The sequence below is a fragment of the Chryseobacterium sp. RU37D genome (assembly GCF_900156075.1).
Taxonomy (GTDB): Bacteria; Bacteroidota; Bacteroidia; order Flavobacteriales; family Weeksellaceae; genus Chryseobacterium.
In genome coordinates, this window is the sequence record NZ_FTMM01000008.1 from 1 (window position 1) to 57671 (window position 57671).

The following is a 57671-nucleotide window of genomic DNA, read 5'->3' on the forward strand; positions in this document are numbered from 1 at the left end:
AGATTTGAAACGTTGGATATTACTTGGAAGAATCTGCATTTTTTAGCATTTTCTTTAAGATTAATCAAAAAATTAAAAGTTTAAACAACTTCTATGTATAAATAATGTGGTAGATTTCAATTTTAATGAATAATATTTTTATGAAATTATCCAAAAGCTCTTTTCAGCAGACTTTCTACTTTCGGCTCACTTCCTCTGAAGTTTTTGTAAAGTTCCATTGGGTCTTTTGTACCACCAGAAGAGAGAAGAGTTTTATACTTCGTCGCAATTTCAGGATTAAAAATCCCGTTTTCTTTAAAATATTGAAATGCATCAGCATCCAGAACTTCCGCCCATTTGTAAGAATAATACCCCGCAGAATACCCTCCCTGGAAGATGTGTGAAAAGCTCGGGCTCATCGCTGTTTCAGGATTTACAGGGTACAATTGTGTAGCTTTCGTGTACTCATCCTCAAACGCCTTCACGGTCTTATTCTCCAACTCTCTGACTTTTGTATGGTAATTCATGTCCAGCAATCCAAAACCAAGCTGTCTCAAGGTCTGATAACCTTCCATAAAGTTTTTCGACTTCTCGATTTTCTCGATTTTTTCGTCAGGAAGAATTTCATCAGTTTTATAATGTTTTGCGAAAGTTTTTAAGAATTCAGGTTCGTAGCAGAAGTTCTCAAGAAACTGGGACGGTAGTTCCACAAAGTCCCATTTCACAGAAGTTCCGGAAAGGGTAGGGTATTGCGTATTCGCAAGCATTCCGTGAAGGGCATGGCCGAACTCATGAAACAAAGTTGTTACCTCCTGGAATGTTAATAAGCTCGGTGTATCTTTTGTAGGCTTGCTGAAATTACAAACGATAGAAATATGCGGACGGGAATTTTCCCCATCTTTTTTATACTGATTTTTATAGCTTGTCATCCAAGCACCTGCTCTCTTTCCTTTTCTTGGAAAATAATCAACGTATAGTAAAGACTTGAAAGTTTTTTCAGCATTGTTGCTTCCATCTTCAAACTTTCTGCTTCCTGCCTCAAAAACTTCAAAAACTTTTACATCTTCGTGATATTTCGGAATGTCATTTCTTTCTTCAAAAGTCAGCCCGAAAAGTTGATTTGCCAGCCCAAAAACGGCATTCTGAACCTGATTCAAAGGGAAATAAGGTTTTAATTCTTCATCATTAAGATCAAATTTTGCTTTACGAAGCTTTTCTGCAAAGAAAGCATGGTCGTAAGCCTGCATTTGATCTATTCCATCGGTTTTTGCCAAAGATTTTAATTCTTCGATTTCTTTATTTGCATAAGGTTTTGCTTTTAACAGTAGCTCATTCAAAAATTCTAAAACTTTTGTTGGAGATTTTGCCATTCTTTCTTCCAATACATAGTCTGCATAGTCGTTATAGCCTAATAATTCTGCTTTTTGCTGTTTTAGTGTAAGCAATTCTTTAATTAATTTCTGATTATCAAATTCTCCACCGTCAAAAGATTTTTTACCATTGGCCAATGCCAGTTCTTTCCTTAACTCACGGTTTTCTGCATACGTCATGAACGGAATATAGCTTGGGTATTGCAGAGTGACAACCCAACCTTCCAGACTTCTTTCTTTTGCTTCTTCAGCGTATTGTTCTAAAATAGCATCAGAAATTCCTGCGAGATCTTCTTTATTGGTAATATGCTTAAAGTAATTATTGGTGGAGGCCAGGACGTTCTGCCCGAACTGAAGAGATTTTAAAGATAAATCCATATTGATTTTCTTTAATTTTTCCTTGTCTTCTTCATTTAATAAAGCACCGCTTCTCACAAAACCTTTGTAAGTTTCATTTAAAAGCATTTGCTGCTCTTCATTAAGGTTGTACTTCTCTTTTTCATCGAAGACTTTTTTTATTTTATTAAATAAAGCTTCATTTTGAGAGATTTTTGAAGAATATTCCGTTAAAATCGGTGAAACTTCCTGAGCGATCTGCTGCAATTCGTCATTGGTTTCTGCAGAATTTAAATTGAAAAAAATATTAGAAACCACATCCAGCTGCTCTCCCGAATAGGCCAGGGCTTCAATCACACTTGTAAAAGTAGGATCTTCAGGATTGTTGACAATGGCATCGATTTCTGCTTCAGATCGTTGAATTAATTCCTTGAAAGCCGGAAGAAAATCTTCATTTTTAATAAAAGTAAACGGTGCAGAATGATATGGTGTATTAAATTTTTCTGTTAAAATATTCATTTTAAAAATTTTAATTATTGTAAATGTAAGGAATCACAACGATTCTTGAACTGACTGGTCAAAAATAATGCCCGAATGAAAAGTTGTGACAAAATTGTTTATCTTTATTAATCTTGTCATATGCTAAGACGGAAGATTGGGGAAATGATTATTTTTGGCGGCAGATGAACGATAAAAACAGGCGATGTTAAAATTTTAAACCCAAATATATTTAACCTATGAAAACAATCTTAAAAATTATTGGTGTAATTATTCTTTTAATTATAGCTTATGCCATTATTGCAATGCTTGCCTTCAGTAAAGATTATCATTTTGAAAAATCTGTAGTAATTAATGCTCCGAAAGAAAAAGTCTGGCAACAAATAAGCTCAATGAAGGGGTTTAATAACTGGAATCCTTGGATGAAACTGGATCCTGCTATGAAAATTACCTACACCGGAGTTTCCGGACAAGTAGGTGATAAATATTGCTGGGATAGTAAAAATGATAATGCAGGAGCCGGCTGCCAGGAAATTAAAGAATTGATTTTAAATGAAAAGCAGAAAACCAAAATGACTTTTATTAAGCCATTTGAAGGGGAGGCGACTTCAGAAATTGTTTTGTTACCAGAAGGAAATGCTACAAAAGTTACATGGACGATGGATACTGAACAGAATTCAATGATGAAAATAATGAGACCAATGATGGATTACCAAATGGGAAAATCTTATGGTGAAGGTTTGGATAATCTGAAAAAACTTTCTGAAAACTAAATGAAGGCCTTGTAATTTTTTACAGGGCTTTTTTTATTTATATTGAAAAAATATTATCTTTATATAAAGATTCGATTTATGGAGAAGATAGTATTTGAGAAAAATAACATAAGAAATTATGTAAAAACAGCGATTGCCGAAAAGATCGAAAAGCTAAAAAACTTCATTGAATTTACTTTAGAGGCGAGCCGCGATATCAAAAAGACACCGAGATATGATAGCATAAGGGAAGAAATGCAGGAAGAAATTTACCAGATGCAAAGGCAGCTCGGTGCCCTGAATGATTTGAGGAGAAATATGGCAAAAGTCCTGAATAATACCACCGAAAAAGTTCAGTTGGGATCATTGGTGATTACTAATAAAGCACGTTTTTATATTTCCGTTTCTTTAGGAGAGTTCTTTTTTGAAGGTGACCGTTTTTATGCGATTTCACCGGAAAGCCCGATGGCAAAAAAAATGATGGGGATGAAATCAGGTGATGAGTTTACATTGAATGAAATTCATCAGAAGATTCTGGAGGTAATTTAGGAATAATAAATAAATGACTGGTCAGTTTAATAATAATAAGTTTTCAAAGATGGGGAAATCTATTGATGAAATGAAAAAAATTTATCATTATTAGCCATCCATCAAGTTTTTCGTAATTTTGATTTATGAATAACGCAAAAGTTTTAAAACAAATAATAGAGCAAAGAAGAAGCATTTTTCCAAAAGATTATTCTGCCACAGAAATTTCTCAGGAAATTCTGGATGAAATCTTACATTCAGTGACATTTGCTCCCAACCACAAGCGTACCAGGCCTTGGCGTTTCAAACTGTTCAGAGGGGAAGGAAAAACGAAATTAGCTTCAGAAATGCAGGCTATCTATAAAGCTACCCAGCCCGAACAACTTTTTTTGGAAAAAAAATACAATGATATTGGTTTTAAAATCAATAAAGCAGATGCTATAGTTTCTATTGTTGTCAATTTCAGCGGAATGGTTCCGGAATGGGAGGAAATCGCGGCAGTTTCTATGGCAGTTCAGAATATGTATCTTAGCTGTACTGCTAATAATATAGGCTGTTATTGGAGTTCCCCGAAAATTGTGGATCACTTAAAAGAATCACTTACCATTGAAGAAAATCAGAAATGCCTGGGGTTGTTCTATATGGGTAATCTGAAGTAAAATAGCCCTGATCGAGCGGCCTGTCTGAGCTCTTTTTCTTTGTAAAAGAAAAAAGCGAGTAGTGAGAGCGGGTTCCCGGCTCCTGAAAAAAATATCTGAATTTTTTACCCGGAGCTTTTTAATTTAAACTTTTTTATTATCTTTGCACTCTTAAATATTTAACTGGGACGAGTTCCCCTAAAATTCAAACATTATGTCAGTAAAAATCAGATTACAAAGACACGGTAAAAAAGGTAAACCTTTCTTCCACATCGTGGTTGCAGATTCCAGAGCAAGAAGAGATGGTAAATTCATCGAGAAGCTTGGAACTTATAACCCAATTACTAATCCTGCAACTATCGATTTAAACGTTGATTCAGCTGTACAGTGGTTAAACAACGGTGCTCAGCCTACTGATACTGCAAGAGCAATCCTTTCTTACAAAGGTGCACTTTACAAAAAACACTTACAAGGTGGTGTAGCTAAAGGTGCTTTTGATGAGGCGGAAGCTGAAAAAAGATTCAATGCATGGTTAGAAGCTAAAGAAGCAAAAGTACAAGGTAAAGTAGAAGGACTGGCAACTGCTAAGGCTGATGCCAAAAAAGCTGCTTTGGATGCTGAAGCAAAAGTAAACGAAGCTAGACTTGCTGCTGCTGCACAAGCTGAAGCTAAGGCTGCTGAAGAAGCGACTAATACACCTGCTGCTGAAGAGACTGCTGAGACTCCTGAAGGGGAAGCTGCTGCTGAATCTACAGAAGAAAACACTGAAGCTTAAGGAAGAACCCCCGGAATGCGTAAAGAAGATTGCTATTTACTAGGAAAAATCACGCGCAGACACGGACTTGCGGGAAATGTAATCCTTAAACTGGATACAGATCAACCCGAGCTTTACAATAAACTGGAATCAATATTCGTTGAAATCAACGGATTATTGGTTCCCTTTTTTATTGCAAAAACATCCTGGAGCAAATCTGATGCTCTGAATATTTCTTTTAAAAACTCTACAGAGGCTTTGGTAGATCAATCTTTAGGTAAAAATGTATATTTACCGCTTTCTACCCTGCCAAAACTTTCCGGGAAACAATTTTACTATCATGAGATTATCGGCTTTACGATTTTTGATGAAGAAAATAACAACTGCGGCGTCATCGAATCTGTAAATGATCAGACAGCACAGAATTATTTCGTTACGAATTTTGGCGGAAAAGAAATCGTAATTCCTATCATTAAAGACTGGATTCTTGAAGTAAACAGAGACGAAAAGTTTATCAAAATGCAATTGCCGGAAGGCCTTATTGATGTTTTCCTGATTCCGTTGAAGAAGGATGAATAACTTTTTTGGCAAAGAGGCAAAAAGTTGAGAAAGTAAACTCGCTTTTACGTTCTTACTTCTCACTTTGTTTTCAATACTTAATTACCAATTACTTATTTTCTGTAAAATATTGGTGTACATTTTTTGATCCAGTTTTTATCTAAAATTTGTTTGCCGTTCCATATACTGCCATTTTTATGAAACTGCCCGAATTTGCAAAATCTAATACTTCCGATTTTTGTGTCATAGGTAGGCTAATGTGAATTTTACCCAATTATCGATAGGATACAGATACATATTTTCTTCATTTCCAGGAGAGATTCGTAGAATCAAATTTAAAAACTCATAAATAAAAACAATTTCTTTAATTAATTCATGTTTGAAATTAGTATTTATTACATAATTGATAATTATTTTTTTTAATTAAAGCGGCATAAGATCAATTGCGCTGTTTTTTGTAACTTTGCACTCATTAATTTTTATACAAAAATTTATAATCAACAAATGAAAAAGCAGACAATTAAGGAAATCCTACAGGATTACAAGAAAGTACTACATCATGACATTACGGTTTACGGCTGGGTAAGAACGTTCCGTGCGAATCGCTTTATAGCACTTAATGATGGTTCTACGATTAATAATTTGCAGATCATTGTTGATTTCGAAAATTTCGATGAAGAGATTATTAGTAAAATCAGTACTGCAGCTTCACTGAAAGTTGTAGGAGAGGTTGTGGAAAGCCAGGGAGCGGGACAATCTGTAGAAATTATCGCTAAAAAATTGATCATTTTAGGAGACAACTTTACAGAGGAAAGAGACAAAACAATTCTTCAACCTAAAAAACATTCTTTAGAAGTTTTAAGAGAACAGGCTCATTTAAGATTCAGAACAAACTTATTCGGGGCAGTTTTCAGAGTACGTCATGCAGTGAGCTTTGCAATACATTCTTTCTTTAATCAAAACCAATTTTTCTATATCAATACGCCTGTTATCACAGGAGCTGATGCGGAAGGAGCAGGTGAAATGTTTGGCGTTACCAACTTTGATTTGAACAACATTCCAAGAGATGAGCAGGGGGATATTGATTTTGCTCAGGATTTCTTCGGTAAAAAAACAAACTTAACAGTTTCCGGACAGCTTGAAGGAGAAACTGCAGCAATGGGACTGGGAAGAATTTACACCTTCGGACCTACTTTTCGTGCAGAAAACTCAAACACAACACGTCACTTGGCAGAATTCTGGATGATCGAGCCGGAAGTGGCTTTCAACAACCTTGAAGATAACATCGATCTGGCAGAAGATTTCTTAAAATATGTGATTCGATATGTTTTAAATAACTGTAAGGATGATCTGGATTTCTTAGATAAACGTTTTGCAGAAGAGCAAAAAACTAAACCTGAAAAAGAAAGAGCAAAAGAAGGTCTTATAGAAAAGCTTGAAAATGTAATTGCTAAACGTTTCAAGAGAGTTTCTTACACGGAAGCCATTGAGATCTTAATGAATTCAAAAGAGAATAAGAAAGGAAAATTCCAATATCCGGTTGAGAATTGGGGAACTGACCTTCAGTCTGAGCACGAAAGATATCTAGTTGAAAAGCATTTTGAAAGCCCGGTAGTTTTATTCGACTATCCGAAAGAGATCAAAGCATTCTATATGAAGCTGAATGATGACAATAAAACGGTTGCGGCAATGGATGTTCTTTTTCCGGGAATCGGAGAGATTATCGGAGGGTCTGAAAGAGAAGCCAGATTGGATGTCTTAAAACAAAAAATGTTAGATATGCATGTAGATGAACATGAGCTCTGGTGGTATTTAGACACAAGAAAGTTCGGTTCTGTTCCGCATGCAGGATTTGGATTAGGACTGGAAAGGTTAATTCTTTTCGTAACAGGAATGACAAACATCAGAGACGTGATTCCTTTTCCAAGAACACCAAAAAATGCTGAGTTTTAAGAATATAACTTATTGTAATTAGATAATATCCTTCTCAGAAATGGGAGGGATTTTTTTATTAACTTTAAATCTGTATAAATTTTTAGAAGCTATTCCCCGTCTGGAATTTACACTGGCCTTGTGGAAGTGCTGTATCTTTCAGGTTACTTTACTCATGAACATAGGGCTAGGTAGTAGTCATTAATTTAAGCATTGGGAAATATTCACGAAGTTTTGTCATTCTGTAGGAATCCAGACCCAATATTAGAAAACTTGATGGAAAATGGTGTTTGGGTTTCTACGGAATGATGACAAATAGATGGAATAAAATCTGGAAGAAAAAAATTAAAATGGATTTATAAACAACAAAAGCCTTTAAAAATCATTTAAGGGCTTTTGTTGTTTATTTTAAATAGCTTATTGTACCACATGTACTACAAAAATCGTGCTAAAAACTATTTTTCTCGAAAAAAATTATTAAATTCGTAGAATATGTTATGTTAAAACACAAAGAGTAAATATGCTTAAACAACACTTACAACTCAAATTAGGTCAGAAGCTCGCACCTCAGCAGATCCAGTTGATGAAATTGATTCAGCTTCACACGTTGGAATTCGAAGAGGAGTTGGAAAGAGAGTTAGAAGAAAACCCTGCATTGGAAATTGTGAAGGAGGAAACCAAAGAAGAGGATTATTCTTCCCTTGAAGACGCTTACCAGGATGAGGGTACGGATAGCATTGAAACTGATTTTGATGTTGACCAATATCTTTACGATGACGAACCAAGTTATAAAACTGCATCCAGCAATTATTCTCCGGACGACGAAGAATTTGATAACGAAAGCCTGCTTACAGAAGGGCAATCTTTATATGATTATCTGCTGGAGCAGATCCACCTTGTAAACATCAGTGAAGAAGATGAAAAAATTGCAGAATACCTTATTGGTAACCTTGATACAGACGGATATTTGAGAAGAGAAATAAAATCCATTGTTGATGACCTGGCTTTTTCTCAAGGAATTTATACTACAAAAGAAAAAGTGGAGGACATTCTTGAAAATTATGTTCAGAAGCTTGATCCGCCGGGTGTGGGAGCGAGAGGTCTACAGGAATGCCTCCTTTTACAGATTGAAAAGAAAGTAAGCTCTGATAAAGCAGTTTCACTGGCCGCGAATATTTTAAGACATCAGTTTGATGCTCTTACCAATAAGCACTACAACAAGATTATCCAAAAATACGATATTGAAGAGGATGATTTGAAGGATGCTTTGGATGAAATCTCAAAGTTATCACCAAAAGTAGGTGGAAATTTTGATACTCAGACAATTACAATTAATCAGGAAATTATTCCGGATTTTGTGATTCAGGTAAAAGACGGACAGGTGATCCCAATGCTTAACAGCAAAAATGCGCCTACTCTAAGGGTTTCGGAAGAATATAAAGATATCTTAACAACCTATTCTCACGATAAAAATTCATCGGAACATAAGCAGGCTGCTCTGTTTATTAAGCAAAAATTGGATGCTGCAAAATGGTATATTGATGCAATCAATCAACGCCAGAATACTTTATTGCAGACTATTACCGCAATTGTAAAATTTCAGAAAGAATATTTCATTACCGGTGATGAGAAATCTTTAAAACCAATGATTTTAAAAGATATTGCAGATATTACAGGCTTTGATATTTCCACAATTTCAAGAGTGGTAAAAAGTAAATATGCAGATACACCCAACGGAATTATTTACCTGAAAGATTTATTCTCAGACAGCCTTACCAATGACGATGGGGAAGAGGTTTCTACCAAAGAAATAAAAACTCACCTTCAGGAGGTTATCAATAAAGAAAATAAAAGAAAGCCGCTTACCGACGATGCTTTGGTTGTTATTCTAAAAGAACAGGGTTACAATATTGCAAGACGGACAATCGCAAAATATCGTGAACAGCTGAATATTCCTGTTGCCAGATTAAGAAAAGAACTTTAGAATAAGAAAAAAGCATTTCTCACCCGAAATGCTTTTTATTTTTTTACTTTGTCAAAGTTAAAATCTTTGACAAAGTTTAAATTTATTTTCCAATATCAGCTATGAGAATCAATTTCTTTCAACTGTTTAAGATTGCGGTCTAACTTTTTGATAATAATGCCGTAAACCAGCTTGTAGTACAGCCATATCAATGAGACACTCAAAACAGTACTTACAATAATTCCTACAATAACGATGGTAAGATCGGCACTTTTAGGCTCAATATTCTGTGTATTTAAAGCATAAAATATAAATGCCGTGAAAACTGATGTAAAGGCAATCAGAAGGGCAATACTGATTAAGATAAAGGCATTGACGGTTTTCTTAAACTTAATGATTCGTGTAATTAAACCTTTTAAATTTTCTTCAATTTTGATCTTACGATAGTTCTGATAGAATTTATAAACGAAATAAGCTGTAATTAATAAACTGAGAATTTTTACAATTAAATAAGCATTGTCAAAATTACTTTCAACCTCAGGGGTTTTTTGAGCTCCCAGCCTTTCTAAAACTTTTATAAAGCTGGTAGATTCTTCACCCCGGAAAAAATAAAATAATCCCAAAGCAGAAAAAAACACAAATTCTGCAACACTGATCCAGAAAATATACTTCACGTAATTCCGCGATTTCCGGTTCAACATCTGAAGGATCTCAGTGTCGTCATATTTTTTCTGAACAGGCTGCTCCTGCCACATCTTCTTTAAGCTGTCTAAATCAAAATCAGGCATATTTTTCCATCTGCTCTTTAAGTGTTTTCTTTAATCTGTTCATTTTTACACGCGCATTTACTTCGGTAATCCCGAGGTTTTCTGCAATATCCTTGTAAGGCAAATCGTCAAGGTACATCATTACAATAGCTCGTTCCACATTGGGAAGTGTTTTTATTACAGTATACAAAAGTGATACCTGCTGCTGTTTTTCATCATCATCTTCGATAAAATCGGCGTGATTAATGTCTAGCTCGTTGGTAGGCAGGCTCTTGCTTTTTTTTCTGAAAAGAGTAATGGCTGTATTTAAAGCAACACGGTACATCCATGTAGAAATTTTGGAATTTCCTTTAAATGAATCATAGCTTCTCCACAACTGCAAGACAATTTCCTGGAAAAGATCTTCCTCATCCTCCAAAGAATTGGTATAAAGACGCGAAACCTTGATAATCAACCCCTGATTATCCTTAATAAGCTGCGCAAACTCTTTTTCCTTTGAAGCCAATATGTGTTTTGTTTAGTTTACGAAGATAAGATAAAATATCAATTTAACAATGTAATAGTGTAACAGTATAACAATCTATTACTGTGATAATTTAATTTTAAAAAAAGGTAATTAGGATTGTTATATTGCTAGATTTCTGAATTGTTACATTAAATTGTATCTTTGCACCCACGAGAAAGTCGGCTTGTTGATTCTTATTTCGGTAAGGGTAGGAAAGTCCGGACACCGTAGAGCAGCAAAGCGGATAACATCCGTCACCCGTGAGGGTAGGACCAGTGCAACAGAAAGGATGTACAGTTCGGCTGTAGTGAAATCAGGTAAACTCTTTGTGGTGCAATGATAAGTATATCGGTTCTTTTCAGCAATGAAAATAGGGGTTGCTCGCCCTGAAAGCCGAGGGGTAATCAGCTAAAGTCCTGCAGCAATGTATGACGCAGATAAATAACAGGCACTTCTTCGGAAGCACAAAATCCGGCTTATAGATTTTCTCGTGGTTTTTTTAAGCTGGAAGTTAGAAGCTGGAGGAGGGAAGTTTTTAATTTGAATATTTAAAATGAAAGATGCTTCGACAGGCCCAGCATGACACCTTACAAGGCAGTTCATAAACAGTTAGTATTAGAGATCTTATGCTGAGCTTGTCGAAGCATCTGTCATATTATTTTTCGTTTTCCAACTGTTTTTTCGCTTCCCCTAAGCTCAATTTGTCTTCATCAGAAAGGTGAGGAAGCCTCAAATCCATTTTTTCTAAAGTATCAATAATGATCTGAATGGCTGCCACTCTTGCAAACCATTTATTATCCGCAGGAAGAACATACCAAGGAGCATAGTCTTTCGAAGTTTCATTGATGGCTTCCTCATAGCATTCCATATACTTTTCAAATAATGCTCTTTCCGGAAGATCACCCATGGAAAATTTCCAATTTTTTTCTTGTTCATCGATACGGTCAAGAAGTCTTTTTTTTTGTTCTTCTTTAGAAACGTTCAGAAATATTTTTACAATGGTTGTCCCGTTTTGAGAAAGGTGTTTTTCAAAATTACGAATGCTTTCGTAGCGGTTTTCCCAGAATCTATTGTCAAAATCATTTACTGTTCTCCATGTTTTCTCACTTAAATTATATTCAGGATGCACTTTACAAACCAAAACATTTTCGTAGTGTGAGCGGTTAAAAATCCCAATCATTCCTTTCTGAGGTAATGCCAGATAATGACGCCATAAAAAATCGTGGGAATATTCTTTAGAGCTTGGTGTTTTAAAGCTTGTTACATTACATCCCTGTGGGTTTACACCTCCGAAAACATGCTCAATTAGGCTGTCTTTTCCTGCTGCATCCATCGCCTGAAGCACCACCAGAAGAGATTTGCTTCCATCGGCATATAATTTTTCCTGAAGCTCACGAAGTTTTTCCTTTTCATGGATTAATAATTCTGTCCCTTCTTCTTTGGTAAGTTTTCCTTCATATTTTGTAGAAGTCTTTTTTATTGAGAATTTTCCTTTGATCAAAAAATCATCTGAGAAATTGGTGTCCATATTTTTATTTTATTTAAAGATAACTTTGCTAAATTCTAAAACTACAATAAATATAATAAAAAACCGCCTCAACAGAGACGGTTTCTTTATTTTTTAGTAAAGATTACTTCACAACAGCAACTTTTTTAGCAGCTTTAGCGGCTTTTTTGTCAGCCTTTGCCTTAGCTTTTAGTTCCGCAGGTGTCAGTGGTTTTGGATCTGGAGCGTTTGGATCTACGTTTCCTTTAATGTAGATTACGCTTCTGCTGTTTGCAGGGTCGTTAGAAAATACTTCGATCATTTTGTTGAATCCTCCATTGATAGCAGTATTGTATCCAACTTTGATCTGAGCAGATTTTCCTGGCATAATAGGATCTGTCTTGAATTCAGGGGTTGTACATCCACAAGAGGCTTTTACATTGGAAAGAACAAGAGGCTTGTCACCCGTATTTGTTACTGTAAAAAATCTTGTACCGTCTGAACTAGGCTTTATTGTACCATAGTCAAAAGTCGTTTTGTCGAATGTAATAGTTTGTGCAGATGCAAAAGCGAATGTCCCGAATAATGCAATTCCTGCGATTAATTTTTTCATATTCTTGAATGTTAAATATATTGTTAGATAAATTTTGAGAAACAAAGTTAAAAATTATTTTAATTCATACTTAAAATTTTTTTTCTTTAGACTATTTTTGCAAATTGTAAATTAAAGTAAAAGAATTTATGCAGATTTCAGAAAAGTACAATCCACAGGAAACAGAACAAAAGTGGTACAATTACTGGTTGGAAAACAAATACTTCCATTCAGAGCCGAATGATAAGCCGCCTTATACTGTTGTAATTCCTCCGCCAAACGTTACGGGGATCTTACACATGGGGCATATGCTTAACAATACCATTCAGGATGTTTTGGTTCGCCGTGCAAGAATGCGGGGTTTCAATGCTTGTTGGATTTCGGGAACAGATCACGCTTCAATTGCTACTGAGGCTAAAGTTGTTGCTAAACTGAAATCTGAAGGGATCAGCAAGTCTGATATCACCCGCGAAGAATTTTTAAAACACGCCTGGGACTGGACCGATAAATATGGAGGAACAATTCTTGAGCAGTTGAAAAAATTAGGTTGTTCTTGCGATTGGGACAGAACGCGTTTCACAATGGAACCAAAACTTTCTCAGCAGGTTATCAAATCTTTTGTTGATTTATACAATAAAGGATTGATTTACCGTGGCTACAGAATGGTCAACTGGGATCCTGAAGCGAAAACCAATATTTCTGATGAAGAGGTAATCTTTAAAGAACAAAACGGAAAATTATATTTCCTGAAATATAAAATTGAAGGTTCTGAGGAATTTCTTTCGGTAGCTACAACGCGTCCTGAAACGATTTTCGGGGATACTGCGGTTTGTGTCAATCCTAATGATGAGCGATATGCTCATTTGAAAGGTAAAAAAGTAATTGTTCCTATTGTTGACAGAGTAATTCCGATCATCGAAGATGAATATGTTGATATTGAATTCGGAACGGGTGCATTGAAAATTACACCTGCTCACGACATCAATGACTACGAGATCGGGCAGAAGCATAATCTTCAGATGATTGATTCTTTGGATGATGACGGAAATTTAAATGATCACGGTCAACATTACGCAGGAAAAAACAGATTTGATGTAAGAAAGCAAATTGCGAAAGAATTAGAAGAAAAAGATCTTTTGTTGAAAGCAGAAGATTATGTAAATAAAGTAGGAACTTCTGAAAGAACAGGCGCAGTTATTGAGCCTAAAGTTTCTGTTCAGTGGTTCCTGAAAATGTCTGAAATTGCAAAACCGGCTTTAGATGTTGTAATGGATGATGAAGTTAAATTTTATCCTGAAAAGTTTAAAAATACTTACAAACATTGGATGGAAAACATTCGCGACTGGAATATTTCCCGCCAGCTTTGGTGGGGACAGCAAATTCCTGCGTTCTATTACGGAGACGGAGAAAATGATTTCGTAGTTGCCGAGACAATTGAAGAAGCTTTAGTTTTAGCAAAACAAAAAACTAACAACGATCAACTAACAGCTGACAACCTAAAACAGGACGAAGACGCTCTTGATACATGGTTCTCATCTTGGTTGTGGCCAATATCTGTTTTTGACGGATTGCTTGATCCTGGAAATAAAGACATCAATTATTATTATCCAACTTCAGACTTGGTAACAGGTCCGGATATTATTTTCTTTTGGGTAGCGAGAATGATCATGGCAGGATTGGAGTATAGAAAAGAAGTTCCATTCAAAAATGTTTATTTTACAGGTATTGTAAGAGATAAGCAGAGAAGAAAGATGTCAAAATCTTTAGGTAATTCACCAGATCCATTAGAGTTGATGGATAAATATGGTGCAGATGGCGTTCGTGTTGGAATTTTATTGAGTTCCGCAGCAGGAAACGACCTTCTTTTCGATGAAGATTTAATGTTGCAGGGGAGAAATTTCATGTCTAAAATCTGGAGCGCTTTCCGTTTGATCAATATGTGGAATCATGAAGATAAACCCGCGAATTCAACTGAACTTCAAGCAATCGAATGGTTTGAGAATAAATTAAATAAAACAATTACTGAGATTAATGATCAATTTGAAAAATTCAGAATTTCTGATGCTTTACATTTGGTTTATAAATTAATCTGGGATGATTTCTGTTCCTGGTATCTGGAAGCCATTAAACCTAACTATGGAGAGGGCATTTCTAAAGAAGTTTACACTAAAACAGTTTGGCTTTTTGAAGAATTAATGAAATTATTGCACCCATTCATGCCTTTCTTAACAGAGGAGTTATGGCAAAACATTTCAGAGAGAAGTATTGAAGAGGCGTTAATTATTGCTCAGCAGAAAAAAGCAGAAGCATTCAGCGAAGAAATTATTAAAAACTTCGAAACGGCATCTGAAATTATTTCCGGGGTTAGAAATTACCGTCAGACAAAAGGGATTTCACCAAGGGAAACTGCTGAAATTTATACCAATGCTTCAGAATTTGCAAACGAAGCAATTATTAAAAGGTTAGCCAATGTTTCAGAAATTCATTTCGGAACAAAGACAGATAAGCCGAGCTTTACTTTCCTGGTAGGAGCAACGGAAATTTCTATTCCATTAAGCGAAAATCTGGATTTAGCAGAAGAAAAAGCGAAAACAGAAGAAGAATTAAAATATTTAAAAGGATTCCTCGTTTCTGTGGATAAAAAGCTTTCCAATGAAAAATTTGTTGCTAATGCAAAACCGGAAGTTGTAGAGGTGGAGCGCAAAAAACAAAAAGATGCTCTTGACAAAATAGCGATTTTGGAGGAGAAATTAAAAACTTTATAAAAAACAAACCTTCAAGGTTTTTAAAACCTTGAAGGTTTCAAAATAGAATGAAACATATAGAAAACATACAAAACCTCTTCTCAAAAAACTTTGTGGAAAGCCCGTTGCTGGAAAGCTTTGAAGTTGGAAAAATCTATCTTTCAAGTGGAAAGCTTGTTGCTTGTGATCCATTGATTACCAACGATATGAAGCCTTTTATGACAGAATTCCCAAATGGAGATTTCTCTGTTTTGCTCCATAAAGAAAGAGAAAGCAACTGTGTGGCGTATGCAGAAATTATTTTCAGCCATGCAGAAATTTCAGATTGGAAACTGGCAACTACGGAAGGGCAGAATGTAAAGGATCTAGCAGATGGAGAAGTTTTCGGATATCCCGTGGAAAGCGGAATGGGATGCTTCATGGATATGGATACGCAGAATAATTTAAATGAATTAGAGCAAAAATTATATCATCGTAAAGGAGCAGATTTTATGGGGATTTATGAAGAATTTTTCCACGATGAGTTCTTTGATGAAGATGGAGCAATCGATCAATATGCATTTTTAAAACCATCAGAATCTTATCCGGGAACCATTTTTGCCTTTGAAACTGGGTATGGCGAAGGTTTTTATGCGAGCTATATTGCTTATGATAAAGCCAATGCTCCTGTTAAAATAATTACTGAGTTTATAGAAATTAGTTAATTAAAGTTAATTATTTTTGTTAAGCAATTCTCAAATTATAAATTTGTCTAAAACCAACCACAATTAAAAACTATTAAAACACAATGAATTTCTCATCAGAACAGCCGAAAATCATCGTCGTAGGAAGCTCATCAATTGATCTTGTACTGGAAACAGAAAAAGTTCCGTGTGCTAACGAAACTGTTATTGCCCGCAATTCTGAGAGCTATTTCGGAGGAAAAGGGGCTAATCAGGCCGTTGGGACAGCCAGATTGGGTGCCAGTGTATATTTCATAGGCTGTGTAGGAATGGATCCTCTGGGCCAGCAAATCATGAGAAATATGGTGAGCGAAAACGTGAATGTGGGGTTTGTATACGAAACTGACCAGGAGGCAACGGGGACGGCATATGTGACTACTTTTGACGGAGACGCAGCGATTGTAGTAGTTCCAGCAGCTAATAATTTTCTGAATACTGGGCATTTAGACGCTGCAGATAAATATTTTCAAACTGTAGATCTTATTCTTATACAGCTGGAGGTTTCTCTTGAAGTCATTAAGCATACGGTTAAAAAAGCCAAAAAATATGGCAAAAAGGTGGGCTTATATGCTTCGCCTGCACAGCGTTTATATGAAGATATTTTAGATAACGTAGATTTTATTGTTGTAAAAAGCAGCGAACTGCATATTGTTTTCGGGGAAGATCAGAGAGAGGATATCCTTAAAAAATATTTCAATAAAGTCTTTGTAAGGGATGATATTAATTCTACCATTTATTTCGATGGAACGGAGATGAAATATTGTAGAAATGATAAAGACAAGATGATTTACAAAATGGGAATGGGAGATGCATTTACTTCAGGTTTTGCGATTGCACTCTGTCATCAGAATCCTATTGAAGAATGTGTAAAGTTTGGAAATGAGGTTTCTGCCAGGGTTTCCTCCAAAAAAGGATCTCAGACAGGCCTGCCGAGAGTGTCTGATTTCTTCTCATAAGTTATTTGCTACATATCGAAAAATGTAAACTTAATATAAGATGCAAAGTAAAATTTCCACTTTTATAGTGGATTTTTTCTTTTTACCTATGGAAAAATTAATGCTTACTACAAAAGATTCCGTATCAATCATAGCTCATCTTTTTTTGCCAGAGAAAAGTAATCATAAGCTTTTGCTAATTAATTCTGCGACCGGAGTGAAGCAGCATATTTATTTCTCTTTTGCTCAATATTTTTCCGAACGGGGATTTATTGTTGTTACTTACGACTATCGTGGTATTGGGCTTTCAAAACCTGAAAATATGAAGGGATATGAAGCATCAATGCGAATTTGGGGTTCGGAAGATTATAAAGCGTTGACAGATTATATTAAAATTAATTTTGATGATTATAAAAAATACTGTCTGGGCCATTCTGTAGGAGCTCTGATTTTAGGGATGAATGAGGACTCTCATATCTTTGAGGAATTTATTTTTGTGGGAACCCAGAATGCTTTTGTCGGAAATCTAAAATTCAGGACAAAAATTGAAGCTTTTCTTGGCTTTGGAATTGCTCAGCCGCTAACTACCGCTTTGCTAGGATATTTCCCCGGAAACTGGTTCGGTCTCGGAGAAAGTCTTCCGAAAAATTGCGCATATGACTGGAGAACCTTAATTTTAAACAGGAAATCAACCAACGGTTTGCTGGAGAAAATTGATGATTATTCAAAAGAGTTAACGCAAAAAGTATTTGTCATCCGGGCCGAAGATGATGTATGGCTTACAGAAAAAGGGGTAAAAAGCCTACTGAATGACACTTACCCTAATCTTAAACCAACCTACAGACTCGTTACAACTTCCGAATCTGAAAAAGGTGAAATTGGACATGTTAATTTTTTTAGAAGCTATAATAAAAAGCTCTGGAATATTATTTTAAATGAATTGATATAAATGAAGAATCTGATCGAAAACACGGTAGAATTTGTAAAGAAAAAGTTGGAAGGAGCAGAAGCAGGCCACGACTGGTTTCACATCGAAAGAGTACGGAAGCTATCCAAAAAAATTGCTGAGACAGAGAAATGCAACCAAGAAGTGGTAGAGTTGGGTGCGCTGCTTCACGATATAGCTGATCCTAAGTTTCATCATGGTGACGAAACGCTTGCCTTAAAAGTTTCAAGAGATTTCCTGGAAAGCCAAAATGCTCCTGAAAATGTTATTGAGCAGGTTGTATTTATCATTAAAAATATTTCGTTTAAAAATAGAGGTGAAACTCCTGAAAATCTTCCGATTGAATTGAAAATTGTTCAGGATGCAGATAGAATAGATGCCATTGGAGCTATTGGAATCGGAAGAACGTTCAATTTTGGAGGCTTTAAAAATAATCTCATGTACGATCCTGATATTCAACCCAAAATGTATATGTCTAAGGATGAGTACAAAAAATCAAACGGAACAACGATCAATCATTTTTATGAAAAGCTTCTGCTGCTGAAAGATTTGATGAATACGGAAAGAGGAAAGGAAATAGCCGGAGAAAGACATGATTTTATGCTGAAATTTCTGGATCAATTTTATAAAGAATGGAATGTTGATTAAGGTCCTTTAAAACTATTAAAAACAGTATCTTTGCAAAATGGTATTTGTGATTCTGCTTATTTTCTGGGCCTTGGTTTTTTCTCTTATTTTATCAAAAATAAAAAGAGGGAAAGGTGCCGAATGGGCAAAATTATTCCGGATTATTACCCTTGTTTTTACATTTTCTTTTTTTACTTATTGGTTTATTAAGAAAAGTTCGGTTGGAATTGTAAGGAATTCCGTAGCTCTACAGGTGATCAATAAGCTTCCGCAGCCGCTTGATTTTTATGTAATTAATCTTAATGATCCTGCTACAAATAAGGCAATGGAAACCAAGCATATCGGGAAAATACGCCCGGAATATTACAGAATTGAATATCTGAAAATGGATAAATCAGATCAATACTGGGTTGTTGGTTATCTTGGAAAAAAGAACCTGGTTTATTTTTCCCAAAATTCTGTTCCGAATAAAAATATTGACCAGATTATTGAAGTCCAGAATTATATTAACCAGAGTGTAAAGCTTTCTGATATTGCAAAAAAGCAAATTGAAGCTTATAATTATGAAAATATTAAACAAGGAATATGGATAACACTGGATTTTCTTCTTTTGTTTCTCAATTTGATATTACTACTAAAAAGAAAATAACCCCATCCGAATTTAGATGGGATTATCTTATATTATAAATCGTTCAATTTTTTATATAGTGAAAATTTTTAAGGATAATCTAGGATTAACATAATTCTTTCCTTAAATTCTTCTGGGCAATTTCTCACCAGCTTGTCTTTGTTCTGCTTGCTGATCTGCTTCGGATCCAGCCATTCTATAACGTCGGAGCTTAGACTGTTGTTATCATAAACTCTTTTTATTCTGTTATCTTCAAAAAAAGTATAGGCATCACCAAGCCAGTTGGTCGTAATACTGATTGTACAAATTTCTTTTTCCATTTCATTGGGTTTTTATATCAGTTAACAATTAATTAATATATTGTAATTCCTAATATAATGAATTTTCGAATATGAAATATGCTTTACTCAGTAATTTTTTTTTCGAATAAAAAAGTGAATTATATTTATTAAAATTGAATTTTTCATGATAATTGATATTTTATAAATAAAATTAAGATAAAAATTTATTAATCTTAAAATAATCTTCCTGTGCTCTCTGTTGCCATTTTAGGAATAAAAATGGCAGTTTTCCATTCATCGTTCATTTTTTTAATAAAATATGCAGATAGGAGAGGGGAAGCTTTTTCGACATTTTGGTGTACAAAAAAGTATATATTCTGCAGTCCTTCCTTTTTCCATGTTGTAAGGCGCTCCAGCCAGTCGTCCAGTCTTTTATAATCGCTCTCCGCATTGGCACCTACATATCTGATAAATGCGTTGGGGGTGGTAAGCCTCATGTGGAGCATATCCCTTCTGCCGGCTGTATCTACAATGATATTGGTAATGTTATATGTTTCAAAAAGTTGGCATGTGGTATTTAAAATATCTTTATCTGTGAACCATTCTGTATTTCTTAATTCTATTGCCAGTGGTACTTCTTTCGGCCAGTCTTTTACAAACCTTTCCAGCCTTTCGTAGTCTTTTGGTTTAAAATTATCATGAAGCTGCAGAAAAGGCATCCCTAATTTTTCGTCAAAATTCAAAACAGCGGTAGCAAATTGAGTAACTACATCTTCAATATTCAGGAGCCTTCTGAAATGAGAAACGGTATTGGTGATTTTCGGGAAAAATTTAAAGTTTGGAGGAGTTTTTTCTTTCCAGGTCTGTACCTGTTCAGGGGTGGGCATTCCGTAGAAGGTAGCGTTCAATTCAATTGAATTAAACTGTGTGGCGTAATAGGTCAATTCGTCCTTTGTACCTTTAGGGTAAAAGCCCTTCAGGTCGGTTTTATTCCATTTTGCGCATCCAATGGAAATATTTTCAAGTCCTTTTTTATTTTGACTTAAAATTTCCTTTGTTCCGGGATGATCTTTTGGTAATGTAAAATCTATTTTTGAAGGATCTTCTACCTGTCCGAATTTCATAATTTGAAGTTTTAAGAATTAAACACTTAAGCAAATATAAAACAAAAACCACGGAAATGTATGATCTGCAGAACGGATTATTTGCCTTAATGTTCATCTCTTGATTTAAAATAAAGAATACCTCAGAGAAGGGCTTAAAATAAAAAACACGCTTAAAAAAAGCGTGCTCTAGTGAATATGTTGATGTTTATTATTTGGAAATCTTATGCTTCACAAGCTGTACAGGTCACAAAGTTGACCATCATCTCTTTAGAAACAGAAGAACTTCTTTGATAATAAAGGGTTTTTACTCCTTTTTTCCAGGCTTCGATATAAAGGTAGTTTACATCTTTTACAGGCATTGTAGACGGGATCTGTAAGTTCAGCGACTGAGCCTGATCAATATATTGCTGTCTTTGTGCGGCCTGAGAAATGATCTCCATAGGAGAAATTTCTTTAAATGTTTTGAATACTGCTTTTTCTTCGTCAGTTAATTCTTTCAAATGCTGTACGGAACCATGGTTCAGCATGATTGTTCTCCATGTTTCTTCGTTATCAAGGCCTTTTTCTTCTAATAATTTTGCCAGGTATTTGTTCTTACGCATAAAGTTTCCTTTCGCAAGACCTGCTTTATAATAATTGGAAGCAAACGGCTCAATTCCCGGAGAGGTTTGTCCTAAAATTGCAGAGCTTGAAGTAGTAGGAGCGATCGCCATGGTGGTGGTGTTTCTTAGTCCGTATCCTTTCAGCAATTCTGGCTCGCCATAGATATTGGCCAGTTCTCTTGATGCCTGATCTGCCTGCTCCTTGATGCGTCTGAAAGCTCTTGCATTAAACTGAGTTGCTTCAAAGCTTTCAAACGGGATCATATTTTTCTGTAAGTAAGAATGGTACCCTAAAACACCCAATCCAAGTGCTCTGTGACGCATGGCAAAGTTTCTTGCACCCTGCAGATAATAATTACCTTCTGTTTTATCAATAAATTCTGATAATACGGCATCAAGGAAGTAGATGGCTAATTTTACGGCATTCGTATCCTTCCATTCATCGTATAGCTCTAAGTTCATGGAAGATAAGCAGCAGATGAAAGATTCTTCCAGCGTTGAGGGAAGCATGATTTCGGAGCAAAGGTTACTTGCATTGACAGTTAATCCTAAATCTTTGTAAACTTGTGGTTTATTTCTATTTACGTTATCTGTGAAGAAAATGTAAGGAAGGCCTTTTTGTTGACGGCTTTCCAACACTCTTGCCCAGATTTTACGCTTTTCCATATCTCCATCGATCATGTCCTGCATCCAGTAATCAGGAACGCAGATTCCGGTAAACAGGTTCTGAATCGGGCTTCCGATATCTTTGATTGATAAAAATTCTTCAATATCCCCATGGTCGATATCAAGATAAGCAGCAAAAGCTCCTCTTCTTACACCTCCCTGAGAAACCACATCCATCGCGGTATCAAACAGCTTCATGAAAGAAACAGCTCCTGAAGACTTTCCGTTGTCTGTTACCGCAGTACCTCTGTTACGAAGTTCCCCGAAATATCCTGAAGTTCCACCCCCGATTTTTGTCTGCATGATCACTTCGCCCATTTTATGGGTAATTCCTTCAATGCTGTCCGGAATATGAACGTTGAAACAAGAGATAGGAAGACCTCTCTGAGTTCCCATATTGGCCCAAACCGGTGATGAGAAACTAATCCATCCTTTGGTAATCATTTCCTTGAAAGCAGGTTGAAGTTCCGGCTTGTATAATCTTTTTGCAGCCGCAGTGGTGATCCTGTCGATGGCTCCTTCTACAGTTTCACCTTTCAGCAAATAGCCTCTGTTCAGCATTTGCTCGGACTCTTCATTGAGCCACCATATATTTGTACCTTGTTCTTCCATAGTTGTTTATATTTTCGAATTCCCGAGTGGGTTTTAATACTCAGGAATTTTGTTTGCTTATATTGAGTGAAAATGTTTTGTCATTCTGAGTAACGAAAAATCTTTTCTCTTCAAATTATTCTTAATTATTTTAAATTTTAACCATTAAGATTTTGATTAAGTATTATTATTTAAAAATATTAAGTTTAATAATTGTTTTGAGATGCTTTCCTTCGACAGGCTCAGGGTAAACTTTAGCTCAGCATTACATCGCTAATACTATTTGTTTCGACGCTCGCTTCGCTCGCGCTTAATCCAAAATTTAAAATCTAATTAAAAAAGATCGTTCGCTGTAATACTCTTATCATGTTTTGTGTAATCGACTGGTCTTTTTGCAAAGAAATCATCCATAGAATTGGCGAAAACTTCCTCTTCGAACCAAACCATTGGTCTGTATTGTTCAGGGGTTACGTTGTATTTTGTTTTCATGTTGATTTTCTTCAAGCTGTCATCAACACGATATTTCATAAAGTTTAACAAATCTTCTTTTGAGAAAATACTTAATTCACCCAGTTCAAAAATCCAGTCAAGGATTTCGCCTTCTAGTTCTACTGATTGGTCAACTAATGTATAAATGTCCTCAATATCAGAATCTGTTAATAAATCCGGTTGTTCTTCACGGATTTTATTGATTAAATAAATTCCGGCATTGGCGTGAATCTGTTCATCAACAGAAGTCCATGCTATGATATTTGAAACGTTTTTCATGTATCCTTTAAATCTTGTGAAAGAAAGAATGATTGCAAATTGTGAGAAAAGCGAAACATTTTCAATCAAAATACTGAATAATAAGAGGGAAGAAACGTATTCTTTTGGTGTCACAGAATTGGCATGTTTTAAGACATTTGATAAAAAATCAATTCTTTTTTTCACAGCAGGAATTTCCACTACATTAGAAAATTCTTCGTTGTAACCCAATACTTCCAATAATCTTGAATAGGCTTCCGAATGACGGAATTCACATTCAGCAAAAGTAGCACCCAGGCCATTCAGCTCAGGTTTGGGCATATGATTGTATAGATTTCCCCAAAACGTCTTTACAGACACTTCGATTTGTGCAATAGCTAAAAGCGCATTTTTCACAGCATGTTTTTCATGTGGTTCCAACTGTGAATGAAAATCCTGAACATCTGCAGTAAAATCCACTTCGGAATGCACCCAGAACGATTTGTTGATTGCCTCTACAAATTGAAGAACCTCAGGGTATTCAAATGGTTTATAGCTTACTCTTTTATCAAAAATTCCCATATTAAAAATGTCTTAAAAATTAAAATAAATAGATCAATGTGGATAAAGTTCAAAAAATATTCAACAATCTGATTTTTTGTAACTTAAGAATAAACGTTATCAACCAAGATTGTGTTTTTATTTTTTGTGATGCGCAAGCACAAAGTTCGAAAAAAAGAACTGTATTTGAAAGGGCGAAACACTAAATGATTGAGTTTTAACCGCAAAAGTTTTCCACATTTACATGAAAACTGCTTAGATATTGACTTACACAGTATTATCATAAAAAAATAATTGTTATCAGATATTTATAGTTAAACATTTTGTTGTAATATGTTGTAAATCAGTTTGCAAATAATTAAACAATAAATTAATTAAAGAAAATTTTATTCTTGTAACAAATTAGAAATAACATCTACTTATTATCATAAAAACATAGATCACTTAATGTTAGTAATTCAAGATTTACATAAATCGTACGATACCGGGAAAAGCAAGCTGCACGTTCTCAAGGGGATAAATCTAAATATTTCCAAAGGCGAGTTTGTTTCAATCATGGGAAGCTCAGGATCTGGGAAATCTACACTCCTTAATATCATTGGTATTCTTGATGAAAAAGACTCGGGAACTTATGAGCTGGATGGTGTTCCGATTGAACATTTGTCTGAAGTGAAAGCGGCAGAATATAGAAGTAAGTTTTTGGGATTTATCTTCCAGTCTTTTAATTTGATAGGCTATAAAACAGCTTTGGATAATGTAGCTCTTCCTTTATATTACCAAAATGTTCCAAGGAAAGAGCGTAACCAGAAAGCAATGGAGTATCTTGAAAAAGTAGGCCTTGCACAATGGGCAAATCATTTACCGAATGAGCTTTCTGGAGGTCAGAAGCAAAGGGTGGCCATTGCCAGGGCTTTAATTACGGATCCGAAAGTTGTTTTAGCCGATGAACCTACCGGAGCTTTGGACTCCAAAACGACTCATGATATTATGAAGCTTCTTCAGGATATTAATAATGAAGGGAAAACAATTATCGTTGTAACGCATGAGCCTGATGTAGCCGCACAAACCAAAAGAAATGTTGTCCTTCGTGACGGAATCATAGAAAGTGATGAGTTTATTAAGCAGCATATTTTATAGGCTGGAAGAATGAAGAAAAAAGAAAAAAAAGAGTTTTAATAATAATCGGCGGAAAAACTGGGAGACTTCCATCATCAGGCTTCCCGCTTCAAATCTGAAAAAATGTTCGATCTAGATCGCTGGCAGGAAATATTCAGTTCTATTCGCAGTAATGTATTGCGGACGGTGCTTTCCGGCTTTACTGTGGCCTTGGGATTATTTATTTTTATTGTGCTTTTTGGAATCGGGACGGGTTTGCAGAATGCCTTTACGCAGGGTTTTGCGAGAGATGCCCAAAACCTGATTTCCATTATGACTGGGAAGACTACCATTGCCTATAATGGGCTTCAATCCAACAGGCAGATAACGATGAATAATTCCGATTATGATTTCCTCGTGAATATTGATAAAGAAAAAGTAGGAAGCTCCACCCCAAGATATACTGCCAATTTACTAGTAAAATACGGTAAGGAAAGTGGAAATTATCAAATCAACGGTGCTCTGCCCGAAGAAAAAATTATCGAAAACCGGAAAATGCTGGAAGGGCGCTACCTGACGCCGACAGACCTAGACAGGAAACAAAATGTAGCCGTGATCGGAAGAATGGTGCAGCGGGATTTGATTAAAAACGGGAACCCGATAGGAAAAGAATTAAACATCAACGGAACCATGTTCAAAGTAGTGGGTGTTTTTTCAGACGACGGAGGAGACTGGGACGAAAGGCACATCACTGTTCCTATTTCAACCCTGCAGCAGATGAAGAAAGGTTCTGATACTGTAAGTATCAATTATATTGCGTACAATGATAAATTAACACCGCAGGAAGCCATTAAATACGGTGACGAATTAAAAGAAAGATTAAAAGCCAGAAAAAATGTAGCCCCGGATGATGAAAACGGGATCAGAGTCTGGAATAACGCCCAAAATATGAATGATACTTTTACTTTTATGGCAGTTCTTACAGCTATTGTTGGATTTATCGGTATGGGAACATTGCTGGCAGGAATCATTGGAATCAGTAACATTATGGTTTATATCGTAAAAGAAAGAACAAAAGAGATTGGAGTAAGAAAAGCTATCGGTGCAAAACCAAGAAGCATTGTTGCATTGATTGTTCAAGAAAGTGTGGTGATTACCGTAATTTCAGGATTTATAGGTGTAGGATTGGGAGTTTTGGCTCTAAAATTAATAGGGAACAGCCTAGAAAAATATTTTATTCAAAATCCGAGTGTGGGCTGGGGTACGATTATTATGGCATTCATAGCGCTTATTTTTTCTGGACTGATTGCAGGATTTGTTCCAGCATACAGGGCATCAAGAATTAAACCGATTGAGGCGTTGAGAACAGAATAAGTTATAAATTGTGAATTGAGCCTTAAGAAAGCAATTTTTTAATCTTTCAATCTTTTAATTATTTAATAAAATACAGTGAACATAATATTTAAAAAAGATACTTGGCAGGAAATTTATTATTCATTGAGAAATAATAAGCTTCGAACCTTCCTTACGATGATCGGTGTGGGATGGGGTATGTTTTTGTATGTGAGTTTGCTAGGAGCAGCAAAAGGAATGGAAAATGGGTTCGACAAATTATTCTCGGGATTCGCAACCAATTCAATTTTCCTTTGGGCCCAGAATACATCAATCCCTTATGATGGTTTCCCAAAAGGAAGACAGATGCACCTGAAGCTTTCCGATATTGAAATGCTGAAGAGAAAAATTCCGGAAATAGATTATATATCACCTCAAAACTCAAGGGGAAACTTCGGAAATGCAGGTGAACAGATGTCAAAAAACGGAAAATCTGCCACTTATACCCTTAATGGAGATTATCCTTTGGGAAACAAAATTTCAGAAAAAAAACTGATTTTCGGAAGATATCTTAATGACGCCGATATTTCAGGAAATAAGAATGTGGTAGTAATTGGCGAGGAGGTGTACAAAAACTTTTTTGATTCTAAAAAAAATGAAAACCCACTTGGAAAGTCAATCAATATTAAAGGAATTTTCTTCAATGTAATTGGTGTTTTCAGAGTGAAAAAAGGAGGCGGAATGGAAAATGACCAGACGGTTTTTATCCCGCTATCAACTTTTACAAAAATGTACAACAATGGAGATAATGTAGATTTTTTTGCCATTGTAAGCAAACCGAATGTTGATGTAAACAAAGTGGAAGAGAGAGTAAAGCTGCAATTGAAATCGAAAAATAATGTTTCACCTGATGATACGAATGCTTTTGGAACCTTCAACCTCGGAAAAGAGTTTAAAAAACTGACGGGATTTTTAAGCGGAATGCAGCTTTTAACCATTATTGTAGGAACATTAACGATTCTTGCGGGGGTGATAGCCATCTCAAATATTCTTTTAATTACCGTTAAGGAAAGAACAAAAGAAATTGGGATCAGAAGAGCATTAGGCGCAAAACCTTCGGAAGTTAGAAATCAGATTTTGTTGGAAAGTGTGGTGATCACCCTCTCATCCGGTTTGCTGGGATTTATGTCAGGGATTTTTGTTTTAATGATTTTAAATATAATGACCCAAAATCAAGACGCCTTCCCATTCTACAACCCGACGGTGAACTACGGAAATGTATTCGCGGCAATGGCAGTAATGGTTGTACTGGGATTGATTATCGGAATGATTCCGGCACAAAGAGCAGTGAAAATCAGACCAATTGAAGCATTAAGAACGGAATAAAGTTATAAATTATAAGTTATGAATTATGAGTTTTGCAGAGTAATTTTTAATATTTTAATTAAGTAAAAAATAAACTATACATATGAAAAAGAAATTCACTTGGAAAAAAGCTATTTACATTGTCTTGGGGCTTTTATTTGCAGTGGCGTTATTCTCGGGGATCGGGTATCTGGTAAAGTCCAATTCTAAAAAGAGCGAGGCTTTCCTTACCAGAAAACCGACCGTACAGAATATGGAGGATAAAGTGATGGCAACAGGAAAAATTATTCCAAAAGAAGAAATCGAAATCAAACCAAACATAGCGGGGATCATCGACAAGATTTTAGTGGATGAAGGTGATAAAGTGACTGCAGGACAGCTGATTGCAACCGTAAGAATCGTCCCGAATATTGCAGAAGTGAACAATGCGCAACAGAGTGTTCAGAACGCACAGCTGCAGATCAGCAATGCCAAAATGAATGTTGAAAATATGCGCAGCCAGTATGCCATGCAGGAAAAATTATATAAGCAGGGGGTTATCTCAAAACAAGAATACCTGAACTCTCAGCAGCAATTATTTACTCAGCAGCAGGCACTGAAAAATGCTAATCAACAATTGGCGACAGCGCAAAAAGTTTTACAGATTGCAAAAACAGGAGCTACTCCTGAACTGCAGGGTTTAGCGACGACTCAGATTCGTTCTAAGGCTTCAGGGACTGTTCTTGAAGTGCCGGTGAAAGTCGGAAGTCAGGTAATTGAAGCCAACTCTTTCAATGCGGGAACCACAATCTGCTCTATTGCAGACCTTAATTCACTGATCTTCCAGGGAGAAATAGATGAAGCACAAGCCGGGAAACTTACCCAAGGAATGAGCATGAATGTTGTAATCGGCGCGCTTCAGAATAAAACTTTCCCCGGAAAGCTTACAATGATCGCTCCAAAAGGGAAAGACAATAACGGAACCATCAAATTCCCTGTAGAAGGTGATGTTTACAACCCAAACAACGAATACATCAGAGCCGGATTTTCTGCCAACGGGGAAATTGTTTTAAAATCTGAGAAAAACGCCCTCTTATTGGATGAATCATTAATTCAATATGAGAAAAAGAACGGAAAAGACAGCCCTTTTGTTGAAGTAAAACAAAAAGACGGAAAATTTAAGAAAGTATATGTGAAGTTGGGTGCAAGTGACGGAATCAATGTTCAGATCCTTCCGGGATCAGGAATTGACAAAAATTCTGAAGTCAAAGTTTGGAATCCATCTGACAAGGACAAGGAAGAGCTAAAAGAAAAAGAAAAAAAATAGTAAACTAACATTATAAATTTCAAACTGTCAGTCCCGGGAATTTTTTCCGGGATTTTTTTCAATTAATCATTCCGTAAGAATCTAAACCAGTGTTGTTGATTAACGTTTATTTATGATTTAAATTTATTTAAAGAACAGATCCATGAAAAAAGCAATCTGATCCTTCTCCTTTTATCCTTGCAAAATTCATCCTTCAATATTCTCTAATCAATTCGGAATATGAGCTGCATTGGGATGAAAATAGAATTTTCCGTCATTCCCTAATGTACAATTCAGCTGTTCAGCATTCTGTATTTTCTGTGATTTTTTTGAAATAATTTTTTTATAAGAATTTATTATCGTAATATTGCGATAGATATTTAAAAAATGGGAGCTACCAAAACTGATTTTTTTACGGAGCGGCAAAATAAAATCGCAACCATTGCAAAAGCATTGGGACATCCCGCAAGAATTGCCATTATTGAATATCTGTTGAAAGTGAACGAATGTATATGCGGGGATATTGTAAATGAGCTTCCACTTGCTCAGCCGACTGTTTCCCAACATTTGAAAGAATTAAAAAATGCCGGACTGATTAAAGGAAATATTGAAGGAAATTCTATCTGCTACTGCATCGATGAAAGTGCTTTTGAAGGTTTGAATGAATATTTTTCAAATGTAATTACATCAGTAAAGAAGGGGAATTGCTGTTAAAAATTTACTATTTATTATCGTAATATTACTATATAACAATTAAAATAATTAATTATGAAACTATCCGAAATTAAAAGTATCCTTCCGACACTGGATAATGTGGTGTTCGAAGTAGAAAACGGGAAATTTGTTCCGGAACACTTCCATGTTACTGAAATAGGAATGGTTACCAAGAATTTTATTGATTGCGGTGGGATTATCAGAAAAGAAGAAAAAGTGAATTTTCAGCTCTGGAATGCCAACGATTTTGAGCATCGGTTAAAACCGAGTAAGCTCTTACATATCATTCAGCTTTCCGAAGAAAAATTAGAGATAGGAGATTTTGAAATTGAAGTTGAATACCAAGACAATACCATTGGGAAATATGATCTGGAATTTAGCGGGGAGCATTTTATTTTAAAGAATAAATTAACGGCATGCCTTGCTCAGGATTCCTGCGGAATACCGCCCCAGAAACAAAAGCTGAGCTTAAACGAATCGTCAAAAAGCCAGGAAAACTGCTGTACTCCGAATTCTGGTTGCTGCTAATAGTGAAAAGTCGATTAATTAAATATAAGAAATTCATTATAGTTATCACCTCTGTTATTGTTCTGCAGTTGGTTTTCGGATTTGATCCTAAATTCTGCATTATCAATATCATTTGGTTATTTGTTTAGAATATGGAAAAGAAAATACTAGTGCTTTGTACAGGAAACAGCTGCAGGAGCCAGATTGCAGAAGGTTATTTACGATATTTCGCACAAAATAAGGCTGAAGTTTACAGTGCAGGAATTGAAACCCATGGAGTAAATCCCAAAGCTATTGCCACAATGAAAGAAGACGGCATCGATATTTCCCGTCATACTTCTAATAATATAGATGAATATAAAAATATAGATTTTGATTTTGTGATTACGGTTTGTGATAATGCCAGAGAAAACTGCCCGTATTTTCCTACAAAAGCAAAAGTTTTTCATCATAATTTTCAGGATCCTGCAAAAGCAACGGGAAAACAGGAAGAAATAGATCGGCAGTTTAGAAATGTTCGGAAAGAAATTAAAAATTATTGTGAAAAATTTATCAGAGAAAATATATAATTGAACAATCTGATATTTTTAGTTCTTGAAATCATTTTTATCAAAACTGAATTCTCACTGAAAATTTCGTATTTTTGGGGTGAAAAATTTCAAAACTAAAAGTAAAATGGACATTATTTTCGACCTGATTGAAAAAGAAAGACAAAGACAATCTCATGGACTAGAACTTATTGCGTCAGAAAATTTCGTTTCTGAAAACGTGATGAAAGCAATGGGAAGTGTATTGACGAACAAATATGCCGAAGGATATCCCGGAAAAAGATATTACGGAGGTTGTGAAGTAGTAGATGAGGTTGAAACATTTGCTATTAACAGGGCAAAGGAGCTTTTTGGGGTTGATTACGTAAATGTCCAGCCTCATTCCGGTTCGCAGGCAAATGCTGCAATTTACCTTGCTGTTTTGAAGCCGGGTGACAAGATCATGGGAATGGATCTTTCTATGGGAGGCCACCTTACACATGGTTCAGCAGTGAATTTTTCAGGAATTCAGTATGAAGTGGTTTCTTACGGTGTAGAAAAAGAAACAGGCCTTATCGATTACAACCAGATGAGAGAGGTGGCTTTGAGAGAAAGACCCAAAATGATGATCGCCGGTTTCTCGGCCTATTCAAGAGATTTGGATTATGCTAAATTCAGAGAAATTGCCGATGAGATCGGGGCTACTCTTTGGGCGGATATTGCCCACCCTGCAGGTTTGGTCGCAAAAGGATTGTTGAATAATCCATTCGAACAATGTCATGTTGTAACAACGACTACTCACAAAACTTTAAGAGGTCCAAGAGGAGGAATGATCATGATGGGGAAAGATTTCGTAAATACATACGGCCACAAAACTCCGAAAGGGGAGATCAAAATGATGAGCCAAGTTCTTGATGGAGCCGTTTTTCCAGGGATTCAAGGAGGCCCGCTGGAGCACGTGATCGCAGGTAAGGCAGTAGCCTTCGGTGAAGCTTTGGATACTAAGTTTGAAGTTTACGCAAAACAGGTTAGGTCTAATGCTCAGGCTTTAGCTAAAGCAATGATCGACAGAGGGTTTCACATCGTAAGTGGGGGTACAGACAATCACCTGATGCTGGTAGACCTTAGAAATAAAAATGTAAATGGTAAAGAAACTGAAAAAGCTTTAGTATTGGCCGATATTACATGTAATAAAAATATGGTTCCTTTTGATGATAAATCTCCATTTACCACTTCGGGAATCAGATTAGGAACTGCTGCGATCACAACAAGAGGCTTGAAAGAAAATGATATGGATATCATTGCAGGATTTATTTCTGAAGTGGTGGACAATATCAAGAATGAAGAAGTGATTGCTTCCGTAAGAAAAAAAGTAAATGAATTAATGGAAGGTAAGGCTTTATTTAACTATTAATATTTATTCATATTAAAAATATAAAGAATGGGTGCTTGCTCATTCTTTTTTATTGAATTTATTTAAGCTAATTTTAAACAGGAAAAGTTTAATCTAAAAAATGGAAAAAAAATCTTTCACTTTTGATGAAATAAAATTGAAGCTGGTTAACTATTGTGTTTATCAGGACCGGTGCCATGCAGAAGTAGAGCAGAAAATGAAAGAGTTTCTTTTAATTGATGAAGCAAAAGAGGAGATCATGCTTTACCTTTTAAAGGAAAATTATCTTAATGAGGAAAGGTTTACAAAAAGCTATATCCGTGGCAAATTTTACATAAAACACTGGGGAAGGAATAAAATCAGGATGCATCTGAAGCAAAAACAGATTTCAGAAAAGCTGATCAACAAATCTTTTGACGAAATTGATGAAAATGATTACGAAAAAACGATTCGCAAAATTTACGAAGATTATTACTCAAAGCAGAAAGGATTGAAAGAATATCAAAGAAAATCAAAAAGTATAAAATATTTAATGAGCAGAGGCTTTGAATATGAGAAAATAAATGATATTTTTGACCAGACATAAATGATAAACACACACGGGATTGAAAGAACAGAAAATCTGGCTCTCAGGCTTTATTTTAGCTACCCGGGCAAAGGAAGCCAAAGATTAATATAGCCATTCGGAGGTGTGGTACAATTATCGCTTGAGCAATGTCTTATCAGGAATCGGAAGGAGACAGATGGAAGTGCTCGAGGAAAGAATTAGGCAAAGGAGAGAAAATCATGATTTTTATCAAGAAATAATAAAAGATATAGAAGGGATTACCTTGTTCTCAGCTCTCCATGAAGACTTTTATTCCAATTACGGGCTTAATACCATTTTAATTGATAGTCAATCTTTTCCAAATGAGGTTGCCAGAACTACTTTTTGGAAAACAATATAGAAAACCAGATATTTATGGAAACCGATGCATCTACAGCCTTTATATAGGGGTTTAGATTTTCGGAAGTGATATTTGTGGTATACTTTTTGAAAGTGGTTTGTGCCTTCCATCAGGAAGTAATTTGACTAACAAGTGTAAGGATAGAATTACCGAAATTTTATCTACTTTTATAGATTAATTATTTTTTAATTTAAAGGATGGATGAAATTTTATTATAATTTTGCATAACTATCAATATTAGTTTAATGAAGAGCAGGTTTTATACCTTATTATATATGAAAGCAAAGAAAGACAATGTATAATTCTCTTAGGAAAAAAATATTTAGAGGGGATAATGTTGTTAATCTCTCAGATGTAAGATATCTTCCCAGATGGATAATCCTTGTAATAGATATTATCATTCTGGTGATATCTTTATTTCTTTCTGCTTATATCATAGAAAAGATCAGCCAAAAAGATTTCATTTATCATGATGATAAAAGTGTTGTGTTTGCATCTATTATTTTTACGAATGTAATATTCATGTATATTTTCAAAACTTATGCAGGAATTATTAGGCATTCTACTTTTATAGACCTCTTCAAATTGCTGGTATCCTGCTTCTGTACAATGTTCGTAGTAGGGGCTATTAATATTGTTTACTTTTGGATTACAGGCGGAAAATTCATCCTTACACCATATCTGATTCTTTATTTTATTATTTCCTTCATGGGATTGTTTCTATTCAGATTATATGTAAAAGAATTTTTCCATATTGTAAGAGAATACAGGAGAAGTACTCTGAAAAAAAGAATTCTGGTATTAGGTATTGATGAGCAGTCTATTGCCATAGCAAGAGCAATTTTGGATAATCCGAGCCTGCCTTATCATGTTGTAGGATTCCTTACTCAAAGAACAGATTCCAAAAGGGCTTCTTTATTAGGAAAACCCATATTTGAAAAAGAAAAGATTGAAAAAAATACAAAGGAAGAGCTTGTCATTGACGGAGTTATCATTGTTAAAGAAATGATGTCTAAAGACGAGATGAATTCCTGGGTAAATTTATTTTTAGAAAAAGATCTTAATATTTTTAAGGCTCCGTCTGTTCAGAAGCTTAGAGACAGTGATCTGGGAGGGTCAATCAGGAATTTACAGATCGAAGACCTTTTAAATAGAAAACCTATTAAAATTGAAAATGAAGATGTCAAAAGCAGGCACTTCAATAAAAATATTCTCGTAACGGGAGGGGCAGGATCTATCGGGAGCGAAATTGTACAGCAGGTAGCACAATTTAACCCTTCTCTTATCGTTGTATTGGATCAGGCAGAAACTCCTTTATATGATATTGAGCTTGAGATGAAAGAAAAATTCCCTCAGATCAGGTTCAAATTTGTATTGGCGGATGTCTCAAACAGACATAGAATAGAACCTTTATTTCAAATGTATAATTTTTCCATGGTTTATCATGCTGCGGCCTACAAGCATGTACCTTTGGTTGAAGAAAATCCGCACGAAGGAATTTTGGTGAATGTTTTAGGCTCAAAAATCATTGCTACACTTTCCAGCAAATATCATGTAAACAGGTTTGTAATGGTTTCCACAGATAAAGCTGTAAATCCTACCAATGTAATGGGTGCCTCGAAAAGGGCCGCAGAATTATTCGTACAGTCGCTGCAGAATGTAGAAGGAAACACAACGAAATTTATTACGACAAGATTTGGAAACGTCTTAGGATCCAATGGTTCGGTAATTCCTCATTTCAAAAAACAAATTGAAGCGGGGGGGCCGGTAACGATTACCCATCCTGATATTGTAAGGTATTTCATGACCATTCCTGAAGCATGTGAGCTTGTATTGCAGGCCGGGACAATGGGGCAGGGTGGAGAAATTTTCGTATTTGATATGGGAGAGCCTGTTAAAATCCTCGATCTTGCAACAAGAATGATAAAACTTTCAGGCTTTGAGCCCAATATTGATATTAAAATAGTATATACCGGTCTTAGACCCGGTGAAAAGCTATATGAAGAACTGTTGAGTGATGATGCCAAAACGCTGCCTACCCACAATGAGAAAATTATGATCTCAAAGGATCCGTCTATGGAGTTTCAGGAAGTTGAAACGCTGGTAAACTCAATTATAAAAGCTTCTTTAAGGCGAGAAAAGGTGGAAGTGGTAAAGCTGCTGAAAGTAATTGTACCTGAATTTAGAAGCAATAATTCTATCTACGAGGTACTGGATAAATAGAAAAAATATAAATGTATATTTGTACAATTTTTAAATATGATGAAAGCTAAAGTACTGGTAATAATATCAGCTTTTTTATTAGTTTCCTGTAAAACTAACCCTAAAGGGCAGAATGATCTGAACTATATGCAGAATATAGAAAAGGTAGCTATTGACGCATCTGCCAAAAATTCGAATAATACGATCCAATCCGGAGACCAGCTGGTAATTTTAATTACCGCAAAAGATATGGATGTGGTAAAGCCATTCAATCAAAACTATTCTTCATCAGAAGTTGTTCAGACGAATTCCATTGCCGGTGGGAATACTCCTAATCAAGGAATGGTAACCGTTTCCGGGCCTACTTATATTGTAGATTCCAATGGTGATATAGATTTTCCTGTAATCGGGAAACTAAATACTTCCAATAAAACATTAGTTGAATTCAAAGATGAGCTCAGAAACAAAATGACGAAGTATATCATTAACCCTACCGTTAATGTAAGACTTGTAAACTTCAAAGTAACAGTTCTGGGCGAGGTGAACAGACAAGGGGATTATACTATTGCCAACGGGCAGGGGACCATTTTGAACGCCCTTGGTCTTGCCGGTGATCTTACAATGTACGGAAAAAGGGATGATATTTTAATTATAAGAACGGAAAACGGACAGGTTACTCATGGCAAAGTGAACTTACATGATGCCAATCTTATCAATTCTCCATATTACAACCTAAAACAGGGTGATGCTATTATTGTTGCATCCAATAATACAAAGGATCTCTCGGCAAAACAGAATCCCAATACAGGACTTTATTTAACTGCAATCTCAATCGGTATTACAGCTATCGCCGTAGTCGTAAGTTTATTCAAGAAATAACAAATTAATGGACAGTCAACTTTCTCCGCAACATTCAGAAACCAATCATAATCCGAATACTATTGATCTTAATGAAACTATAAAGCCGTATTTAAGAAGATGGCCTTGGTTTATTCTTAGTGCTATATTGACTGTAATAATAGGATATATAGCATTGAAATTTATGATGCCGGTTTATCAGGTACAAACTACTGTATTGATCAAAGATGCTAAAAACTCATCATCACCGGTTTCGAATGATTTGGGGGTTTTACCTGACTTATCGAGTTTCGGTGGAATGAAGACCAATAGCATCGCTAACGAAATTGAAATTCTTAAGTCTAAAAAACTGATGAGAGAGGTTGTGGTCAATCAGAACCTCCAAACCAGTATTATTGCAAAAGGTAGAGTTTCTACTGTGGAGCTATACAAAGAAACGTCACCAATAGAGGTAAAAGTAATATCCGAAAAGCAAAGCAATCCAGGCTCAGGAGGAAAGATACAACTGACAATAGATGGGGAAAAACTTGTTTTAAAATCGAGTAAATTACCGAGGGAAATTGTTTCTACCTATAATAAAACTATAAGCCTTCCATTTGCAAATATAATCATTATTAAAAATAAGGATTTTAATGCCAATATTATAAAAGGATTAGATTATAAAAATTTAGAATTAGATATTTCATCAATAGACTCTAAAGTAAATAGTCTACAGGGGCTTCTCAATGTCAGTCTTATCAATAAGGATGCTACTGTACTTAATTTGGCACTGAAATATCCGCAGATTACAAAAGCTCAGGATATTTTAAATAGCCTTGTAGTAGTATATAATAATGAAGCTATTTTAGATAAAAATTCAGAATCCAATAAAACACTTAATTTTATTGAAGATAGAATTAAAAAACTTTCAGGAGAGCTGGGTGATGTAGAAAATCAGAAAGAAAGTTTCAAATCTAAAAATAATCTTACTGATCTTGAGACAGAAGCAAAAATTGATTTGGAAAGTTCTGCAGCAGCAAGAGCTAAACAGCTGGAAGTAGATGCTCAGTTGGAACTTACGAATTCTTTAATAGGATTTGTCTCCAATCAAGGACAGTATCAGGTATTGCCAGCAAATGTAGGGTTAAATAATCCTGAAGCAACTGCGGGAATCTCTACGTATAACCAACTAATATTACAAAGAAACAGATTCCTTGAATCCGCTACTCCGGAAAACCCCACTGTTGTTGATATTTCTAAACAGATCAATTCAATGAGGACTTCCATAATGCAGAGCCTTCAAAGAAATAGAACAGGATTGGAACTGGCAAGAAATGAATATCTGGGAGAACAAAACAAAGTTGCCGGAAAAATTTCGAAGATTCCTGCTATTGAAAAAATGTTCAGAAGTATTGAAAGACAGCAACAGATCAAGGAAAATTTATATCTTCTTTTATTACAGAAAAGGGAAGAAACGGCGATCGCTCAGTCTATTACAGCTCCAAAAGCAAGAGTTATTGACAAGGCATATGCATTAGATGCTCCTGTGTCTCCCAAAAGTAATGCTATTCTTTTAGCGGCATTCTTTTTAGGCTTATTAATACCCTTCCTTATCATTTATCTAAAAGAATTACTGAACAATAAAATTGAAACAAAACACGATTTAGAAAAACTCGTTCACGCTCCAATTATTGCAGAATTACCAAGCCTTGAAAAAGGAGATTCTGAAATTGTGAAAGTAAATGATGTTACTCCAATGGCAGAAGCATTCAGGATTCTTATTACCAATATGAATTTTATGCTTCCAAAGGATAAAAAAGGAAAAGTTGTTTTTGTAACTTCAACTGTAAAAGGGGAAGGGAAAACTTTTACTTCTGTGAATTTGGCTTTAACATTGGCAAATCCTAAGAAAAGAGCAATTATTATCGGTTCAGATATCAGAAACCCACAGTTACAGAGATATAATCCTTCAAGAAAAGGTCTGGCCGGTCTTACAGAATATCTTTACTCGGATCATACTAAGCTTGAAGATGTTATTCATGTTTCTTCGTTCAATCCAAATCTGGATGTAATATATTCGGGAATGATTCCTCCAAATCCTACAGAATTACTTTCCAACGGGCGTTATGAAGCACTTCTGGAGGAATTGAAAGCAAAATACGATTATATCATTCTGGATACAGCTCCATTGCTTCTTGTTACCGATACATTCCTGATCGCAGAAATGGCAGATATTACGATCTACGTGGCAAGATCCAAATACACAGAAAAAGCTTTACTGGAATTTGCTAATACTAATATTGATCAAAATAAAATTAAAAAAGTTGGCTTTGTTCTAAATGACGTAAACAGAGAGAATTTAGGATACAGCAACAAATACGGTTACGGATACAACAATCACCATGAACAAACATGGTTTGAAAAAATTAAAAATAAACTTAGCTAATGATGAAAACATATAAAATAGCTGTTATCGGACAAGGCTATGTAGGTCTGCCACTGTCTTTGGAATTTGCTAATCATTATCCTGTGTTAGGATTTGATATTAATGTTCAGCGAGTGGATCAGCTTAATGCAGGACATGATATCACTTTGGAAGCGGATATAGAAAAGCTGAATAACGGCTTAAAAAAATACAATGAAACAAATGGAACTATTGGGTACAGAGCAACTAGCCAGCTATCTGATATTGCAGTATCTAATGTCTATATTGTAACGGTTCCCACCCCAATCGACAAATACAATGCGCCGGATCTTAATCCCCTGATTTCTGCTTCAAAAATGCTGGGAGGGATCATTAAAAAAGGAGATATTGTTATTTATGAATCTACAGTTTTTCCTGGCTGTACCGAAGAAGAATGTGTACCTGTTCTTGAAAAATTTTCAGGTTTAAAATATAATGAAGATTTCTTTGTAGGATATTCTCCGGAAAGAATTAATCCGGGAGATAAAGTGAATACCCTTACAAGTGTTAAAAAAGTAACTTCCGGTTCTACAGAAGAAATTGCAGAAGAAGTGGACAATCTTTATAAAAAGATTATTACTGCTGGAACTCACAAGGCATCAAGTCTTAAAGTGGCTGAAGCTTCAAAAGCGATCGAAAATGCACAACGTGACGTTAACATTTCCTTTGTCAACGAATTGGCATTAATTTTCGACAGAATAGGAATTGATACCAATGACGTTTTGGAAGCAGCAGGAACAAAATACAACTTCCTGAAATACAGACCGGGATTAGTTGGCGGTCACTGTATTTCCGTTGATCCGTATTATTTGGCTCATAAGGCAGAACAATTAGGATATCACCCTGATGTTATCCTATCGGGACGTCGTGTAAATGACTCTATTGCAAAGTTTATTGCTTCTAAAGTAGTAAAGCTCCTTATTGCAAAAGGAGGTATTATTAAAGATTCAGAAACGCTTATTTTAGGGGTAACGTTTAAAGAAAATTGTCCGGATGTAAGAAATACTAAAGTTGTAGATATTTATACAGAACTTAAAGATTATGGTGTAAATGTAGATATCTATGATCCTTGGGCAAGCAAAGATGAGGTGAAGCATGAATATGGAATTAATATTTTGGATACTTTAATTGAAGGAAAAAAATATGATTCTGTAATTATCGCTGTTTCTCACAACGAATTCCTTCAGATGGATCTTGATCAGTTGAAGAAAGATAATGCTGTGGTATTCGATACCAAAGCTTGTCTGGACAGAAATTTAGTAGATGCAAGATTATAAATACAAGAAATGAACTATGATATCATCATTGTTGGTGCAGGTTTAGTCGGATTGGCTACAGCGTATCAGACAAAGCTTAAAAATCCCGATTCTAAGATTTTAATTTTAGAAAAAGAGAATGATGTTGCAGTACATCAGTCGGGACACAATAGTGGTGTGATTCATAGTGGAATTTATTATAAACCAGGAAGTTTAAAGGCGAAAAATTGTATTGAAGGATATAATTCGGTCATCAATTTTGCTAAGGAATATGGAATTCGATACGATCTTTGTGGGAAAATTATTGTAGCAACTTCGCAGGAAGAATTACCGCTTTTAGACAATATCTATAAAAGAGGAATAGAAAATGGTCTTCAGGATCTGAAATATCTTTCCAGAGAAGAATTTCGTGAAATTGAACCTCATTGTGAGGGCGTAAAAGCCATCAAAGTTCCTCAAACAGGAATTATAGATTATCCGAGAGTTGCAAAAAAGATTAAGGAACTTTTTGAAGAACTAGGAGGTGAAGTAAGGTTTAATAATGAGGTTAAAAACATTATTAATAAAAATTCCGAAATTATCGTTGCAACCAATACTTCAGAATTTAAAACAAAAAAATTGGTTTCCTGTGCCGGACTTTATTCCGACAGGGTTACTAAGATGACCAACGAGAAGAATGATGTCATCATTATCCCTTTCCGAGGCGAATATTATAAAATTAAAGATGAAAAAAAACATCTTGTAAATCACCTTATCTATCCTGTTCCGGATCCGAATTTTCCATTTCTGGGAGTTCATTTCACAAGAATGATAGACGGGAATATTGAAGCCGGACCTAATGCTGTTCTGGCTTTTAGAAAGGAAGGATATGAATTTTTTGATTTCGATTTTAATGAAACCATGCAGACTCTTTTGTGGCCGGGTTTTAGGAAAATTGTAGCAAAATATGGTAAAACAGGATTAGGAGAGATGCATCGTTCTTTATCAAAATCTGCCTTTACTAAAGCATTGCAGAAACTTTTACCTGAAATTCAGGAATGTGATCTAGTAACCGGAGGTGCTGGAGTTCGGGCACAGGCCTGCGACAAAAACGGGGCTTTAATTGATGATTTTGACATTGTGAAAAACGGTAATATCATTCACGTAAGAAATGCACCTTCACCGGCTGCAACTTCCTGTCTTTCTATCGGAAATAAGATAAGTGAACTGATAGAACGCTAATTATATAAAAAAACACTAGGATAAAACAAACTGTATGAAAGTTCAGATGGTTGACTTAAAAAGTCAATACGAAAAAATAAGGGATGAAATAAACACAGGAATTCAGGAATGTATCGATACTACTGCATTTATCAATGGTCCTGCAGTGAAAGAATTTCAACAGGAATTCGAAAAGTATTTAAATGTAAAACATGTAATTCCATGTGCAAACGGAACAGATGCTTTACAGATCGCCATGATGGCTTTGGATTTAAAGCCCGGTGATGAAATTATCTGTCCTGCATTTACCTACGTTGCTACTGCTGAAGTAATCGGACTTTTAGGATTAAAACCGATTATGGTGGATGTTAATGAAAACACTTTTGATATTGCACTTGAAGGTTTAGAAAACTATATTACTCCAAAGACTAAAGCAATTGTACCAGTGCATTTGTACGGGCAAAGCGCAGACATGGAAAAAATCCTTGAATTTGCAGAAAAACATAATTTATTTGTTATTGAAGATAATGCCCAAGCTATTGGCTCAGACTATACGTTTACAGATGGTACTTCAAAAAAAACGGGAACGGTAGGACATATCGGATGTACTTCTTTTTTCCCATCTAAAAATCTCGGATGCTATGGTGATGGTGGAGCTTTAATGACGAACGACGATGATCTAGCTTCAAAAATAAGAATGATTGCCAACCACGGACAGGAGAAAAAATATTATCATAAAGTTTTAGGCTGCAATTCAAGACTGGATACCATTCAAGCTGCAATTTTAAAGGTTAAACTAAAAAATCTTGATCAGTATTCAGCAGCAAGAAATACAATGGCAGTCTATTATGATGAAAACCTTAAAGATATAGCTGAAATTCAGATTCCTCAAAGAGCAAAAAATTCTACTCACGTTTTCCACCAGTATACTTTAAAAGTAAAAAACGGAAAAAGAGACGAGCTGCAAAAGTACCTTGCAGAAAAAAATATTCCGAGTATGGTTTATTATCCGCTTCCGTTGTACAAACAGGAGGCTTTTCAGAAATATGTGGAAGAGAGCTATAGTCTTCCTGTTACTGAAAAACTGTGTTCAGAAGTAATTTCTCTTCCTATTCATACGGAATTTAATCAGGAAGTTTCAGATTATATAATTTCTGAAATTAAAAACTTTTTTAACTAATAATCAAAAATAAAGAAAACTATGTCGGATTTTTTTGCACACGAAACAGCTGTTATCGATGAAGGTTGTGAGATAGGAGCAGGAACCAAAATTTGGCACTTTTCCCATATCATGCCGAATTGTGTTTTGGGAGAAAAATGTAATATCGGTCAGAATGTTGTCATTTCACCTAAGGTAATTTTAGGGAAAAATGTAAAGGTTCAGAATAATGTTTCGATATATGAAGGAGTTACTTGTGATGATGATGTTTTTCTTGGTCCTTCAATGGTTTTTACCAATGTAATTAACCCCAGAAGTGCTGTTAACCGAAAGAATGAATATCTGAAAACTCACGTTGGTAAAGGGGCTTCTATTGGCGCCAATGCAACGATCGTTTGTGGTCATAATATCGGAAAATATGCATTTATCGGAGCAGGTGCAGTCGTGACAAAAGAAGTTCCGGATTATGCACTTGTAGTAGGGAATCCTGCAAGACAAACGGGATGGATGAGTGAATTTGGCCATCGTCTGAACTTTGATGCTGAAGGATTTGCGGTGTGTGAAGAAAGCGGTGGAAAATATAAATTGGAAAATAATAAAGTTTCTAAAATTTAAAATACAAATGTCTGAAAAAATAAAATTTGCTGTTATTGGTTGCGGACACATTGGAAAAAGACACGCTGAAATGGTGTCCAGAAATTCTGAATGTGAGCTTGTAGCCTTAGTAGATGTAAAAGATAAATCGGTCTTAGGAATCGAGAGCTATAATATACCGTTTTTTAAATCATTAGATGATTTTTTAAACTCGGGGATTGAGGTAGATGTTATAAACATTGCTTCACCCAACGGTTTCCATTTTGAACAGGCATATAAAGTGATTTCTGCCGGAAAGCATGTGGTGGTGGAAAAACCGATGGCATTAAATAAACAACATGCCGAAAAATTAATTTTCCAAGCCTTGCATAAGCATAAACAGGTTTTTGCTGTAATGCAGAACCGCTATTCTCCACCTTCTGTATGGATCAAAGAGATGGTGGAAAGTGGCAAATTAGGAGAAATATATATGGTTCAGCTTAATTGCTACTGGAACCGTGACGACAGGTATTATAAACCTGAATCTTGGCACGGGAAACAGGAGCTTGATGGAGGGACTTTGTTTACACAGTTTTCTCATTTTATAGATATTATGTATTGGCTATTTGGTGATATTACGAATATTCAGGCGAAGTTTGCAGATTTTAATCATAAAGATCTTACAGACTTTGAGGATTCCGGTTTTGTAAATTTTGATTTTGTAGAAGGCGGAATGGGATCTTTAAATTATTCGACTTCTGTCTGGAACCAAAATCTTGAAAGCTCAATGACCATCATTGCAGAAAATGGAGCCGTGAAAATTGGCGGACAGTATATGGATAAAGTGGAGGTTTGTAATATCAAAGACTATATAATGCCGGAATTGGCACCGACAAACCCTGGAAATGATTACGGGGCATATAAAGGTTCTGCTGCAAATCATCATTATATCATTGAAAATGTTGTCGATGTTCTGAAGGGAAGAAATACGATTACTACAAATGCTCTGGAAGGGCTGAAGGTGGTGGATATTATTGAGAGGATTTATGGATTGAAAAAAAATGACACTTATGGGCTTTAAAAAAGTTTTAGTATTGGCTCCTCATACAGATGATGGAGAGCTAGGAGCAGGAGGCTTTATTTCGAAATTAGTTGATGAAGGTGCTGAAGTTTTTTATATGGCCTTTTCAACTGCCGAAGAATCTGTTCCCGTAGGATTTCCTAAAGATATTTTGAAAACCGAAGTAAAAGCTGCTACAAAAGTACTTGGCATAAAAGAAGAAAATGTTATTATTTTTAATTATCAGGTAAGAAAACTTAATTATGCCAGACAGGAAATTTTAGAAGAATTAATCAGGTTTAAAAGAGAACATTTTGATATAGATCTGGTATTGATCCCAAGTATCAACGATATACATCAGGATCACTTTACTATTGCCAATGAAGGTATCAGAGCATTTAAGACAAAGTCTATCTTTAGCTATGAGCTTATATGGAATAATCTTTCTTTTAATACCCAAAGTTATGTATCTTTAAATGAGGAACATATTAACAGGAAAATCGATGCTTTGAAAGAATATAAATCTCAAGGATTTAGAGATTATCTGAGCGCAGATTTTATTCGTTCACTAGCTGTGGCAAGAGGGGTACAGTTTGGAGTGAAATACGCGGAGACTTTTGAAGTTGTGAGGTTTTCAATAAAATAAATAAAGCAATGATAGCACTTTCAGAAATTATAGAAAGACTAAATCCTGAAAAGGTTATAGGAAATATTGATAGAGAAATTATTAATGCCATTCAGCTTGACCTGAACAATGACAGGGATGATGTATTGATGTGGGTTTCTGCAAAGTTTAGCGAAAAATTAAAAGAAGTTAAAAAAGGTGTTGTCATATGTAGCAGCAGCCTTTCTGATGATTTTATTAATCCCGACTGTACCTATTTGATCTTTGAAAATCCCCGACTGGCTTTCCAAAAGGCACTTTCTGAGTTTTTTATGCCTAAGAAAAAAATAGGAATTTCTAAAACTGCAATTATTGGTGAAAATGTAAGTATCGGAAAGAACGTTTACATTGGAGAATATACTGTAATAGAAGACAATTGCACAATAGGCGATCATACTGTAATAGATCACCATACAACAATAAAAAAAGATACCATAATTGGTGAGAATGTGATTATCGGAGCAAATAATACAATTGGCGGAGTGGGTTTCGGATATGAAAAAGATGAAACGGGGCAATTTGTTTTTATTCCGCATATTGGAAATGTAATCATAGGAAATAATGTTGAAGTTGGTAACAATACATGTATAGATCGTGCTGTATTGGGAAGTACAGTTTTAATGGAAAATGTGAAAGTAGATAATCTTGTGCATATTGCGCATGGCGTAAAAATTGGTAAAAACAGCCTCGTTATCGCCAATGCAATGGTAGCCGGGAGTGTAGAAATAGGTGAAAATACATGGGTCGCTCCATCTTCATCTATTTTGAATCAGAAAAAGGTTGGAAGTGATGTGACTATTGGTCTATCAGCAGTTGTGGTAAAAGATGTTGAAAACGGACAGACCGTTATTGGAAGTCCTGCTGAAGAAATTTCTGTAGCGCTGAATAAGAAAAAAATTATGAACGAAAAATTGTTTAAATAGTTTTGGGTTTTAAAGACATAATTAATAGAGTAAAATCTAATTTATTTTTACAAAATGTTGCTATTCTATCCAGCGGAACTATCATTAGCCAGCTGATCGTAATAGCGACATCTCCTTTTTTGAGCCGTCTCTATTCGGTAGAGGCTTTTGGGCTTTTATCTGTTTTTAGCAGTTTTGCCATTTTCTTTGCGGTATTATCCACCGGAAGATATGAGCTGGCTTTGGGATTACCAAAAGAAAATATTAAAGCTTCCAATATATTTAAACTTATTCTATGTATTGGCTTTATTGTTTCATTGCTGTATTTTGTATTGATTTTTGTTCTCAAAGATATTATCCATTTACAGGATAATACTGGTTTTCTTAATAATAAACAGGTTTATTTGGCACCTGTCTATATTTTTTTCGGGGCATTGTATTCTGCTTTGGGATATTGGAACCAGCGGGATAAAAAATACACAAAAATTACTTTAGCTAATGCGATTCAAGTAATAGGAACAAGTGTTTTCAGTTTGTTTTTTGGTGTCATTAATTATGAAGGAGGATTAATATTATCCCTAATATTAGGAATTATAATTTCCAGTTTATATTTACTTTTAACGGATAAAGAACTTTTGAGCCATTTATCTTTTTTTGATAATAAAATGCTGAAGGTAGGTAAGGAATACAAGGCGTTTCCAAGATATATGATTCTTTCGGATTTATCACTTACAGCCTGTCAACAGTTTATTCCGATTCTTTTTTCGGCTTTATATAATACGACTATTGTTGGTTTCTTTTCGATGGCCAATAGAATGATAAGGCTGCCTAATATTGTGATTACATCATCAGTAGGAAATGTTTTCAGGAACGATGCAATTGATGAAATAAGAGAAACTGGAAATTGTATACATTTATACCAGTCTACTTTAAAAAAATTATTAATAATCTCATTTCCCATTTATTTGTTGGTATTTGCTGTTTCTCCGAAATTGTTTTCACTTGTATTTGGAGAAAAATGGGAAATTGCAGGATATTTTGCAAGAATATTATCTGTAGCTTTATTTTTTGAGTTTTTATCAGCTCCATTGAATACGCTATTTTATGTTTTTGAAAAACAAAAAATACTGATGAGACTGCAGATCATCAATGCACTATTTGTATTTATATCAATATTTTTGGGATACTACCTTGATAAAAGTTATTATTTGTCATTGATTTTATATACGATTGTTTCTGTCTTGTCAAGTTTAATTTTTTTATATTTTACCAATAATTTATCAAAGAATGCAAGTAGAAAAGCCTAATAGTTTACAAGTATTTTTTCTTACCCTTATGCTTTACGGCTATGAGCTTATATCCTTTTTTCCTGATTTATTGGGAATAGAATCCAGGCCTGTAAGTATTGCTTTAAGAGTTGTGGTGCTTGTTTCCGGGATATTCGTAGTATTAAAAAACAGAATGCAGTTAACGAAAATACATTACTTGTTGTTCTTTTTTTGGTTTTTATATCTCCTGCGGCTTTTTTATGATACGGCGCTAACTACAAAAAATATACTTGCCCCTATTAATGACTACTGGTCATTTTCAGTATTGATTATAGTGTCAATGTTTGCTTGTACTACTCAATTTTCAGAGAAAACCTTGCTGACAGTGAAAAATTATATTTTGGTAATTTTATTTATTGTCAATATTTGGGGACTTTATAATAATATTACAGCCCCACAGATCGTACCGGATGATATTCTGATAAGAGCCGACGGTAATAGTAGCTTAAATACTGTTTCTTTTGGGAAGACTTCTACCATTTTATTTTTTATCTGTTTTATATCATTACTAAAATATAAAAAAAACCTCCTGAGTATTGTATTTATCATAGGAATGCTCCTGGGATTATATAATATTTTTGTTGCCGGATCAAGAGGACCTTTAATACAATTAATTGTCATTATTTCGTTATACACTTTTGTTCATATAAGACAGGTAAGGCTGAAATATGTAGTTCTTGCTTTCATTGTAGGTATTGTGCTGCTTAACTTATTTCCAAGTTATTTTGAAGCCTCAAAACTGGTGTTTCAAAGGATCGGGGAAACAGGGTTTACAGCAAACGAAAATGATCAGTTTAGAGCTATGCTTTTGAAATCGGCCTGGAATCAGTTCTTAGACCATCCTTTTTTCGGAGATGCTATCGAAACTTCCATGGGTAATGCATACCCCCATAATATAATTTTAGAATCATTTATGGCAATGGGAATTGTTGGAGGACTACTTTCAATAGTTATCTTTATAGTAAATATAATAATTGGGACAAAAGTCTTAAAAGTTTTTGCTTACAGCTTTTTGGGAGGTATTCTTTTGATGGATACCGTAGGATCAATATCTGCAGGATCTATTGTTAATTATTTGCTTATATGGCCCGTTCTTTCTTTATCAATAAACCTCAGTAAAAAAAATGGAAAAAAATAGAAAAAAAATTGTGATGTTGCAGGATTTTTTTGGCTTAGGTTATACCTACCAGGAAAATCTTCTTACTGAAAATTATAGGAGATTAGGTCATGAAGTGGTAGTTATTACATCAACTTTTGAAAATGTCTTTGATTATACTCACGAAAAATATGATCCTTCCAAAAAAAAGAAAATAGAAGATTACCACGGGGCAAAAATAATCAGGTTGGCATATAGTTTGAATTTTTTAAATAAATTAAGAAAACATTCAGGAGTATATGAGATTCTTGTAGAAGAAAAACCGGACTTGATCTTTGCACATGATATTCATTTGAATTTAAAAGAAGCTGTAGAGTATCAAAAGAAATTCCCTGAATGTAAAATTATAATGGATTATCATGCAGATTATACAAATTCTGCAAAAAATTGGATATCCTTAAATATTTTACACAAACTTATCAGAAAACCATTTTTTAACAGATATAAAAAATATTTACATAAAATATATTCTATTGTACCCGGAAGTACAATGTTTCTAAATGAAGTTTATGATGTACCTTATGACAGCATAGAACTGTTACCTTTAGGTTGCGATTATGCGAAATGCAATGAAGCAAGGCAGAACACTAATATTTCAGATATTAGAAATCAGTTTGGTATTAAAAAAGAAGATATTGTAATAATTACAGGCGGAAAAATAAATCAGCTAAAAAGAATTCACCTGGCTGTAGATGCCGTTAAAAGACTGAATTTACAAAAAGTACATTTAATAGTTTTTGGTAAAGGAGATGTAAATGACGAAGTGTATTATGAGCAAATGAAAAAAAATGCTGAAGGATATAATGTTCACTTTACCGGTTGGATTGACAGTCATACAACGTATGAACTGATGGCTGCATCCGATATTGCACTTTTCCCATGCAGTCAGTCTGTACTTTGGCAACAGTCAATAGGGATGCATCTTCCACTTATTGCCGGAGATTTCGGCGGACAGGATATGTCTTACCTGAACCGGAATAATAATTTAATTAAAGTAGATGCTCAGGACATTAATGAAGAATATTTTGCGAAAATTTTATTAGAATTAATTCAGACACCTGAAAAAATAGATCTCATGAAAAAGGGAGCAGAAAAGACAGCAAAAGAGTTTTTAGACTACGAAATTATAGCCAGAAGAACATTAGAAGATTAAAAGGCTAGTAGCAGGACATATAATGATTAAAATTTTTCAAATATCAAGTGAGGTAAACAGTGGTTCTGTAGGCAGAATCGCAGAGCACATTGGTGAAAAGATAATTGATAACGGGTGGGAAAGCTATATCGCTTACGGAAGAGATCATAATCCCAGTAAATCCAATGTTATACTTATAGGAAATAAGACCAGCTTAATAAGCCATGGACTCAAAACCAGGCTTACGGATCGGCATGGATTCGGATCTGTAGCCGCAACCAAAAAGCTTATTAAAACAATTAAGGAAATCAATCCTGATCTTATCCAGCTTCAGCACTTGCACGGATATTTTGTAAATATTGAAATTTTGTTTAATTTTTTATCAGAATTCAATAAACCAATCGTTTGGACATTTCATGATTGTTGGTCTTTTACCGGACATTGTGCCTATTATGAATTTGTAGACTGCCACAAATGGAAAACAGAATGCTTTAAATGTCCACAGACTCATGATTATCCGCAATCGTATATAGATCAGTCTACCCGCAATTTCAGAGATAAAAAAAGGATTTTCAACTCTGTAGAAAATCTTACAATAGTTCCTGTTTCCAATTGGATTGGTGATCAGGTAAAAGAATCTTTTTTGAAAAATTTCAGAGTACATACTATTCATAATGGAATTGATATTGAAAAGTTTGCACCTCAAAATGCCGAATCTATAAAAGAGAAATATAACCTAAAAAACAAATTTGTAATCCTTGGTGTAGCCAGCCCGTGGAGCGAGAGGAAAGGTTTGAAATATTTTGTTGAACTTTCGAAAAATATATCAGATGATTATCAAATAATTTTAATAGGTTTGAATGATGAACAAATTAAAAAATTGCCTTCCAATATAATAGGAGTCAAAAGGACAGAAAATATTAAAGAATTGGCAGAATTCTATTCGGTGGCAAATGTTTTTGTAAATCCTACTCTTGAAGACACATTCCCTACTACAAATTTGGAGGCACAGTCTTGCGGAACTCCGGTTATCACTTTTAAGACGGGTGGGGCACCGGAAGCAATTGATGAAAATACAGGAATTGTAGTAGAAAAAGGAAATGTACAGGGATTATTAGATGCTATTCAGGAAATCAAAAAAAACGGTAAACAATTTTATACAAAAGAATGCAGGAAGAGAGCAGAATTGAAATTTAATAAAAATAACCGTTTTCAGGAATATTTAGACCTATATTGTGACATTTTAAAACTAAATTGATATGATAGCAAAATTATTCATAGTGCTTTCAACCGTACTGTTGCTTACCTGTGCGGGAAATGAACAAAAACAAAATTTTGTATCAACAGAAATTGCAGGTATTCAGAATTCACCTCAAATATTAATTTGCTCGGATAATAAATCTAAAACTTTTACAGACTTTATTAATCATGAGAAAATACAGTTTGTACAATTCGTAAACGACGGCCAGTTTATAGATAAAAAAGCTCCTTTTACATTCAGTAAAGATCTTCTTATAAAAGAACTGGAAAGAGCTTACCCCGATCCAAACGCCTCCGGGATTGCCTACATTGATATAGAAGTGCCTTATATAGACTATCTTAAAGAAGATATCACTACAGATAATTATAAAAGAAGCATTAAACTTTTTCTGGATGTCCTTGATTTTGTTAAAAAACAAAGACCAAATGTAAAATGGGGATATTATGGCATTCCTTATACAACATATTGGGGAAGAGATAAAAAGTTTTATGACCAATACAAAAAACTTGATCCGATAATTAGAAAAAGCGATATATTGTTTCCATCCATTTATATTTTCTATAATCATGTAAGCTTTAGTATGGAAAATGAAGAATATATTGAAGAAAATGCAAAAGAAATGATAAGAATCGCTAATATTTATAATAAAAAAGTGTGTCCTTTTGTAATGTCACGCTACCATCCTTCCAATGCAAGCATTGGAAATCAAAAAATAAATGATTCGGATTTTAGAACATATATAGCAGCTATTTCAAACGCAAAGTATAATAATAAGCATGTAGACGGTATTGTTCTTTGGAATGCAGATGGATATTCTTATCGCACCAGTGAGTCTGTTTTAAAAAAAGAACTTGAGAAAAATAAAATAACTAATTTTGACACGTATTATGATCAATACATTATTGGTCTATTAAGCTTAATGAAAAAGGAAGTAGAAAAATAACACTTATGGAAGAAACAAGACCTTATCAAATTTGTACAAAAACAATTATGGATACTACAGATCCGAATATTGTTTTCAATGAAAAAGGTGAAAGTGATTACTATATCAATTATATTGAAAATATATTACCAACTTGGCACACAGATGAAAGAGGCTTAAAAGAACTTGAACAGGAAGCTGAGAAAATTAAAAAAGACGGTAAAAATAGAGATTTCGACTGTATTATTGGACTTAGTGGAGGTTTGGACAGCTCTTATGCTGCCTATGTAGCAAAGGAAGTGATGGGATTAAGACCTCTTATTTTCCACGTGGATGCAGGCTGGAATACAGACCGCGCGGTAAGCAATATTGAGAAATTGGTAAACGGGCTAAATCTCGATTTATATACCGAAGTTATCAACTGGGAGGAAATGAAAGATCTGCAGGTAGCATTCTTGAAATCTCAGATTGCAGATCAGGATATGCCTCAGGATATTGCATTCTTTTCCGGATTGTATAAATTTGCCAAGAAGAATAAAATTAAATATGTTCTTACAGGAGGAAACTACTCAACAGAATGTTGTAGAGAGCCTGAAGAATGGGGAGCATATCCGGGAATTGATAAAACCTTGATATTGGATATCCACAAAAAGTTCGGAAAAAGAGAACTTAAAACTTTTCCTATCGTAGATATCATGAGCTATAAGCTGTATTATAAATATGTTTTAGGAATGCAGGTTTATAAACCATTAAACTGTCTGCCATACATTAAAAAAGATGTCGAGAAAATGCTTTTCGATAAATATGGATGGGAAAGTTTTCAGCATAAACATCATGAATCGAGATTTACAAGATTCTTTGAAGATTATTGGATGCCAAAAAAATTCGGATATCAGAAAAGGAAAGCACATTTTTCCAGTCTTATTCTTACAGGTCAGATGACCAGAGAAGAAGCGCTGGACAGAGTTTCCAGACCGGAGCTTTCTGAAGAATTTCTGCAGAAAGAATTTGAGTATGTAGCCAATAAATTAGATCTTACAGTTGACGAGCTTCAAAAATTATTTGAAGGTGAAAATAAGACCTATCACAATTACAAAAACAAAAGATCACTGATAGGTATTGGTGCTCAGGCGATGAGAAAATTTGGACTTGAAAAAAGATTATTCAGATGATAACGATTATTGACTACGGGGTTGGAAACATCAATGCCTTTGTGAATGTTTACAAAAGAGTAGATGTTCCCGTAAAAATTGCAAAAACAAAAAACGATCTAGAAGATGCACAAAAATTAATTCTTCCAGGGGTAGGACATTTTGATCATGCAATGACTCAATTGAATAATTCGGGAATGAGAGATAATCTCGACGAATTGGTGCTTGATAAAAAAGTACCGGTAATAGGTATTTGTGTCGGGATGCAGATGATGGCAAATAATAGTGATGAAGGAAAATTAGATGGCCTGAAATGGATCGATGCCACAGTCAAAAAATTTGACGAAACAAAAATTAATCAGATAACAAGGCTGCCTCATATGGGATGGAATGATGTAAAGCCTGTAAAAGATATTGAATTATTCAGAGGCTTAGAAAAAGACTCTATTTTTTATTTTCTGCACACTTATTATTTTCATTGCAACAATAATGAGGATATAATGGCCGTTACCGAATATGGCGGGGAATTTGCTTCGGCCGCACATCACGAAAATAAATACGGAATACAATTTCACCCGGAAAAAAGCCATCATTATGGTGAAATTTTATTGCACAATTTTGCAAAACTTTAAATGTTTTAAACACAAATGTTAAGACCCAGAATTATACCTAGTCTTCTGATACAGGACAATGGACTTGTAAAAACGGTAAATTTTAAAAATCCGAAATACGTCGGAGATCCTATCAACGCAGTAAGGATATTTAACGAGAAAGAAGTAGACGAGCTTGCCATTTTTGATATTGATGCAACGGTAAAAGGATTAGAACCTAATTATAGCCTAATTGAAAGAATAGCAAATCAATCCAGAATGCCACTTTGCTATGGAGGTGGTGTGAAAACTGTTGAACAGTCGCAAAAGATTTTTGGCTTGGGAATTGAAAAAATTGCCCTTTCTTCAGCTGTTCTTCAAAATCCACAATTAATTACTCAGATTGCAGACAAGGTAGGTTCACAAAGTGTGATTGTAGTACTCGATGTCAAAAAAAAGCTTTTCGGAGGATATGAGGTATATACTCATAACGGAAAAAAAGCTACGGGAATCAATCCGTTTAAATTTGCAGAAGATGCTCAAAAACTGGGTGCAGGAGAAATTATTATCAATTCTATTGATCAGGATGGTGTAATGAAAGGGTATGACCTTTCATTAATAGATAAAGTAAGAGAAAAGATATCACTTCCACTTACAGTGTTGGGAGGTGCTGGCTCTTTAAATGATATTAAACAAGTAATAGACAAGCACGGAATTATTGGAGTTGCAGCAGGTAGTTTGTTTGTATTTAAAGGTGTATATAAAGCCGTTTTAATAAACTATCCATCTTTTGAAGAAAAAGAAGGTATAAGGCAAAAATAATTATGTGTGGAATAGCAGGACTGATATATAAAGACAAAACACCGGTAAAGGAGGAAACTCTAAGGAAAATGACAGATAAAATGTCACATAGAGGTCCGGATGCCGAAGGTTTTTTTGTCCACGAAAATTTGGGATTCGGACATCGGAGGTTATCAATCATCGATACGGGCGAATCTGCAAACCAACCTTTTCATTTTAATAATAAACATGTTCTAGTTTTTAACGGAGTTATTTACAATTATATTGAACTAAGAGAAGAGCTTAAGGAAAAAGGATATTTGTTTAATACAAATTCAGATACAGAGGTTTTGGTTGCTTCTTATGACTACTGGGGAGAAGAATGTGTGAAAAAGTTTAATGGGATGTGGGCTTTTGCAATTTTTGATTCTAAGAATAATAAAGTATTTTGCTCAAGAGATCGTTTTGGGATAAAACCTTTTTATTATTTCAGTAATGATAATAAGTTTGTCTTTGCATCCGAAATTAAACCCATCCTTGAAATTGAAAAAATAGAAATGGTAAATATCCAGATATTATTACAGTATCTGATTGTAAACTTAACAGGCCATTTTAATGAAACTTTTTTCGAAGGCATCTTAAAATTACCAGCGTCTCATAATCTTATTTACGACCTAAAAACGAATGAATTCCGAATCTATAAATATTATGATATTGAATTTAAAAAAGAAATAAATAAATTAAACCTAGAGGAATCTATTGAAATTTTTGAAAAAAAATTCGAAGAATCTATTAAAATAAGATTAAGATCAGACGTAAAAATTGGAAGTGCACTGAGCGGAGGACTAGACAGCCCGTATGTAACCACAATTGCCAATAAAATCATCGATAAGCAGAATAACAGTGGTTTTACAGCTGTTACAGTAGGATCATTGGATAAAAAAGATGATGAGAGCAAGCTGGCAAAGCTTATTGCAGAAACAATTCATGTAAATCATGATATTGTAGTTCCTAAATCCGACGAATTCAGACATGATCTTGAAAACGTGATTTTTATGCATGAAGAACCTTTTGCGGATTTATCGGTGTTCATGCAAAATTTCCTAATGAAGGAAGCCAATAAGTTAGGAGTAAAAGTCTTTCTTGACGGGCAGGGCGCTGACGAAATTCTATTGGGATATAGCAGATATACTGCCGCATTTTTAAGAAATCATGATTTTATCTCGAATCTGAAATTTTTAAAAAAAGTAAAAAGTCATTATGATATTTCTATTCTGGAAGCAGGGAAAATATATTTTTACTTTTCAAGCTATTTTGTAAGGAAGTTCAGATTGCAAAGGAGAGGTGCTATTTTAAAGAATAAATATCTTGAAATTATAAACTTTTCTAAACTGAAGAAACTTACAAAATCGTATAAAAAAATTTTTGAACTTCAGAAAAACGAAATTTTCCATTTCCTTCTTCCTGATATTTTAAGGATAGAAGATAAAAATTCGATGCTTTTTTCTATTGAATCCAGATTACCTTTTCTAGATTACACATTTGTAGAAACAGTATTATCAATCAATAATAATTATAAAATAAGGGATGGCTGGTCAAAATATATTTTAAGGAGAAATCTTGAAAAATTTTTGCCAGATGAAATAACATATAACAGCCGGAAAATTGGACTAAACCCGCCTGTCAATCACTGGTGGCCGCGATCAGAAAAAATCCTGGAAACCATCAATAACTCAAAAATAATACAGGAAATTTCAAAAAAGAAATATACCTTTATTGCAGACCGTGATCTGGAATGGAGATTGTACAACATTGCAGTCTGGGAAAAACTCTATAACATGAAACTTTAATATTAAAAACACATATGCAGATTAAAGATAAAACACTTCTTATCACAGGTGGAACAGGTTCCTTTGGGACAGCTGTTCTCAGAAAATTTATCAATACAAATCATTTTAAAGAGATACGTATATTTTCACGTGACGAGAAAAAGCAGGATGATATGAGAAATCAGTTTAAAAATGATAAACTGAAATTTTATATTGGTGATGTAAGAGATTATAAAAGTATCGAACCCGCAATGAGAGGGGTAGATTATGTATTTCACGCTGCCGCTCTGAAGCAGGTTCCGTCATGCGAATTTTTCCCGATGCAGGCCGTGAAAACCAACGTGGAAGGAACTCAAAATGTCATTGATGCTGCTGCAATAAACAAAGTTAAAAAAGTAATTTGCCTAAGTACAGATAAAGCCGCATATCCTATCAATGCAATGGGAATTTCAAAAGCAATGATGGAAAAAGTCGCGGTAGCCGCTTCCAGAAACCTGAACGAAACAGTTGTTTGTCTTACCAGATACGGAAATGTAATGGCTTCACGAGGCTCCGTTATACCTCTTTTTGTAAAGCAAATCAAAAACGGGGATCCGATTACCATCACCGATCCCAATATGACGAGATTTTTAATGTCACTGGAAGAGGCTGTTGATTTGGTTTTATTTGCTTTTGAACACGGAAATCCCGGTGATTTGTTTGTCAATAAAGCTCCTGCAGGAACAATCGGAGATTTGGCTCAGGCATTGAAAGAAATGTTTAAGGCCGATAATCCTATAAAAATAATCGGGACAAGACACGGTGAGAAATTATATGAAACATTGTGTACCCGCGAAGAAATGATCAAAGCAGAAGATATGGGAGATTTTTACAGAATTCCTGCGGACAACAGGGATCTGAATTATGCTCAGTATTTTTCTGAAGGAACGGAAGATATTTCGAAAATTGAAGACTATCACTCTCACAACACCCATCAGCAGAATGTTGAAGGAATGAAAACACTTTTAATGAAGCTTCCATTAATAAGAAAAGAAGTGTTGGGAGAAGACTTAATGCAATATCCGGATTAAATTATATTGGTATGGAAACTCCCCAGATTATTAAAGGAGGAAAATATTCCGACAACAGAGGTAATCTCTTTTTTAATAATAATTTTAATGCCTCACAAATTAAAAGGATCTATTACATAGAAAATGCAGATACCAAATTTGTGAGAGGCTGGACCGGACATAAAGTCGAACAAAGATGGCTTTCTGCATTGCAGGGAAACTTCACCATCAGACTGATTAAGATTGATCATTGGGAAAAACCATCTAAAAATTTATCGGTTTTGAAATTTGAATTAAATTCAGGCCAATTGGATATACTTCATATTCCTAAAGGGTATATAAGTGCTATTCAGTCTCAGGAAGAAAAATCGAAATTACTGGTGATGGCAGATTATTTTTTTGGCGAAATTGCTGATGATTATCGTTTTCCTATAGACTACTTCGAAAATTTTAAATAATGAAGAAAATTGGAATTACTGGGCAAAACGGATTTGTCGGTTCACATTTATATAATACATTAGGGCTATATCCCGAAAAATTTGAAACCATTCATTTCGAAAGAGATTTTTTTGAAAATGAAGAAAAACTGGATGGATTTGTTGGGAAATGTGATGTCATTGTACATCTTGCTGCCATGAATCGCCATCCTGATCCGGAAGTTATCTTTAATAATAATCTGGATTTGGTTAAAAAATTGGTTTCATCTTTAAAAAAAACAAATTCTAAGGCTCATGTTCTCTTTTCATCATCTTCTCAGGAAGAAAAAGATAATCTTTACGGAAAATCCAAAAAAGAAGGACGAGAACTACTGGCTAACTGGGCTGAAAAATCAGGCGGAAAGTTTACTGGAATGGTAATTCCTAATGTTTTCGGGCCGTTCGGAAAACCTAATTATAATTCTTTCATTGCAACTTTTTGTCACAAACTCACCCATGAAGAAACTCCTGTTATCGACAATGACGGGGAGGTGAAATTAATCTACGTGGGAGAATTAGTTCAGGAAATTATTAACCAAATTGAAGGCGGAGAAACCAAAAAATTATATAAAGTTCAGTCCACATCTACGAATAAAGTATCGGAAGTGCTTCAAAAATTAGAAAATTATAAACAATTATATTTCGATAACGGGGAAATTCCTATATTGGAAACACAATTTGATTTTAATTTATTTAATACTTTCCGTTGTTATTTTGATGTT

Annotated in this window: 53 protein-coding genes, 1 other RNA gene and 1 pseudogene (1 of these 55 running past the window's edge); 46 read left to right on the top strand and 9 right to left on the bottom strand. The window is 34.8% G+C overall.

Features of this window, described 5'->3' with window-relative positions:
* Positions 1–146: 146 nt before the first annotated feature.
* Positions 147–2204, bottom strand: a complete 2058-nt coding sequence (locus BW926_RS05370) for a M3 family metallopeptidase (protein ID WP_076444924.1) — start codon at positions 2202–2204, stop codon at positions 147–149.
* Positions 2205–2422: 218 nt separating this feature from the next.
* On the opposite strand from BW926_RS05370, the gene BW926_RS05375 reads away from it, so the two are divergent.
* The 7 genes from BW926_RS05375 to rpoN all read left to right on the top strand — a co-directional run bounded on the left by BW926_RS05375 (position 2423) and on the right by rpoN (position 9329).
* The gene (locus BW926_RS05375; RefSeq protein ID WP_076444926.1) at positions 2423–2956 is read left to right on the top strand and encodes an SRPBCC family protein; all 534 of its coding nucleotides are present in this window, start codon (positions 2423–2425) and stop codon (positions 2954–2956) included.
* A 78-nt stretch (positions 2957–3034) separates the two neighbouring features.
* Positions 3035–3484 carry a hypothetical protein gene (locus BW926_RS05380; protein WP_076444927.1) on the top strand — a complete coding sequence of 150 codons (450 nt, stop codon included), beginning with the start codon at positions 3035–3037 and terminating at the stop codon, positions 3482–3484.
* A 125-nt stretch (positions 3485–3609) separates the two neighbouring features.
* Positions 3610–4122 (top strand): nitroreductase family protein, encoded by a 513-nt coding sequence (locus BW926_RS05385; RefSeq protein WP_076444929.1) that lies wholly within the window; start codon positions 3610–3612, stop codon positions 4120–4122.
* Between the two features lie 193 nt (positions 4123–4315).
* Complete coding sequence (locus BW926_RS05390) at positions 4316–4876, top strand: 30S ribosomal protein S16 (RefSeq protein ID WP_076444931.1); 561 nt, start codon at positions 4316–4318, stop codon at positions 4874–4876.
* Between the two features lie 15 nt (positions 4877–4891).
* Entirely contained in the window at positions 4892–5434 is a 543-nt protein-coding gene (gene rimM / locus BW926_RS05395; RefSeq protein ID WP_076444933.1) for a ribosome maturation factor RimM, read from the top strand.
* A 483-nt stretch (positions 5435–5917) separates the two neighbouring features.
* Positions 5918–7366, top strand: a complete 1449-nt coding sequence (gene asnS / locus BW926_RS05400) for an asparagine--tRNA ligase (RefSeq protein ID WP_076444935.1) — start codon at positions 5918–5920, stop codon at positions 7364–7366.
* Positions 7367–7865: 499 nt separating this feature from the next.
* Positions 7866–9329: an RNA polymerase factor sigma-54 gene (rpoN, locus tag BW926_RS05405; protein ID WP_076444937.1), complete on the top strand. Its 1464-nt coding sequence runs from the start codon at positions 7866–7868 to the stop codon at positions 9327–9329.
* A 95-nt stretch (positions 9330–9424) separates the two neighbouring features.
* On the opposite strand, the gene BW926_RS05410 is transcribed toward rpoN, so the two are convergent.
* Entirely contained in the window at positions 9425–10096 is a 672-nt protein-coding gene (locus tag BW926_RS05410; RefSeq protein ID WP_076444939.1) for a beta-carotene 15,15'-monooxygenase, read from the bottom strand.
* A complete protein-coding gene (locus BW926_RS05415) occupies positions 10089–10580 on the bottom strand; it encodes an RNA polymerase sigma factor (protein ID WP_072954385.1) in 492 nt (163 codons plus the stop codon). The genes BW926_RS05410 and BW926_RS05415 overlap by 8 nt, the downstream gene beginning before the upstream one ends.
* A 171-nt stretch (positions 10581–10751) precedes the next feature.
* Between BW926_RS05415 and rnpB the strand changes: the two genes are divergently transcribed.
* An RNA gene (gene rnpB / locus BW926_RS05420) (RNase P RNA component class A) lies at positions 10752–11075 on the top strand.
* Between the two features lie 160 nt (positions 11076–11235).
* Here rnpB and BW926_RS05425 read toward each other — a convergent pair.
* Positions 11236–12108 carry a PPK2 family polyphosphate kinase gene (locus tag BW926_RS05425; protein WP_076444941.1) on the bottom strand — a complete coding sequence of 291 codons (873 nt, stop codon included), beginning with the start codon at positions 12106–12108 and terminating at the stop codon, positions 11236–11238.
* Between the two features lie 103 nt (positions 12109–12211).
* Positions 12212–12679 carry a DUF1573 domain-containing protein gene (locus BW926_RS05430; protein WP_076444942.1) on the bottom strand — a complete coding sequence of 156 codons (468 nt, stop codon included), beginning with the start codon at positions 12677–12679 and terminating at the stop codon, positions 12212–12214.
* Positions 12680–12807: 128 nt separating this feature from the next.
* Here BW926_RS05430 and BW926_RS05435 point away from each other — a divergent pair, with 128 nt between their 5' ends.
* The 6 genes from BW926_RS05435 to BW926_RS05460 all read left to right on the top strand — a co-directional run bounded on the left by BW926_RS05435 (position 12808) and on the right by BW926_RS05460 (position 19281).
* Positions 12808–15423 carry a valine--tRNA ligase gene (locus tag BW926_RS05435; RefSeq protein WP_076444944.1) on the top strand — a complete coding sequence of 872 codons (2616 nt, stop codon included), beginning with the start codon at positions 12808–12810 and terminating at the stop codon, positions 15421–15423.
* A gap of 47 nt (positions 15424–15470) precedes the next feature.
* A complete protein-coding gene (locus BW926_RS05440) occupies positions 15471–16106 on the top strand; it encodes a DUF4241 domain-containing protein (protein WP_076444946.1) in 636 nt (211 codons plus the stop codon).
* Positions 16107–16189: 83 nt separating this feature from the next.
* On the top strand, positions 16190–17080 hold the full coding sequence (locus BW926_RS05445) for a PfkB family carbohydrate kinase (RefSeq protein WP_076444948.1): 891 nt from the start codon (positions 16190–16192) through the stop codon (positions 17078–17080).
* An 88-nt stretch (positions 17081–17168) separates the two neighbouring features.
* Positions 17169–18008, top strand: a complete 840-nt coding sequence (locus BW926_RS05450; RefSeq protein WP_076445131.1) for an alpha/beta hydrolase family protein — start codon at positions 17169–17171, stop codon at positions 18006–18008.
* Positions 18009–18653, top strand: coding sequence for an HD domain-containing protein (locus BW926_RS05455; RefSeq protein ID WP_076444950.1), 645 nt, complete (start codon positions 18009–18011; stop codon positions 18651–18653).
* A 46-nt stretch (positions 18654–18699) separates the two neighbouring features.
* On the top strand, positions 18700–19281 hold the full coding sequence (locus BW926_RS05460) for a hypothetical protein (RefSeq protein ID WP_410493248.1): 582 nt from the start codon (positions 18700–18702) through the stop codon (positions 19279–19281).
* Positions 19282–19349: 68 nt separating this feature from the next.
* On the opposite strand, the gene BW926_RS05465 is transcribed toward BW926_RS05460, so the two are convergent.
* The 4 genes from BW926_RS05465 to BW926_RS05480 form a co-directional block, all read right to left on the bottom strand.
* Positions 19350–19580: a hypothetical protein gene (locus tag BW926_RS05465; RefSeq protein ID WP_076444952.1), complete on the bottom strand. Its 231-nt coding sequence runs from the start codon at positions 19578–19580 to the stop codon at positions 19350–19352.
* A gap of 194 nt (positions 19581–19774) precedes the next feature.
* Entirely contained in the window at positions 19775–20665 is an 891-nt protein-coding gene (locus tag BW926_RS05470) for a DUF72 domain-containing protein (protein WP_076444954.1), read from the bottom strand.
* A 203-nt stretch (positions 20666–20868) separates the two neighbouring features.
* Entirely contained in the window at positions 20869–22527 is a 1659-nt protein-coding gene (locus tag BW926_RS05475; protein ID WP_076444955.1) for a ribonucleoside-diphosphate reductase subunit alpha, read from the bottom strand.
* 312 nt (positions 22528–22839) lie between these two features.
* A complete protein-coding gene (locus BW926_RS05480) occupies positions 22840–23814 on the bottom strand; it encodes a ribonucleotide-diphosphate reductase subunit beta (protein WP_076444957.1) in 975 nt (324 codons plus the stop codon).
* 426 nt (positions 23815–24240) lie between these two features.
* Between BW926_RS05480 and BW926_RS05485 the strand changes: the two genes are divergently transcribed.
* The 32 genes and pseudogenes from BW926_RS05485 to BW926_RS05640 all read left to right on the top strand — a co-directional run.
* Positions 24241–24930: an ABC transporter ATP-binding protein gene (locus BW926_RS05485; protein WP_076444959.1), complete on the top strand. Its 690-nt coding sequence runs from the start codon at positions 24241–24243 to the stop codon at positions 24928–24930.
* Between the two features lie 102 nt (positions 24931–25032).
* Positions 25033–26262, top strand: coding sequence for an ABC transporter permease (locus BW926_RS05490; RefSeq protein ID WP_076444961.1), 1230 nt, complete (start codon positions 25033–25035; stop codon positions 26260–26262).
* Between the two features lie 75 nt (positions 26263–26337).
* Positions 26338–27606, top strand: coding sequence for an ABC transporter permease (locus tag BW926_RS05495; protein WP_076444963.1), 1269 nt, complete (start codon positions 26338–26340; stop codon positions 27604–27606).
* Positions 27607–27688: 82 nt separating this feature from the next.
* On the top strand, positions 27689–28891 hold the full coding sequence (locus BW926_RS05500) for an efflux RND transporter periplasmic adaptor subunit (RefSeq protein ID WP_076444965.1): 1203 nt from the start codon (positions 27689–27691) through the stop codon (positions 28889–28891).
* 366 nt (positions 28892–29257) lie between these two features.
* Entirely contained in the window at positions 29258–29584 is a 327-nt protein-coding gene (locus BW926_RS05505) for an ArsR/SmtB family transcription factor (protein WP_076444967.1), read from the top strand.
* 54 nt (positions 29585–29638) lie between these two features.
* On the top strand, positions 29639–30112 hold the full coding sequence (locus BW926_RS05510; protein WP_076444969.1) for a DUF6428 family protein: 474 nt from the start codon (positions 29639–29641) through the stop codon (positions 30110–30112).
* A 131-nt stretch (positions 30113–30243) separates the two neighbouring features.
* Positions 30244–30660: an arsenate reductase ArsC gene (locus BW926_RS05515; RefSeq protein ID WP_076444971.1), complete on the top strand. Its 417-nt coding sequence runs from the start codon at positions 30244–30246 to the stop codon at positions 30658–30660.
* 106 nt (positions 30661–30766) lie between these two features.
* Positions 30767–32032 (top strand): serine hydroxymethyltransferase, encoded by a 1266-nt coding sequence (glyA, locus tag BW926_RS05520; protein ID WP_076444974.1) that lies wholly within the window; start codon positions 30767–30769, stop codon positions 32030–32032.
* A 100-nt stretch (positions 32033–32132) separates the two neighbouring features.
* Positions 32133–32597 (top strand): regulatory protein RecX, encoded by a 465-nt coding sequence (locus BW926_RS05525; protein ID WP_083672269.1) that lies wholly within the window; start codon positions 32133–32135, stop codon positions 32595–32597.
* A gap of 100 nt (positions 32598–32697) precedes the next feature.
* A pseudogene (locus tag BW926_RS14730) lies at positions 32698–32958 on the top strand (DegT/DnrJ/EryC1/StrS family aminotransferase); the annotation flags it as partial.
* Between the two features lie 294 nt (positions 32959–33252).
* A complete protein-coding gene (locus BW926_RS05535; protein ID WP_076444978.1) occupies positions 33253–35181 on the top strand; it encodes a polysaccharide biosynthesis protein in 1929 nt (642 codons plus the stop codon).
* Between the two features lie 36 nt (positions 35182–35217).
* Complete coding sequence (locus BW926_RS05540) at positions 35218–36039, top strand: polysaccharide biosynthesis/export family protein (protein WP_228403403.1); 822 nt, start codon at positions 35218–35220, stop codon at positions 36037–36039.
* A 7-nt stretch (positions 36040–36046) separates the two neighbouring features.
* A complete protein-coding gene (locus BW926_RS05545; RefSeq protein WP_076444982.1) occupies positions 36047–38443 on the top strand; it encodes a GumC family protein in 2397 nt (798 codons plus the stop codon).
* Positions 38443–39738 carry a nucleotide sugar dehydrogenase gene (locus tag BW926_RS05550; RefSeq protein WP_076444984.1) on the top strand — a complete coding sequence of 432 codons (1296 nt, stop codon included), beginning with the start codon at positions 38443–38445 and terminating at the stop codon, positions 39736–39738. The genes BW926_RS05545 and BW926_RS05550 overlap by 1 nt, the downstream gene beginning before the upstream one ends.
* A gap of 9 nt (positions 39739–39747) precedes the next feature.
* Positions 39748–40938 carry an L-2-hydroxyglutarate oxidase gene (gene lhgO, locus BW926_RS05555; RefSeq protein WP_076444986.1) on the top strand — a complete coding sequence of 397 codons (1191 nt, stop codon included), beginning with the start codon at positions 39748–39750 and terminating at the stop codon, positions 40936–40938.
* A gap of 34 nt (positions 40939–40972) precedes the next feature.
* A complete protein-coding gene (locus BW926_RS05560) occupies positions 40973–42097 on the top strand; it encodes a DegT/DnrJ/EryC1/StrS family aminotransferase (RefSeq protein ID WP_076444988.1) in 1125 nt (374 codons plus the stop codon).
* Positions 42098–42118: 21 nt separating this feature from the next.
* Complete coding sequence (locus BW926_RS05565; RefSeq protein WP_076444990.1) at positions 42119–42691, top strand: acyltransferase; 573 nt, start codon at positions 42119–42121, stop codon at positions 42689–42691.
* 7 nt (positions 42692–42698) lie between these two features.
* Complete coding sequence (locus BW926_RS05570; protein WP_076445137.1) at positions 42699–43730, top strand: Gfo/Idh/MocA family protein; 1032 nt, start codon at positions 42699–42701, stop codon at positions 43728–43730.
* On the top strand, positions 43720–44355 hold the full coding sequence (locus tag BW926_RS05575; protein ID WP_143756503.1) for a PIG-L deacetylase family protein: 636 nt from the start codon (positions 43720–43722) through the stop codon (positions 44353–44355). The genes BW926_RS05570 and BW926_RS05575 overlap by 11 nt, the downstream gene beginning before the upstream one ends.
* A gap of 8 nt (positions 44356–44363) precedes the next feature.
* Positions 44364–45296: a UDP-3-O-(3-hydroxymyristoyl)glucosamine N-acyltransferase gene (locus tag BW926_RS05580; RefSeq protein ID WP_076444994.1), complete on the top strand. Its 933-nt coding sequence runs from the start codon at positions 44364–44366 to the stop codon at positions 45294–45296.
* A 2-nt stretch (positions 45297–45298) separates the two neighbouring features.
* Positions 45299–46582 carry a lipopolysaccharide biosynthesis protein gene (locus BW926_RS05585; protein WP_076444996.1) on the top strand — a complete coding sequence of 428 codons (1284 nt, stop codon included), beginning with the start codon at positions 45299–45301 and terminating at the stop codon, positions 46580–46582.
* Positions 46563–47741, top strand: a complete 1179-nt coding sequence (locus tag BW926_RS05590; protein ID WP_076444998.1) for an O-antigen ligase family protein — start codon at positions 46563–46565, stop codon at positions 47739–47741. The genes BW926_RS05585 and BW926_RS05590 overlap by 20 nt, the downstream gene beginning before the upstream one ends.
* On the top strand, positions 47728–48912 hold the full coding sequence (locus BW926_RS05595) for a glycosyltransferase family 4 protein (protein ID WP_076445000.1): 1185 nt from the start codon (positions 47728–47730) through the stop codon (positions 48910–48912). Before BW926_RS05590 ends, BW926_RS05595 begins: the two co-directional genes overlap by 14 nt.
* Before the next feature lie 22 nt (positions 48913–48934).
* Positions 48935–50149, top strand: a complete 1215-nt coding sequence (locus BW926_RS05600) for a glycosyltransferase family 4 protein (protein ID WP_179077983.1) — start codon at positions 48935–48937, stop codon at positions 50147–50149.
* Position 50150: 1 nt separating this feature from the next.
* On the top strand, positions 50151–51095 hold the full coding sequence (locus BW926_RS05605) for a hypothetical protein (RefSeq protein WP_076445002.1): 945 nt from the start codon (positions 50151–50153) through the stop codon (positions 51093–51095).
* Between the two features lie 5 nt (positions 51096–51100).
* Entirely contained in the window at positions 51101–52246 is a 1146-nt protein-coding gene (locus BW926_RS05610; protein ID WP_076445004.1) for an N-acetyl sugar amidotransferase, read from the top strand.
* Complete coding sequence (gene hisH, locus BW926_RS05615; RefSeq protein ID WP_076445007.1) at positions 52243–52857, top strand: imidazole glycerol phosphate synthase subunit HisH; 615 nt, start codon at positions 52243–52245, stop codon at positions 52855–52857. Before BW926_RS05610 ends, hisH begins: the two co-directional genes overlap by 4 nt.
* A 15-nt stretch (positions 52858–52872) precedes the next feature.
* On the top strand, positions 52873–53637 hold the full coding sequence (locus BW926_RS05620) for an AglZ/HisF2 family acetamidino modification protein (protein WP_076445010.1): 765 nt from the start codon (positions 52873–52875) through the stop codon (positions 53635–53637).
* A gap of 2 nt (positions 53638–53639) precedes the next feature.
* A complete protein-coding gene (gene asnB / locus BW926_RS05625) occupies positions 53640–55445 on the top strand; it encodes an asparagine synthase (glutamine-hydrolyzing) (RefSeq protein ID WP_076445013.1) in 1806 nt (601 codons plus the stop codon).
* 14 nt (positions 55446–55459) lie between these two features.
* Positions 55460–56494: a polysaccharide biosynthesis protein gene (locus tag BW926_RS05630; protein ID WP_076445015.1), complete on the top strand. Its 1035-nt coding sequence runs from the start codon at positions 55460–55462 to the stop codon at positions 56492–56494.
* A gap of 11 nt (positions 56495–56505) precedes the next feature.
* Complete coding sequence (locus tag BW926_RS05635; RefSeq protein WP_076445017.1) at positions 56506–56931, top strand: WxcM-like domain-containing protein; 426 nt, start codon at positions 56506–56508, stop codon at positions 56929–56931.
* A protein-coding gene (locus BW926_RS05640) for a polysaccharide biosynthesis C-terminal domain-containing protein (protein ID WP_076445019.1) crosses the window boundary here: on the top strand, positions 56931–57671 show its 5' portion. The gene runs 378 nt beyond the window's last position; 741 of the gene's 1119 nt are visible here — the first part of the coding sequence; its start codon is at positions 56931–56933; the stop codon falls past the right edge of the window. The genes BW926_RS05635 and BW926_RS05640 overlap by 1 nt, the downstream gene beginning before the upstream one ends.

What these genes read in the sequence shown, in the direction of transcription:
- BW926_RS05370 (WP_076444924.1), bottom strand. Translation starts at nt 2,204, where the DNA reads ATGAATATTTTAACAGAAAAATTTAATACACCATATCATTCTGCACCG.
- BW926_RS05375 (WP_076444926.1), top strand. Translation starts at nt 2,423, where the DNA reads ATGAAAACAATCTTAAAAATTATTGGTGTAATTATTCTTTTAATTATA.
- BW926_RS05380 (WP_076444927.1), top strand. Translation starts at nt 3,035, where the DNA reads ATGGAGAAGATAGTATTTGAGAAAAATAACATAAGAAATTATGTAAAA.
- BW926_RS05385 (WP_076444929.1), top strand. Translation starts at nt 3,610, where the DNA reads ATGAATAACGCAAAAGTTTTAAAACAAATAATAGAGCAAAGAAGAAGC.
- BW926_RS05390 (WP_076444931.1), top strand. Translation starts at nt 4,316, where the DNA reads ATGTCAGTAAAAATCAGATTACAAAGACACGGTAAAAAAGGTAAACCT.
- rimM (WP_076444933.1), top strand. Translation starts at nt 4,892, where the DNA reads ATGCGTAAAGAAGATTGCTATTTACTAGGAAAAATCACGCGCAGACAC.
- asnS (WP_076444935.1), top strand. Translation starts at nt 5,918, where the DNA reads ATGAAAAAGCAGACAATTAAGGAAATCCTACAGGATTACAAGAAAGTA.
- rpoN (WP_076444937.1), top strand. Translation starts at nt 7,866, where the DNA reads ATGCTTAAACAACACTTACAACTCAAATTAGGTCAGAAGCTCGCACCT.
- BW926_RS05410 (WP_076444939.1), bottom strand. Translation starts at nt 10,096, where the DNA reads ATGCCTGATTTTGATTTAGACAGCTTAAAGAAGATGTGGCAGGAGCAG.
- BW926_RS05425 (WP_076444941.1), bottom strand. Translation starts at nt 12,108, where the DNA reads ATGGACACCAATTTCTCAGATGATTTTTTGATCAAAGGAAAATTCTCA.
- BW926_RS05430 (WP_076444942.1), bottom strand. Translation starts at nt 12,679, where the DNA reads ATGAAAAAATTAATCGCAGGAATTGCATTATTCGGGACATTCGCTTTT.
- BW926_RS05435 (WP_076444944.1), top strand. Translation starts at nt 12,808, where the DNA reads ATGCAGATTTCAGAAAAGTACAATCCACAGGAAACAGAACAAAAGTGG.
- BW926_RS05440 (WP_076444946.1), top strand. Translation starts at nt 15,471, where the DNA reads ATGAAACATATAGAAAACATACAAAACCTCTTCTCAAAAAACTTTGTG.
- BW926_RS05445 (WP_076444948.1), top strand. Translation starts at nt 16,190, where the DNA reads ATGAATTTCTCATCAGAACAGCCGAAAATCATCGTCGTAGGAAGCTCA.
- BW926_RS05450 (WP_076445131.1), top strand. Translation starts at nt 17,169, where the DNA reads ATGGAAAAATTAATGCTTACTACAAAAGATTCCGTATCAATCATAGCT.
- BW926_RS05455 (WP_076444950.1), top strand. Translation starts at nt 18,009, where the DNA reads ATGAAGAATCTGATCGAAAACACGGTAGAATTTGTAAAGAAAAAGTTG.
- BW926_RS05465 (WP_076444952.1), bottom strand. Translation starts at nt 19,580, where the DNA reads ATGGAAAAAGAAATTTGTACAATCAGTATTACGACCAACTGGCTTGGT.
- BW926_RS05470 (WP_076444954.1), bottom strand. Translation starts at nt 20,665, where the DNA reads ATGAAATTCGGACAGGTAGAAGATCCTTCAAAAATAGATTTTACATTA.
- BW926_RS05475 (WP_076444955.1), bottom strand. Translation starts at nt 22,527, where the DNA reads ATGGAAGAACAAGGTACAAATATATGGTGGCTCAATGAAGAGTCCGAG.
- BW926_RS05480 (WP_076444957.1), bottom strand. Translation starts at nt 23,814, where the DNA reads ATGGGAATTTTTGATAAAAGAGTAAGCTATAAACCATTTGAATACCCT.
- BW926_RS05485 (WP_076444959.1), top strand. Translation starts at nt 24,241, where the DNA reads ATGTTAGTAATTCAAGATTTACATAAATCGTACGATACCGGGAAAAGC.
- BW926_RS05490 (WP_076444961.1), top strand. Translation starts at nt 25,033, where the DNA reads ATGTTCGATCTAGATCGCTGGCAGGAAATATTCAGTTCTATTCGCAGT.
- BW926_RS05500 (WP_076444965.1), top strand. Translation starts at nt 27,689, where the DNA reads ATGAAAAAGAAATTCACTTGGAAAAAAGCTATTTACATTGTCTTGGGG.
- BW926_RS05505 (WP_076444967.1), top strand. Translation starts at nt 29,258, where the DNA reads ATGGGAGCTACCAAAACTGATTTTTTTACGGAGCGGCAAAATAAAATC.
- BW926_RS05510 (WP_076444969.1), top strand. Translation starts at nt 29,639, where the DNA reads ATGAAACTATCCGAAATTAAAAGTATCCTTCCGACACTGGATAATGTG.
- BW926_RS05515 (WP_076444971.1), top strand. Translation starts at nt 30,244, where the DNA reads ATGGAAAAGAAAATACTAGTGCTTTGTACAGGAAACAGCTGCAGGAGC.
- glyA (WP_076444974.1), top strand. Translation starts at nt 30,767, where the DNA reads ATGGACATTATTTTCGACCTGATTGAAAAAGAAAGACAAAGACAATCT.
- BW926_RS05525 (WP_083672269.1), top strand. Translation starts at nt 32,133, where the DNA reads ATGGAAAAAAAATCTTTCACTTTTGATGAAATAAAATTGAAGCTGGTT.
- BW926_RS05535 (WP_076444978.1), top strand. Translation starts at nt 33,253, where the DNA reads ATGTATAATTCTCTTAGGAAAAAAATATTTAGAGGGGATAATGTTGTT.
- BW926_RS05540 (WP_228403403.1), top strand. Translation starts at nt 35,218, where the DNA reads ATGATGAAAGCTAAAGTACTGGTAATAATATCAGCTTTTTTATTAGTT.
- BW926_RS05545 (WP_076444982.1), top strand. Translation starts at nt 36,047, where the DNA reads ATGGACAGTCAACTTTCTCCGCAACATTCAGAAACCAATCATAATCCG.
- BW926_RS05550 (WP_076444984.1), top strand. Translation starts at nt 38,443, where the DNA reads ATGATGAAAACATATAAAATAGCTGTTATCGGACAAGGCTATGTAGGT.
- lhgO (WP_076444986.1), top strand. Translation starts at nt 39,748, where the DNA reads ATGAACTATGATATCATCATTGTTGGTGCAGGTTTAGTCGGATTGGCT.
- BW926_RS05560 (WP_076444988.1), top strand. Translation starts at nt 40,973, where the DNA reads ATGAAAGTTCAGATGGTTGACTTAAAAAGTCAATACGAAAAAATAAGG.
- BW926_RS05565 (WP_076444990.1), top strand. Translation starts at nt 42,119, where the DNA reads ATGTCGGATTTTTTTGCACACGAAACAGCTGTTATCGATGAAGGTTGT.
- BW926_RS05570 (WP_076445137.1), top strand. Translation starts at nt 42,699, where the DNA reads ATGTCTGAAAAAATAAAATTTGCTGTTATTGGTTGCGGACACATTGGA.
- BW926_RS05575 (WP_143756503.1), top strand. Translation starts at nt 43,720, where the DNA reads ATGGGCTTTAAAAAAGTTTTAGTATTGGCTCCTCATACAGATGATGGA.
- BW926_RS05580 (WP_076444994.1), top strand. Translation starts at nt 44,364, where the DNA reads ATGATAGCACTTTCAGAAATTATAGAAAGACTAAATCCTGAAAAGGTT.
- BW926_RS05590 (WP_076444998.1), top strand. Translation starts at nt 46,563, where the DNA reads ATGCAAGTAGAAAAGCCTAATAGTTTACAAGTATTTTTTCTTACCCTT.
- BW926_RS05595 (WP_076445000.1), top strand. Translation starts at nt 47,728, where the DNA reads ATGGAAAAAAATAGAAAAAAAATTGTGATGTTGCAGGATTTTTTTGGC.
- BW926_RS05600 (WP_179077983.1), top strand. Translation starts at nt 48,935, where the DNA reads ATGATTAAAATTTTTCAAATATCAAGTGAGGTAAACAGTGGTTCTGTA.
- BW926_RS05605 (WP_076445002.1), top strand. Translation starts at nt 50,151, where the DNA reads ATGATAGCAAAATTATTCATAGTGCTTTCAACCGTACTGTTGCTTACC.
- BW926_RS05610 (WP_076445004.1), top strand. Translation starts at nt 51,101, where the DNA reads ATGGAAGAAACAAGACCTTATCAAATTTGTACAAAAACAATTATGGAT.
- hisH (WP_076445007.1), top strand. Translation starts at nt 52,243, where the DNA reads ATGATAACGATTATTGACTACGGGGTTGGAAACATCAATGCCTTTGTG.
- BW926_RS05620 (WP_076445010.1), top strand. Translation starts at nt 52,873, where the DNA reads ATGTTAAGACCCAGAATTATACCTAGTCTTCTGATACAGGACAATGGA.
- asnB (WP_076445013.1), top strand. Translation starts at nt 53,640, where the DNA reads ATGTGTGGAATAGCAGGACTGATATATAAAGACAAAACACCGGTAAAG.
- BW926_RS05630 (WP_076445015.1), top strand. Translation starts at nt 55,460, where the DNA reads ATGCAGATTAAAGATAAAACACTTCTTATCACAGGTGGAACAGGTTCC.
- BW926_RS05635 (WP_076445017.1), top strand. Translation starts at nt 56,506, where the DNA reads ATGGAAACTCCCCAGATTATTAAAGGAGGAAAATATTCCGACAACAGA.